The 57,671-nt window shown below is 36.0% G+C and carries 49 protein-coding genes (1 of these 49 running past the window's edge); 9 read left to right on the top strand and 40 right to left on the bottom strand.

Annotated features, from left to right (window positions below):
- A protein-coding gene (trpS, locus tag ACQV2R_RS04285) for a tryptophan--tRNA ligase (protein WP_428876291.1) crosses the window boundary here: on the top strand, positions 1 to 967 show its 3' portion. Its footprint begins 23 nt before the window's first position; 967 of the gene's 990 nt are visible here — the last part of the coding sequence; the start codon falls outside the window, past its left edge; the stop codon is at positions 965 to 967.
- A 48-nt stretch (positions 968 to 1,015) separates the two neighbouring features.
- On the opposite strand, the gene ACQV2R_RS04280 is transcribed toward trpS, so the two are convergent.
- From ACQV2R_RS04280 to ACQV2R_RS04240, 9 genes are all read right to left on the bottom strand, one after another.
- On the bottom strand, positions 1,016 to 1,474 hold the full coding sequence (locus ACQV2R_RS04280; protein WP_428873601.1) for a Fur family transcriptional regulator: 459 nt from the start codon (positions 1,472 to 1,474) through the stop codon (positions 1,016 to 1,018).
- A gap of 127 nt (positions 1,475 to 1,601) precedes the next feature.
- Positions 1,602 to 3,095 (bottom strand): aminomethyl-transferring glycine dehydrogenase subunit GcvPB, encoded by a 1,494-nt coding sequence (gcvPB, locus tag ACQV2R_RS04275; protein WP_428873600.1) that lies wholly within the window; start codon positions 3,093 to 3,095, stop codon positions 1,602 to 1,604.
- Positions 3,095 to 4,444, bottom strand: a complete 1,350-nt coding sequence (gene gcvPA, locus ACQV2R_RS04270; protein ID WP_428873599.1) for an aminomethyl-transferring glycine dehydrogenase subunit GcvPA — start codon at positions 4,442 to 4,444, stop codon at positions 3,095 to 3,097. The genes gcvPB and gcvPA overlap by 1 nt, the downstream gene beginning before the upstream one ends.
- Before the next feature lie 119 nt (positions 4,445 to 4,563).
- The gene (gene gcvH / locus ACQV2R_RS04265; RefSeq protein WP_428873598.1) at positions 4,564 to 4,923 is read right to left on the bottom strand and encodes a glycine cleavage system protein GcvH; all 360 of its coding nucleotides are present in this window, start codon (positions 4,921 to 4,923) and stop codon (positions 4,564 to 4,566) included.
- Between the two features lie 83 nt (positions 4,924 to 5,006).
- Positions 5,007 to 6,143 carry a glycine cleavage system aminomethyltransferase GcvT gene (gene gcvT / locus ACQV2R_RS04260; protein ID WP_428873597.1) on the bottom strand — a complete coding sequence of 379 codons (1,137 nt, stop codon included), beginning with the start codon at positions 6,141 to 6,143 and terminating at the stop codon, positions 5,007 to 5,009.
- A gap of 18 nt (positions 6,144 to 6,161) precedes the next feature.
- On the bottom strand, positions 6,162 to 6,788 hold the full coding sequence (locus tag ACQV2R_RS04255; protein ID WP_428873596.1) for a cyclodeaminase/cyclohydrolase family protein: 627 nt from the start codon (positions 6,786 to 6,788) through the stop codon (positions 6,162 to 6,164).
- Between the two features lie 9 nt (positions 6,789 to 6,797).
- Positions 6,798 to 7,652: a bifunctional 5,10-methylenetetrahydrofolate dehydrogenase/5,10-methenyltetrahydrofolate cyclohydrolase gene (locus ACQV2R_RS04250; protein ID WP_428873595.1), complete on the bottom strand. Its 855-nt coding sequence runs from the start codon at positions 7,650 to 7,652 to the stop codon at positions 6,798 to 6,800.
- A 94-nt stretch (positions 7,653 to 7,746) separates the two neighbouring features.
- Positions 7,747 to 9,417 (bottom strand): formate--tetrahydrofolate ligase, encoded by a 1,671-nt coding sequence (locus tag ACQV2R_RS04245; RefSeq protein ID WP_428873594.1) that lies wholly within the window; start codon positions 9,415 to 9,417, stop codon positions 7,747 to 7,749.
- Between the two features lie 300 nt (positions 9,418 to 9,717).
- The gene (locus ACQV2R_RS04240) at positions 9,718 to 10,833 is read right to left on the bottom strand and encodes an ATP-NAD kinase family protein (RefSeq protein ID WP_428873593.1); all 1,116 of its coding nucleotides are present in this window, start codon (positions 10,831 to 10,833) and stop codon (positions 9,718 to 9,720) included.
- A 144-nt stretch (positions 10,834 to 10,977) separates the two neighbouring features.
- Between ACQV2R_RS04240 and ACQV2R_RS04235 the strand changes: the two genes are divergently transcribed.
- On the top strand, positions 10,978 to 11,529 hold the full coding sequence (locus ACQV2R_RS04235; protein WP_428873592.1) for a chromate transporter: 552 nt from the start codon (positions 10,978 to 10,980) through the stop codon (positions 11,527 to 11,529).
- Positions 11,530 to 11,533: 4 nt separating this feature from the next.
- Entirely contained in the window at positions 11,534 to 12,088 is a 555-nt protein-coding gene (locus ACQV2R_RS04230) for a chromate transporter (protein WP_428873591.1), read from the top strand.
- A gap of 158 nt (positions 12,089 to 12,246) precedes the next feature.
- Here ACQV2R_RS04230 and ACQV2R_RS04225 read toward each other — a convergent pair whose 3' ends face one another.
- The 9 genes from ACQV2R_RS04225 to galE form a co-directional block, all read right to left on the bottom strand.
- Entirely contained in the window at positions 12,247 to 13,125 is an 879-nt protein-coding gene (locus ACQV2R_RS04225; protein WP_428874865.1) for a M15 family metallopeptidase, read from the bottom strand.
- A gap of 129 nt (positions 13,126 to 13,254) precedes the next feature.
- Positions 13,255 to 14,577: a nucleotide sugar dehydrogenase gene (locus tag ACQV2R_RS04220; protein ID WP_428873589.1), complete on the bottom strand. Its 1,323-nt coding sequence runs from the start codon at positions 14,575 to 14,577 to the stop codon at positions 13,255 to 13,257.
- A 48-nt stretch (positions 14,578 to 14,625) separates the two neighbouring features.
- Entirely contained in the window at positions 14,626 to 15,387 is a 762-nt protein-coding gene (locus ACQV2R_RS04215; protein ID WP_428873588.1) for a glycosyltransferase family 2 protein, read from the bottom strand.
- 13 nt (positions 15,388 to 15,400) lie between these two features.
- Entirely contained in the window at positions 15,401 to 16,468 is a 1,068-nt protein-coding gene (locus tag ACQV2R_RS04210) for a hypothetical protein (RefSeq protein WP_428873587.1), read from the bottom strand.
- Positions 16,465 to 17,766 carry an O-antigen ligase family protein gene (locus ACQV2R_RS04205; RefSeq protein WP_428873586.1) on the bottom strand — a complete coding sequence of 434 codons (1,302 nt, stop codon included), beginning with the start codon at positions 17,764 to 17,766 and terminating at the stop codon, positions 16,465 to 16,467. The genes ACQV2R_RS04210 and ACQV2R_RS04205 overlap by 4 nt, the downstream gene beginning before the upstream one ends.
- Positions 17,767 to 17,801: 35 nt before the next feature.
- Positions 17,802 to 19,214 (bottom strand): lipopolysaccharide biosynthesis protein, encoded by a 1,413-nt coding sequence (locus ACQV2R_RS04200; protein WP_428873585.1) that lies wholly within the window; start codon positions 19,212 to 19,214, stop codon positions 17,802 to 17,804.
- Positions 19,215 to 19,217: 3 nt separating this feature from the next.
- Entirely contained in the window at positions 19,218 to 20,393 is a 1,176-nt protein-coding gene (locus tag ACQV2R_RS04195; protein ID WP_428885016.1) for a glycosyltransferase, read from the bottom strand.
- Between the two features lie 23 nt (positions 20,394 to 20,416).
- Complete coding sequence (locus ACQV2R_RS04190; protein WP_428891863.1) at positions 20,417 to 21,247, bottom strand: hypothetical protein; 831 nt, start codon at positions 21,245 to 21,247, stop codon at positions 20,417 to 20,419.
- Positions 21,248 to 21,271: 24 nt separating this feature from the next.
- Positions 21,272 to 22,282 (bottom strand): UDP-glucose 4-epimerase GalE, encoded by a 1,011-nt coding sequence (gene galE, locus ACQV2R_RS04185; RefSeq protein ID WP_428873582.1) that lies wholly within the window; start codon positions 22,280 to 22,282, stop codon positions 21,272 to 21,274.
- A 195-nt stretch (positions 22,283 to 22,477) separates the two neighbouring features.
- On the opposite strand from galE, the gene ACQV2R_RS04180 reads away from it, so the two are divergent.
- The 4 genes from ACQV2R_RS04180 to ACQV2R_RS04165 are packed head-to-tail and all read left to right on the top strand — an operon-like array spanning position 22,478 to position 25,599.
- Positions 22,478 to 22,927 carry a flavodoxin gene (locus ACQV2R_RS04180; protein WP_428873581.1) on the top strand — a complete coding sequence of 150 codons (450 nt, stop codon included), beginning with the start codon at positions 22,478 to 22,480 and terminating at the stop codon, positions 22,925 to 22,927.
- 15 nt (positions 22,928 to 22,942) lie between these two features.
- Positions 22,943 to 24,184, top strand: a complete 1,242-nt coding sequence (locus ACQV2R_RS04175; protein WP_428873580.1) for an aminopeptidase — start codon at positions 22,943 to 22,945, stop codon at positions 24,182 to 24,184.
- Positions 24,185 to 24,208: 24 nt separating this feature from the next.
- Entirely contained in the window at positions 24,209 to 24,481 is a 273-nt protein-coding gene (locus ACQV2R_RS04170) for a hypothetical protein (protein ID WP_428873579.1), read from the top strand.
- Between the two features lie 5 nt (positions 24,482 to 24,486).
- Positions 24,487 to 25,599: a glycosyltransferase family 4 protein gene (locus ACQV2R_RS04165; RefSeq protein ID WP_428876296.1), complete on the top strand. Its 1,113-nt coding sequence runs from the start codon at positions 24,487 to 24,489 to the stop codon at positions 25,597 to 25,599.
- Between the two features lie 628 nt (positions 25,600 to 26,227).
- Here ACQV2R_RS04165 and map read toward each other — a convergent pair.
- The 7 genes from map to ACQV2R_RS04130 all read right to left on the bottom strand — a co-directional run bounded on the left by map (position 26,228) and on the right by ACQV2R_RS04130 (position 33,582).
- On the bottom strand, positions 26,228 to 26,986 hold the full coding sequence (gene map, locus ACQV2R_RS04160; protein WP_428873577.1) for a type I methionyl aminopeptidase: 759 nt from the start codon (positions 26,984 to 26,986) through the stop codon (positions 26,228 to 26,230).
- A gap of 45 nt (positions 26,987 to 27,031) precedes the next feature.
- Positions 27,032 to 27,823: an acyl-ACP thioesterase domain-containing protein gene (locus ACQV2R_RS04155; protein ID WP_428873576.1), complete on the bottom strand. Its 792-nt coding sequence runs from the start codon at positions 27,821 to 27,823 to the stop codon at positions 27,032 to 27,034.
- 85 nt (positions 27,824 to 27,908) lie between these two features.
- Positions 27,909 to 28,154: a GlsB/YeaQ/YmgE family stress response membrane protein gene (locus ACQV2R_RS04150; protein ID WP_428873575.1), complete on the bottom strand. Its 246-nt coding sequence runs from the start codon at positions 28,152 to 28,154 to the stop codon at positions 27,909 to 27,911.
- A gap of 109 nt (positions 28,155 to 28,263) precedes the next feature.
- On the bottom strand, positions 28,264 to 29,415 hold the full coding sequence (locus ACQV2R_RS04145; RefSeq protein WP_428891862.1) for a glycosyltransferase family 4 protein: 1,152 nt from the start codon (positions 29,413 to 29,415) through the stop codon (positions 28,264 to 28,266).
- A gap of 97 nt (positions 29,416 to 29,512) precedes the next feature.
- Positions 29,513 to 30,781 carry a DEAD/DEAH box helicase gene (locus ACQV2R_RS04140; protein WP_428885011.1) on the bottom strand — a complete coding sequence of 423 codons (1,269 nt, stop codon included), beginning with the start codon at positions 30,779 to 30,781 and terminating at the stop codon, positions 29,513 to 29,515.
- A 61-nt stretch (positions 30,782 to 30,842) separates the two neighbouring features.
- On the bottom strand, positions 30,843 to 31,853 hold the full coding sequence (locus ACQV2R_RS04135) for a Gfo/Idh/MocA family protein (RefSeq protein ID WP_428873572.1): 1,011 nt from the start codon (positions 31,851 to 31,853) through the stop codon (positions 30,843 to 30,845).
- Positions 31,854 to 31,878: 25 nt separating this feature from the next.
- Positions 31,879 to 33,582 carry a M3 family oligoendopeptidase gene (locus tag ACQV2R_RS04130; RefSeq protein ID WP_428873571.1) on the bottom strand — a complete coding sequence of 568 codons (1,704 nt, stop codon included), beginning with the start codon at positions 33,580 to 33,582 and terminating at the stop codon, positions 31,879 to 31,881.
- 129 nt (positions 33,583 to 33,711) lie between these two features.
- On the opposite strand from ACQV2R_RS04130, the gene ACQV2R_RS04125 reads away from it, so the two are divergent.
- Both ACQV2R_RS04125 and uvrC read left to right on the top strand, forming a co-directional pair.
- A complete protein-coding gene (locus ACQV2R_RS04125) occupies positions 33,712 to 34,035 on the top strand; it encodes a hypothetical protein (protein WP_428873570.1) in 324 nt (107 codons plus the stop codon).
- A 15-nt stretch (positions 34,036 to 34,050) separates the two neighbouring features.
- Complete coding sequence (uvrC, locus tag ACQV2R_RS04120) at positions 34,051 to 35,862, top strand: excinuclease ABC subunit UvrC (RefSeq protein ID WP_428874873.1); 1,812 nt, start codon at positions 34,051 to 34,053, stop codon at positions 35,860 to 35,862.
- 808 nt (positions 35,863 to 36,670) lie between these two features.
- Here the strand turns inward: uvrC and ACQV2R_RS04115 are convergent.
- The 15 genes from ACQV2R_RS04115 to ACQV2R_RS04045 form a co-directional block, all read right to left on the bottom strand.
- Positions 36,671 to 37,558 carry a YitT family protein gene (locus ACQV2R_RS04115; protein WP_428873568.1) on the bottom strand — a complete coding sequence of 296 codons (888 nt, stop codon included), beginning with the start codon at positions 37,556 to 37,558 and terminating at the stop codon, positions 36,671 to 36,673.
- A gap of 110 nt (positions 37,559 to 37,668) precedes the next feature.
- Positions 37,669 to 39,099, bottom strand: coding sequence for an Asp-tRNA(Asn)/Glu-tRNA(Gln) amidotransferase subunit GatB (gene gatB / locus ACQV2R_RS04110; protein WP_428891861.1), 1,431 nt, complete (start codon positions 39,097 to 39,099; stop codon positions 37,669 to 37,671).
- Positions 39,100 to 39,109: 10 nt separating this feature from the next.
- The gene (gatA, locus tag ACQV2R_RS04105; protein WP_428873566.1) at positions 39,110 to 40,576 is read right to left on the bottom strand and encodes an Asp-tRNA(Asn)/Glu-tRNA(Gln) amidotransferase subunit GatA; all 1,467 of its coding nucleotides are present in this window, start codon (positions 40,574 to 40,576) and stop codon (positions 39,110 to 39,112) included.
- A gap of 1 nt (position 40,577) precedes the next feature.
- On the bottom strand, positions 40,578 to 40,877 hold the full coding sequence (gene gatC / locus ACQV2R_RS04100) for an Asp-tRNA(Asn)/Glu-tRNA(Gln) amidotransferase subunit GatC (RefSeq protein WP_428873565.1): 300 nt from the start codon (positions 40,875 to 40,877) through the stop codon (positions 40,578 to 40,580).
- A 16-nt stretch (positions 40,878 to 40,893) separates the two neighbouring features.
- A complete protein-coding gene (locus ACQV2R_RS04095) occupies positions 40,894 to 42,195 on the bottom strand; it encodes a CamS family sex pheromone protein (RefSeq protein WP_428891860.1) in 1,302 nt (433 codons plus the stop codon).
- A complete protein-coding gene (gene ligA / locus ACQV2R_RS04090) occupies positions 42,185 to 44,209 on the bottom strand; it encodes an NAD-dependent DNA ligase LigA (RefSeq protein WP_428873563.1) in 2,025 nt (674 codons plus the stop codon). The genes ACQV2R_RS04095 and ligA overlap by 11 nt, the downstream gene beginning before the upstream one ends.
- A gap of 10 nt (positions 44,210 to 44,219) precedes the next feature.
- Entirely contained in the window at positions 44,220 to 46,601 is a 2,382-nt protein-coding gene (locus ACQV2R_RS04085; RefSeq protein WP_428891859.1) for a UvrD-helicase domain-containing protein, read from the bottom strand.
- A 140-nt stretch (positions 46,602 to 46,741) separates the two neighbouring features.
- Complete coding sequence (locus tag ACQV2R_RS04080) at positions 46,742 to 47,878, bottom strand: ATP-grasp domain-containing protein (protein ID WP_428873561.1); 1,137 nt, start codon at positions 47,876 to 47,878, stop codon at positions 46,742 to 46,744.
- A gap of 27 nt (positions 47,879 to 47,905) precedes the next feature.
- Complete coding sequence (locus ACQV2R_RS04075; protein ID WP_428873560.1) at positions 47,906 to 48,556, bottom strand: glycoside hydrolase family 73 protein; 651 nt, start codon at positions 48,554 to 48,556, stop codon at positions 47,906 to 47,908.
- A 68-nt stretch (positions 48,557 to 48,624) separates the two neighbouring features.
- Complete coding sequence (locus ACQV2R_RS04070) at positions 48,625 to 49,146, bottom strand: hypothetical protein (protein ID WP_428873559.1); 522 nt, start codon at positions 49,144 to 49,146, stop codon at positions 48,625 to 48,627.
- A 129-nt stretch (positions 49,147 to 49,275) separates the two neighbouring features.
- Entirely contained in the window at positions 49,276 to 51,324 is a 2,049-nt protein-coding gene (locus tag ACQV2R_RS04065) for a serine hydrolase (protein WP_428874875.1), read from the bottom strand.
- Between the two features lie 93 nt (positions 51,325 to 51,417).
- Positions 51,418 to 54,330, bottom strand: coding sequence for an FtsX-like permease family protein (locus ACQV2R_RS04060; protein WP_428891858.1), 2,913 nt, complete (start codon positions 54,328 to 54,330; stop codon positions 51,418 to 51,420).
- Between the two features lie 12 nt (positions 54,331 to 54,342).
- Positions 54,343 to 55,044, bottom strand: a complete 702-nt coding sequence (locus ACQV2R_RS04055; protein WP_428873556.1) for an ABC transporter ATP-binding protein — start codon at positions 55,042 to 55,044, stop codon at positions 54,343 to 54,345.
- Positions 55,045 to 55,062: 18 nt separating this feature from the next.
- Entirely contained in the window at positions 55,063 to 56,256 is a 1,194-nt protein-coding gene (locus ACQV2R_RS04050; RefSeq protein ID WP_428891857.1) for a class I SAM-dependent rRNA methyltransferase, read from the bottom strand.
- 72 nt (positions 56,257 to 56,328) lie between these two features.
- Positions 56,329 to 57,501: a hypothetical protein gene (locus ACQV2R_RS04045; RefSeq protein ID WP_428891856.1), complete on the bottom strand. Its 1,173-nt coding sequence runs from the start codon at positions 57,499 to 57,501 to the stop codon at positions 56,329 to 56,331.
- Positions 57,502 to 57,671: the final 170 nt, after the last annotated feature.

The following is a 57,671-nucleotide window of genomic DNA, read 5'->3' as shown; positions in this document are numbered from 1 at the left end:
TGTACAACCATCCTCCATACCTACTCTTGGAAACTATATTGGAGCCATGAAATCATTTGTTGATTTACAAGATAAATATCAAGCAACCTATTGTATTGTGAATCAACATGCCATCACAGTCCCACAGGACCCTGAAATATTGGTAAGACAAACTAAGCAACTAGCTGCCCTTTATTTAGCGATTGGTATCGATCCGAACAAATCCACAGTATTCGTACAATCAGAAGTACCTGCTCACTCTCAAATTGCTTGGCTCATTACCTGTCAGATTGGCGTAGGTGAGCTAGAACGAATGACACAATATAAAGACAAGTCTGCTAAACAAGAATCAGTTGGTGCTGGCTTACTTTGTTACCCGGCATTAATGGTTGGTGATATAGTTCTTTATGATGCTAAATATGTTCCAGTAGGTGATGACCAGCGTCAGCATATTGAATTAACAAGAAATTTTGTAGACCGTTTTAACAACCGCTACGGAGAAGACATATTAGTTAAACCAGAACCTATTTATCCAAATGCTGGTAAGCGAGTTATGAGTCTGCAAGACCCAAGTCGAAAAATGTCCAAATCAGATGAAAATGAAAAAAGTAAAATCTCAATGTTGGATGAACCGCGTCAAATCATTAAGAAAATTAAATCAGCTGTTACTGATTCAATTGGAGTCGTTAATTATGACACGGCTAACCAAGCTGGTTTATCCAACTTAATTGAAATTTACGCAAGCTTAAGTGAACAGCCAATTAAAAAGATCGTTAATCAATATCATGACTTAGGTTATGGTCGCTTTAAATCAGACTTAGCTGATTTAGTCGTATCTGTCTTAGAGCCTATTCAAAAGCGTTATAATCAGCTAATCGCAGGCGATGAACTTTATGATATTCTTTCTATAGGTGCAACTAAAGCTAATGAAACAGCTTCTCAGACATTGGCTCGTATGGAGAAAGTAATGGGTATACGATATAGATAGTACATAGCAAAAAAACTGCCAACTTATTCAACAAGTTGGCAGTTTTCTTTAATTGTTTTGTGCTTCTTTCTCATAACACTCTTGACAAAACCCATAAAAGGATACTTCCATCGCTCTTACCTTAAATTTATCTAACTCTTTTATTTCGGTGTATATATCATTAAATTGATTTAAAAAAACATCTTCAATTTTTCCACAAGCTTCGCAAATTGTATGTCCGTGGGGGTGCACATTAATGTCATAGTGTTTTGTTTTTTCATCAATGTTCAACTCTTGTAAAATGCCTGCATTCACAAAAGCACGAACATTATTATAAACTGTTGCTAAACTCATTTGTGGATAGTCTTGTTGAACTTGCTGGTAAATCTCTTCAACACTTGGATGCTTGACTTTTGTCAAGATTGTTTTTAAGATGGCTCGTCTTTGAGGAGTTATACGAACTTTACCCTTCTTCATTTTTTCTAAAAGTTGATTAATATCGGATTCAATAGCCTTTTCTGTTTGCATGGACAAACCACCTTCTAATATGTTTATATAGAAATGAATGATAATAAATTGAAGCTGTTACAATTTAACATTTTAAATTATATCCATCAAAAAATCAACTGACCGAGATCAGTTGATTTTGATTTTTTTATTCTACTTCAGCAGATTCTGATTCATGTTTCTCAAAAGTATATTTTAGAACTGGCTTACGAGAAGCTCCTGCTTCATCCAAACGTCTTACAGGTGTATTATGTGGAGCTGTTTGAACAATTTCAGGATTATTAATAGCCTCTTGATTAATCTTAATTAAGATATCTGCTACATAATCTAAGTCTTGCTTAGATTCTGTTTCAGTCGGCTCAACCATTAAACATTCATTAACATGCAATGGGAAGTAAGTTGTTGGAGCATGAATACCAAAGTCTAAAAGTCGCTTACCAACATCTTTAGCTGTTACTCCATAATCTTTCTTGTGACGACTTAAGTCCAATACAAAGTCGTTTTTGTTGAAGTTAGGGAATGGTGCATCAAAGTATTCATTAACACGTACTCGTAAATAGTTAGCATTAAGAACAGCATCTTCAGAAGCACGACGTAATCCTTCAGCTCCCATTGAGCGAATGTATGTATAAGCACGAACGTTTACACCAAAGTTTCCAAAGTTTCCTTTGATACGACCATAAGATTTCTCAGGTGTTTCAAGCTCATATTTGTCGCCATTTTTTACCACATTGGGTCCAGGAATAAATGGTGCTAATTTATCCACAACGCCAATTGGTCCTGATCCTGGTCCTCCACCACCATGAGGTCCAGTAAAGGTCTTATGTAAGTTCAAGTGACAAGCGTCAAAGCCCATTGCACCTGGAGAAGTTAATCCCATAATAGCATTTAAGTTTGCACCATCATAATAAGCAAGTCCACCCGCTTCGTGAACAATATCTACAATTTCCTTAGCATCTTTTTCAAACAAACCAGCTGTTGATGGGTTTGTAATCATAATACCGGCAATATTTGGCCCTACAGCAGCACGCACTGCCTCGACATCAATAATCCCTTCTGGAGTGGAAGGAAGCTCAACCGTTTCGAAACCAGCTACCATAGCTGTGGCTGGATTTGTTCCGTGAGCAGAGTCAGGAATTAGTATTACTCGACGTTGCTCCAATTCTCCAATGGATTCAAAATAAGCTTTAAAAGCTAATATTGCTGCTAACTCACCTTGAGCACCTGCAGCTGGTTGTAAAGTTAATGCTGGAAATTGAGTGATTTCCTTCAAATATTCTTGTAATTCATACATTAATTGTAGTGCACCTTGAATAGTGTCTGGATCTTGTAAAGGATGAATATTCGCAAAGCCATCCATAGCAGCTACATCTTCGTTAATCTTTGGATTATACTTCATTGTACATGATCCTAATGGATAAGGACCTGATTCAACACCAAAGTTACGGTTTGAAAGTGCTGTATAGTGACGTACAATTTGTAGTTCAGAAGCTTCTGGCAAACGCGCAGGTTCTTGACGTGCATATTCTCCTAATTCTGATAATAAGTCATACTCTTCTACTTCAGAAACTGGCAAATCATAAGCTGTGTGCCCTTCTTGCGAAATTTCAAAAATCAATTTATCATAATCTTGTAAGATCATTATTTTGCCACCTCCACTAAAGCAGTTACAAATTTATCCATTTCTTCTTTGGTACGCTTTTCAGTTACACAAAGTAGATAGGCATTATCAACACCAATTGCTTTTGAAGCATCAAAGCCACCAACAAATCCTTTTTCAAATAATTCTTTATTGACTTGACGTACATCTTTATTTAGTTTGATAACAAACTCGTTGAAAAACGGTCTAGTGTTAAGAACTTCAAAACCTGCTGCTTTTAGTTCTTTCGCAAGATAATGTGTATTATTGATATTAGCCTGTGCTAATTCTTGAATACCAACCTTACCGTATGCTGACATAGCAATAGATGATGCTAAAGCGAATAAAGCTTGGTTTGAAGAGTAGTTAGAGGTTGCCTTTTCACGACGGATATGTTGCTCGCGTGTAGAAAGGGTCATAACGAATCCACGTCTACCTTCTTCATCTACTGTTTCCCCGACAATACGCGAAGGAATCTTACGCATTAACTTGTCATTAACGGCAAAGTAACCACAGTGAGGGCCACCTAAAGACATTGGTATACCGAAAGGCTGAACATCTCCAACAGTAATATCTGCTCCAAAAGCACCTGGTTTTTCTAGTTTTCCAAGAGCTAATGGATTAGCAGAAACAATTAACAATGTTTTTGTTCCTTCTAAAGCTGACTTAATTGCTTTTAAATCCTCAACCGATCCAAAGAAGTTTGGATATTGAACAATAACTGCCGCTACTTCAGCATCTAATTTAGCTTTTAAATCTTCAAGACTTGTGACTTCATTTTCAAGTGCTATTTCTTCAACAGCGTAATCTTTACCGAAACCGTAAGTTTTTACAGTTTCAATTGCTTGTGGGTTTAACCCTTTAGAAACTAATACTTTTTTAGACTTCTTAACATGGTTAAACGCAAGGTTTGCTGCTTCGGAAACTGCGTTATATCCATCATACATACCACAGTTTGCCAAATCCATACCTGTCAGTTCAGCAATCATTGTTTGCCATTCAAATAATGCTTGCAATTCTCCTTGAGATACTTCTGGTTGGTAGGGAACATAAGCAGTTAAGAACTCTTGACGCATAATAATATGATTAACAATCGAAGGTACATGGTGGTCATACGTTCCAGCACCTAAGAAAAAAGGCATTTGACTGGACGAAGTGTTTAGAGCCGACATTCTAGTCAGTTCTTTAACAATTTCCAATTCAGAAAGTGGTTCAGGTAAGTTCATTTTGCCTGTACGGCGTACATTTTCTGGCAAGTCAGAGAAGATATCCATAATATCTTTAACGCCAATTGTTTCTAGCATTGCTTGGCGGTCTTGGTCTGTGTTAGGTAAATATCTAAATTTTGCCATGATCTGCTCCTTAGTCTATTTTTTTCTTTAATTCGTACTTTTTAAATTAATAGCAATTTTGACTTAAATATTAGAGTGACATAGAGTCACTCTAATAAACAAACCTTTAAAATTTATGATTATTCAGCTGGCTCTTCAGTTAAGAATTCTGATGTATCGATGTCTTCTTCAGTTTCAATTTCGAAGAACCATCCTTTACCTTGAGCATCTTCGTTAACTGATTCTGGTGCATCTTCTAACTCTTCGTTCACCGCAACTACTTTACCTGCAAAAGGTGCGTATACTTCAGATACAGATTTAACAGATTCTACTGTTGCGATTTCTTCTTCAGCATCAAATTCATCGTCGACTTCTGGTAATTCAACGTGAACGATATCTCCTAATTGCTCTGCAGCAAAAGCAGTGATACCTACACGTGCTTTGTTAGGTGCTAAAATTTCAATAAATTCGTGTTCTTCTGTAAAAAATACTTGTGACATTATAAATGACCCCTTTTCTTAAAATTGTTTATGTGCTCATTTTATCAAACATTTAACAAAAATGAAACCACTTTAGTTTAAATTTACTTACTAGCAGCTAACCAGTCTTTCTTAGTTAATTCTGCTTCAATTTCTTTACCGCGGATATCGATAATTACTTTATCACCAACTTTATAATCAGTGGCAACACGCATGAAACCTAGAGGGTATCCTAATGTAGGTGATTTCGTTCCTGATGTTACTACCCCAATCACTTCACCCTCTTGATTTTTAACTTCCATACCATGACGAGCGATTTGTTTGCCGTCAATCTTAAATCCTCGAGACGCTTCTTTCTTATCGCCGGCGCGATAAGCAGCAATTGCTTCTTTTCCGATGTAATCTGCTTCTTTAGCTTTTGGTGCTGCAAATGCAATACCACCTGCGATTGGGTTGACGCTCTCATCGAAGTCATTGCCATACAGTGGTAAACCAGCTTCAAGGCGTAAAGTATCACGTGCTCCTAGCGCACATTCTTTAACACCTAAATCTTGACCTTCTTCAACTAATTTCTTCCAAATCTCAAGCATATGTTCAGCTGGAATATATAGTTCGAAACCTTCTTCACCGGTATAACCAGTACGTGAGATTTGAACACGATCAAAACCAGCTACTACTTGATCTTGCTTATAAGAATAATATTCAATCTCTTTCAAGTTAGTATCTGTAATGCGAGCCAATAATTCTTCAGCATTTGGTCCTTGAACAGCGATTAATCCCCAGTCATAAGTTTCATCTGTGATCTCAACTTGACCCTCTTGATTATGATCATGCATCCATTGAACAATCTTTTCACGGTTAGAGCCGTTTGGAGTTGCAACAAACTCGTCATCATTGCGGCGGTAATAAATCAAATCATCTAAGATGCCGCCATCTTCTTTACATACAGCGGTATATTGAGCTTTTCCGTTGAAAGTAGCTTTATGCACATCATTAGTGATTAATCCGTTCCACCAGTCATAAGCATTCATCTTAGCCGATTTAACACGAACCTCTCCCATATGTGAAGCGTCAAATAAACCTACTGCATTACGAACTGCCTCGTGCTCCTCAGCAATTTTGGTGATTTGAATTGGTAATCCCCATCCACCAAAATCTGTAATCTTGCATCCTTTTTCGATGTAATAGTCATACATAGGTGTTTTTTTCAATCCATTTTCATCTAATTGAACGTTTGTCATTATACTATCTCCTTCGCCTTACTTGATTAAAATATCTTTGACTTGTGCGTAGTATTCATCTAATTGAGAGGACAATTCAGCGACCTTGTTGTTAGCAAGCTCATAATACTCTTCTTGCTTTTCCTTATCCTTAAGCTGTCCTCCATTAATATATAAGTTTAATGAAGAAGCCTGAACAGCCGAACGTAACATTTGAAGACCTACACCAACATCGGAAACGATGATTTTTTTAATTAAAGGAATAACCTTGTCAAAGCCCTCCACAATTTGGCTGACTTCTGAAATCAAGTCAACTGGAGGTTGAGATGCAATTACTAACCCACTTTGAATTGCTTCATTACGCACTTGTTTTTCTACGTCTGTTGCTCTCGGCATACCATACGCTTTAGAAAGTGGTTCAAACTCAGTTGCATCGCGGTCGATAATGTTCACAAAAATCTCTTTACTTTTTTCAAACTCTTCAATTTTTTTAGCAAGAAAAGTTTGATCCTCTTTAGACAATTTATCACTTTGCGAGAAAATCATAGCCATCAAAATAGCACCAATACCCAATCCAGCTGTAACGCCCGCTGCAGCCCCTCCACCAGGAGTTGGATCATTAGAAGCTAACTTGTCAATAAATTCTGTGACTTTTAATTCTTTCATTACGCGCTCCTATTCTAAGCCATTTAGAAGCTTAGCACCTTTAACAACTTGTGAAGCCAGAACACCTGTTGTTACAGAACCAACACCACCTGGGACAGGAGTGATAGCACTTGCTTTAGGTTCAACTTCATCAAAGCGAACATCTCCAGTTGCCTTACCATCTTTGTAACCAAAGCCAACATCAATTACTGTTGCACCTTCTTTAATGTAGTCAGGGCCAACAAGTCCTAAAGCTCCGGTAGCTGAGACCACAATGTCAGCTAAAGTAGTGTGGATAGTGTTGTCTTTAGTATAGACATGTGTATTTGAAACAGTTGCATTACGGTTTGATAACATAACTGCTAATGGCTTACCAACAACTGGTGATGAACCAATAACACAAACTTCAGCACCCTCTAATTCATAGTCATAGTAATCAAGAATTTCGATACAAGCTTGTGCTGTAGAAGGAGCCATTGCAGTTGGATCATTGTTAATTAGCTTACCTAAGTTAACTGGGTTCAAGGCATCTACGTCTTTATATGGATTTAAGCGCTCAGCAATTTCTGCTCGCTCAATTCCTTCTGGGAATGGTTGCATAATGATAACGCCTGACACAGATTTATCTGCATTTAATTCATCGATAATTTTTAAGACATCTTCGGTGGTCTTAGCATCCAATTCAGTACGAGCTTCTGCTTCGATTCCACATTTTTCCATTACTTTCATAGCATTTTTTTCATAAGCCATGGAAGAAGGGTTTTCATCGACACGTAACACTACTAATTTAGGAACAATCCCTTTTTCTCTTAAAGCTTCTGCTTCTTGACGAGTACGCTCGCGAATTGCTTTCCCAACTTCTTTACCATCTAAAATCTTACCCATAAGATCCTCCCTTTTCTATTCAATACACTGTAAAAGTCGAACGAGCAAAAATTTACTCGCTCGACTATTAATTTTATCTTAGAATCAATTCTTTTTAGAACAATCCTTCAATGTTACCTTTTTCATCAACATCAATACGGTTAGCAGCTGGTTCTTTTGGTAAGCCAGGCATCTTCATAATGTCACCTGTCATAGCAACTAGGAAGCCTGCACCAGCAGAAACGGTTAAGTCACGGATAGTAACAGTAAATCCTTCTGGAGCTCCTAATAATTTAGGATCATCGGAGAATGAATATTGCGTTTTAGCCATACAAATTGGTAATTTACCATGTCCTTGCTCGGTGAATTGCTTAATTTTCTTCTTAGCTACTGAAGTAAACTCAACTTTTGCACCACCGTAGATTCTAGTTACTAATGTTTCAAGTTTTTCTTCGATAGAAGCTTCTACATCATAAGCAAACTTAAAGTTGCTTTCTTTTTCAGATGCTTCAACTACAGCCTTAGCTAGTTCAGTTGCACCTTCACCTCCATCAGAGAAGTGAGTTGAAAGAACAACTTTAACGCCTTCTTTTTCACATTCTTCACGTAATGCTTCAATTTCGGCATCTGTATCAGTTGGGAACGCATTGATAGCTACTACTGGGTTTAATCCGAACACATTCTTAATATTGTTAATGTGACGCATTAAGTTAGGCATACCTTTACGTAAAGCTTCTACATTTTCAGGTCCTAATTCTTTTTTATCAACTCCACCATGCATCTTCAATGCACGGATTGTTGCAACGATTACAACTGCTGAAGGAGCTATCCCTGCTTGACGACATTTGATGTCTAAGAATTTCTCAGCACCTAAGTCTGCACCGAAACCAGCTTCAGTAATTGTGTAATCTGCATAATTCATTGCTAGTTTCGTTGCAATAATTGAGTTGCATCCGTGAGCAATGTTTGCGAATGGTCCACCGTGCACAAAAGCTGGTGTCCCTTCTAAAGTTTGTACAATATTTGGCTTGATTGCATCTTTAAGTAATGCAGTTGCAGCTCCAGCACCATTAATATCTTTAACAGTAACTGGCTTATTATCTTTACGAGTGTAAGCAACGATCATATTACCTAATTTTTCTTTTAATTCTTGTAAATTATTAGATAGACAGAATGCTGCCATTACTTCAGAAGCTACAACGATGTCGTAACCATCTTCACGTGTTACTCCATCAACACGACGGCCTAATCCATTTACAATATTACGTAATTGACGGTCGTTCATATCGACAACACGACGCCATACAATTCGGTTTGTATCAATATCTAATGCGTTACCATGGTGGATGTGGTTATCTAATAAGGCAGCGATTAAGTTAGTTGCTGCTCCAATCGCGTGGAAGTCTCCAGTAAAGTGTAAGTTAATATCTTCCATTGGAACAACTTGTGCGTATCCACCACCAGCTGCTCCACCTTTAATACCAAATACTGGTCCTAATGAAGGCTCACGTAAAGCAACTGCTGTTTTCTTACCAATTTTAGACATTCCGTCTGCCAAGCCGATTGAAGTAGTTGTTTTACCTTCACCAGCAGGAGTTGGAGTAATCGCTGTAACAAGAATTAATTTTCCTAAGTCCTTGTTATCCATATCTAATTTAGTAAAATCGATTTTAGCTTTTGTTTTACCGTAAGGCTCTAATACATCATTAGAAATACCTAACTTTGCAGCCACATCTTCAATTGGTTGCAATTTAGCTTCCTGTGCGATTTGAATATCTGTCTTCATTAAAATCTTTTCCCCCTTTAGATAAATCACATAGTATCTCTATGCATCTTTCATCATACCATAAAACGTTAGGAAACTCTTACATTTTGCAGACAGTTTTTAAAAAATTGCATTTTTAGCTTGCAATTCGGTTTTTTCACAAACATTTTTATGTAAGCAAGTACTAAATTTGTTTATATTATCAATAAAGAAAGTTAGTTGTGCTTTTCACAACCGCTATTTAATAGATGAAAGTTGTTATTAATATAGTGATAACCACTTGGTCAACTTAATCTTTTTTCACAAAATTTTCGTTATTTCTTAAATTGCACTTACCTTATACATTCTGGAGTTATGGTATCCTAGTAAAATTTTATGATAACCAGCTAATTTTTCATCAATTTCACGATTACCTGTATAAACTAAAAGCGGTTGACCTTTTAAGGTGTTTAATTTTCCTGGTGTTGCAACGATTATAATATCCTCTTTATCTAGCTTGGCAAGAACCTTGTCAGATAATTGATGATTGCCTCGGCCAAAGAGATATCCTTGACCACCCATCGGTGTAACAATCAATTTAGCTGGCTTGTCCCCAATGATATCCAAAATCTCTTGTTCATAGACATCTTTTTTTACAACTTTTTTATTTCGAATGATATCAACACCTAATAATGTTGGTTCCAGACCTAACTCTAACATTACCGGAGCAACTGTTGAACCAGAGCCAATAATGTAGAAGACATCTTCTTCCATTCTATCTATAATATCAAGCGCTATAGAAACTCTTGCTGCCTCATCCGATTGAGGAGTAGGTGATTTCAAATTTTGTAAATGACTTTCATCATAAGGAACACTTAGGTATCCATAGACTTTAGTAATTATTTCATCCCTACGGAATGCATCTTCTTCAATATCAATAACTTCCTCATCTTTTAGAGACAATTCCTTGTCTTTCAAATACCTCAAAGCTAACTTACCGGCATGTTCCGGTGTCACTGCATAAACAGGAGAATGAATCTTAACACCCGCTGGTATCCCAATCGTTGGAATAGCAAGTTGAGTAACTGAAGCAATATCACGTGCCGTTCCGTCGCCTCCTGCAAAAAGTATTAAATCCACCTCTCTCTCTTGAAATTTTTCAACTAAATGAATGGTATCCTTCGCCATACTGTCACCATCGATTTGATGAATCACTTCATAATTCAATTCGGTTTCTTTTACTAAATCTTCTCCCATTTTACCAGAAGCAACATATACAATTAATTCTTCTTTAAGAGGAGCTAATTCTTTGAGCGCTTTCAAGGCTTTTAAAGGGGCCTCAGGATTAGCTCCTCTCTTAATCGCCTCAGTTAATACATCTTTACCATCGGTACCTTTTAAACCAACTCGTCCTCCCATACCAGCAATGGGATTTACTACAATTCCTAATTTTTTCATTAATTCTCTCCTCTCAATAATCTTCTATTCTATTATAGGTCTTATAAATGTTCTTGTCATACCTAAGCTCTAGTTTACAATTTTTACTTTTCTTTCTATAATTTAAATTGTCTGATTTTACAAGTTCCTTGTAGGAGTGATTTTTTGCAAAAAAATTTGAAATTTTATATCAAATTGTTTAGAGTGACTTTTCTATTAAGTGCTTTTACCTTTGGTGGAGGTTATGTAATTGTAAGTCTTATGAAAAAGCAATTTGTTGATGACTATCATTGGTTTGAAGAAAATCAAATGCTCGATTTAATCGCAATCGCTCAATCTTCTCCAGGGGCAATCGCTATTAATGCCGCGGTGATTGTAGGTTATCAATTAGCAGGATGGCTCGGTGTTCTCACCACTGTTTTTGCCACTATCCTTCCTCCTTTTGCAATTATCTCTATCATTGCACATTTTTATCAGGTCTTTATTGAAAATCAATGGGTGGCTTGGATGTTAGAAGGAATGCAAGCGGGAGTAGCAGCGGTAATTGTTTCTGTTGTTTATACCATGATCAAAGATCTTGTTAAACAAAAAGAAAAGTATCTAATTCTCATTTTTATAAGCGCACTCATTTTAGTTAGTTATTTTAACTTCCCGATTTCATGGTTAATTCTTATTTCTTTATGTGGTGGCTTTATTTATTCTTATTTGAAGAGGTGATTACTTGATTTATTGGGAACTATTTCTTACTTTTTTAAATATTGGCTTACTTTCTTTTGGTGGTGGCTATGCTGCTTTGCCTTTGATTGAAGACTTGGTTGTTCACCAAGAGCATTGGCTATCTTTAGAAGAATTTGGTCATCTAATTACAATCTCACAAATGACACCTGGTCCAATTGCTATTAATGCCTCTACTTTTATTGGTACTCAAATCGGTGGTGTCAGTGGTGCAATAGTTGCTACTATCGGCTGTACCTTACCATCGATAATTATCGTGACTTTTTTAGCCTATCTTTATCAGCGTTTTCAAAAACTAAGTTTAATGCAAGATACCCTTTTTATCCTTAGGCCTATAGTGATTGCCTTAATAGCTAGTTCGGGCTTATCAATTTTTGTGAATGCTATTTGGCAAAAAGAGACTGTTGTTTGGATGGACCCTAATTGGTTAATGTTGGTAATTTTTATTATAGCCATGCTATTACTTAATAAGTTTAAAGCTAACCCCATCGTGATTATGATTTCTGCAGGGATTGTTAATTTGATTTATCATGCATTTTAAAAAATTAGTTGTTACTCATTTGTCCTTTTTAGGGTTATATTAAACAGAAGGTAGGCAACTCTTTGTTTATTTAATAAAACTAAAACACCGTCCTTAACGCTGTTTAACAGTGTTAAGGACGGTGTTTTAGCTAACTTCGGTCACAAGCTCTTTGTCATTTAATCAGTTGATGAGTTATAAAACAGTTTATCAATCGTTTTCTTTTGTTCTTCTAACCACCTTTTTGCTTCATCAACCGCTTGATTTTCAGCCGCTTGTTTTACTTTTTCAATTTTTTTACGCCGGTCACGTTCTTCAATAAGGGCTAGGTACTCTTCAAGAGTAAGCCCATGTTCCATCATAAATTGCGCATTTAGTTGACCTACATAGCGATAATGCCAAGGTTCAAAATTAAAAGTAGTCATTTCTGTCTTATTTTGAGGGTATCTTAAAATAAACCCAAAATTGGCTGCATTTTCTACTAACCATTGGGCCGATGCCGTTTCGCTATAATTTTCAGTTAAGCCTCCTCCTATGCTGGTCCAATCTTGACCTAATATATCAATAGCGAGCCCAGTCATATGCTCTGTGGCATTTGCTGGTGCTGTATATAAATTGGTTAAATATCTCGCTTCTGATTCACTATAACCGACCGCCATTAAAGACTGTTTTCTAGAACTTTCTAACCCTGCTTGCTGATTTGTCGAACGGTATCCTGAAATAATTGTAAATAGATAACCATCCTCCAAACCTGCTTGTAACAGCTGACTAAGTTTTTCTTCAATGTTAGCAGCATATGGAATTCCTTCAATTGAAGTAACTAAATCAACTTCAATTTGATTGTTGATTGGGTTGCTTGGATTCACCAAAAGTAAATTGGGATCATTTAAATTTCCCTCAGCAGGAATTGAATCAATTAATTCATCAACACTAGCATTTGATTTTATCGCATCAATCTGACTCAATTCTGGTAAATTGTATTTAGCTAAAGCCACCGCTTTGTCAAAAGGAAAAATAAGTAGAAGTAAAAATATTAAGAAAATTTTCTTAATACTCATTTTTATCACCTCATATTTGTTTTCAAAGGATCAAGTGTTCCAATAATAAACATTCTGATACGCAAACTACTTAAGGAAACTCTCAAACTATTTATCCTGTTCGATAAAGTGCTTAAGAGCCAGCTATTATTATAAGCGCCAAAAAGTATAGCCAGCTTCCTTAAAATAATCAGCATCCAGTATGCTTTTGACATCTATAAGAACTCTTTCTTTAGGTGATAATTTTGCATTAAACAATTTTTCGATGCTTGTATTATTTAGTTCTCGAAATTCCTGATGAGCTACTGCAAAGATAACAGCATCCGCATCCTGAACTTGATCGAACGCTGTTAAATCAACATCATATTCTGCTTTGGCATCACTTGATTCAGCCCAAGGATCTACTACAACAGGCTCAATATCGAAAGTCCTTAAATAATTGATAATATCGGCAACTTTTGAGTTGCGCGTATCTGGTGTATGTTCTTTAAAAGTTAGACCCAAAATAACTACTTTAGAGTCTGTTACTTTTTTACCCGCCTTAACCATGAGCTTAATCAACTTATCACCAATAAAATCTCCCATTTGATCATTTATTTGGCGACCAGAAAGAATAATCTGACTATGATAGCCCAAGTTTTCTGCCTCGTAAACAAAGTAGTAAGGATCTACACCAATACAGTGTCCTCCCACTAGTCCTGGTGTGAAACCTAAAGCATTCCATTTGGTATTCATGGCATCAATAACATCTTGCGAATCAATTTCCATTCGATCAAAAACGAGAGCTAACTCATTCATAAATGCAATGTTAATATCTCTTTGACTATTTTCAACAACTTTAGCGGCTTCAGCAACTTTAATACTTGGTGCACGATGAACACCCGCTTCAATTACTAGTTCATATACTTTAGCCATTGTATCTAAAGCATCAGCAGTTGTAGCAGAAACGATCTTTTTAATTTTTGGTAAAGTATGGACCTTATCTCCTGGATTAATTCTTTCAGGTGAATAACCTACCCAAAAATCAACACCATGCACTAATCCTGAACTTTCTTCAAGTTCTTCAATACACATTTCCTCAGTAACCCCAGGATAAACCGTTGACTCATAAGCAACTAAAGTCCCTTTAGACATGTTTTTACCTACGGTTCTTGTGGCTGAAATAACCGGATCTAAATTAGGTGTCTTATCTTGATTGATAGGCGTTGGAACCGCAACAATAATAAAGTTCGCTTCTTTTAGCCTACTTTGGTCGTAGGTGAAAGCTAAATTTGTATTCTTGACTGCTTCGTCTCCAACCTCTAGAGTTGGATCGATACCCTGCAAATATTGCTCCACTTTATGAACATTGTTGTCATAGCCAATTGTTTCAATGTGCTTAGCAAATTCTATGGCAATCGGCATACCCACATACCCTAAACCTACAACTGCTAACTTTGTTTTACCTTCAATTAAATTTTGATATATATTCATTTTTGTCTCCTAACCTTATTTAGCTATCTTATATAATTGCTTGTTAAATTATAACCGCCTTTTAATTGCCTGAAAAACATAATGACTATAATAATATATGCACTGATATAGTGGTAATTTTTCTAAATGGCGATAAGTGTACCATGTTCGCTTAAGAGCTGAAAGCTTGTTGGAGGAAATAGAACCAGAAACTTGACGATAGTGATTAAGCACTTCATTTAAAGCATAAGCTTCAATTTTTCGTTCACGCATTAACATTAGCCAAGTTGCTGTGTCTTGTCCTTTCCGCACTAAAGGCATTCTAAAGTCTCCTATTTTTTCACGATCAATCATTACTGTAGAGCAAGCAATGGCTGTGTTTTTTAGAAGGCCATTATAATCTAAACGTTCTGGTAAATCTACTGTTTCTTTAAGGGTTTCTCCACTTTCATCTATTAAGGAAAAATTTGTATAAGTAAAAGATAGCGCCTTTTCTTGCATAAATGCTAATTGTTTCTCCAACTTACAATATTCCCAAACATCATCACTATCAATAAATGAAATATATCTACCTCTAGCCAATTCAAGCCCCTTGTTTCTTGCCACTGCGGCACCAGAGTTTTTTGATAAATTAACCAATTGAATACGGCTATCTTCTTGTGCAAATTCTTGAATTATTCTCACACTAATATCATTTGAGCAATCATTGACTAGCAACCACTCCCAATTCTGATAACTCTGATTAAGCACGCTCTCGATGGTTTTTTTTAAGAATCTTTCTGCGTTATAAACAGGGGTTATTATCGACACCAATCCTGATTTTGAATTCATCTCACAATTCTCCTTAAATAATCTGAATTATCTTGATTCTTGCTTGATAAAGCTCTGCCAATTGGCGTTGGTCATTATACCACTTTTTATCGGTAATATTAGCGTCTAAGACGATAACAATTTCATTTGGTGAAAAGTTTGCATCAAGACTTGCTAAGTTAGTCGCTTGCACTCCGTAGGTGTTTCCTTCAGGAGAGATTAGTTCTTGAACATTCACTTCTTGATGCTTTTGTTGTCTAAGGATTACTCGCTGACTATCACTAGGAGTTCGAATTAATTTTTCTAAGACTTCTCGATTATCTTGACGGTTATAAATAAAATGCAGATCATTAATTCCCCAAGTATAATCAAAAGCATAGCCTATTTTATGTCTTCGATAATGTGCAATCATGCTCCAAGCTATCGATAAAATAGCGCCTAAAAAGAGACCCAATAAGCCATAGATAATACTTCCTTTAGCCTCTTTAGTTTGAAATGGGGTCAAAGTTTCCCTACTAGGAACTTCTTCGATCAAATCAATTGGAATCATTTCTCCAATTTCTGGTGACCGAATGATTGAGACAGTATTTTTCCCGAGGAAAGGTAGCTTTTGTTTTTCTAATAATTCAGCATATGCTTCGGCTATCTTTAAGTTTTCTTCAGCATTATTCCCCACCAAAAATCTTAAAGTAATAACATTTGAAGCGGCATCTCGAATTCCTGCAAGCCCACCTCGAAAAGTGTTGGTCTTATACATTTCAAGTTTTTTTTCTGCTTGAAGCCATTTTCCAAACTCGATACCAGTTTCTGCTTCAATTTGTTTAATAATAGTTGGTGTCGCAAAATAGTCATCAAAGACAGCCGCAGTTGAAAATAGACTGCCATCTTCCATTGTAACAATCACTTGGAATGAAGCTGGGTCTTGTTGATAGGCATGGGCTAGATAATTATATGATTCAATTTTATCACTATTTATTAAGCGGTTAACGACATACCTTCCTCCTACAACTAATAATGAGATAATAACTGATCCAAACATAATTCTTCTAAAATTATTTTTAATAAAGCGGTATAACTCGTGAAAAACTGTAGCTAAGCTCATATTCCTAAACTCCTTTTACTTTTAAAATCCTGCGTTTGTTCTTTTGTATCGATTATTTTTACCCAACTTATAATTAAAGCAAAAAATACCCAGTGCCATTCAATCAACATATTATTTGCACTAGTAATACTTGCTAGAATAAAAATAATTAAAAAACTATAGAATACAAAAGAAATATTGCTTTGTAAAACAGAGGTCTTTCTCCCCACTCTAGCAACAAACTCCAACCGTCTTATCATTCCAATGTATGCCCATAAATAAAGTAACAGTGAAAGAATGCCATTAGAAACTAAAATTTCAAGCCACCAATTATGCATATTGGTTATTTCATTAGTTGGCCAGATAGGTCTTACTTTAGCCCAATGCTCGATATTCCCCGATCCTACCCCTAAGCCAAAAGTTTGGGTCAAATAAAGTAAACCATTTCGCCAGATATTCATTCGCTTAGTATCACCAGATAAGCCTGCTTGTGGACCACCTAGAAAAATCACTTCAAAAACTTTTTCACGTATAGGTGGAATTAACATCATAAAAATAATAAAGGCGGTCATTATATAAAGTCTTTTCCCTTGGAAAAGATCCAACTTGAAGTTGCGAACTAGTTGTAAGCCGATAAAAAGAATTAAACATATTAAGGACATTCTTGAGCTAGTTTGGTAGATTAAAAATGTTGTTAATGCAAACATTAATAGTAAGAACATCCTTTGCCAATATCTTTGACTGTAATAGTATAGAACCATACAGAGGGTGACATACGCTAAAAGTAAAGTAGCATAGTCATTTTGATTGGCAAAAAAGGTGATTGGAATCCGAGTCCAAGGTTGGGAATCAAAAGTTCCATATTTATCCAATTTGGTCATATCTGCAAATACATAGATATTACCGATAATTTCGATATAGCCCCAAAATACTAAGGCAGTCATCATCCCCCACATGGCTTGAGCCAGACGAAACCACTGTCTTTTAGTACCCACCCAAAAATAAATAGCCACAATTGATGCCATGCCAACCGTCATTAAAAATGAAACTTGCAGCCAATCTTTAAAATTTTCAGCCCAAAGACCTGTTGTTAAAGCAATTAACCACCAAGCTAAAAAACAAAAAAGCATACGTGTTGAAGCAGAGGGTAACACCAATAAAAGCTTTCGATCTTTTTGTAAAATTTGCCAAGCAAGAATCAGAACAGAAAAAAGAGCAAGAATTCGGTAAAGGGTAATTTGAGCAATTGGCGTTTCAACGGCTAAAATTTGCGAACCTAAAAAAACACTCGTAACTAAAAGTAAACAATATAGAAACATGGGCCACTCCTTTCTTACTCTTTCTTTTCGAACAATTAATTAAAATCCCATTTCTCAGGATTACGCCAGATTTGATAACCATCTTGGATGGTCGAAAACTGAATAATGAGACAGACCAAAGCTAAGCCAAATGTTACAGACAAACGATAAGCATAATCACTAGTGTTAATGAAGGCAGCAATAAACATTAAACAAATGGACATGAGATGTTTACTTTGTTTGAAATAAAAGCCTGTCCGACTTGAAAAATAAGTTCTAGCTAGATAAAACATGATGTAGGCTCCGGATGACGCGGTGGCTGCTCCTAAAGCTCCCCATCTTGGAGTGAGCCAGAGATTAATAAAAAAACTAGGAATCAAAGCCAATAAAGAAACCAATGTATTAAAATAGGTCTTGCGTGAAAAAACAATTCCCAGTGTCGTTGTTTCAGAAAGTGTATACATAATATGAGGAAAACAGAGCAAGCCAAGAATATACTGAACAGAACGATAGTCCTCGCCTAAAATCATCATAATCAAGGGGCGAAATACAAGAATCCCAAAAAAGATACCCGTTAAAACAAAAAGAACAGCGTCTGAAATAAATTTATAATGCTTCATTGACTTGCCTTCATCATGCCATCGATAGGCAGTAGGAACCCAAAAGGTTGCAAATGCTGTCTTTAAAATACCAATCATATTGACAATCGCGATGCCCGCAGCATAAAACCCTAATTCTTTTTTGGTAGAAAAAGACCGAAGCATTAAGCTATCAATTGTATTGAGCACCGAATTAAGAGACATTGCAATCATAAGCGGAAAACCAAAAGATAATAATTTTTTTATAAGGTCATAGTCAACAACAAAATCATTCCACGATAACAAATCTCTATAACGTAAGAAAAGAAAACTATCCCCTATAAGTTGACCAAAAATCATTCCAAAAACCACTACACGAAAATCGCGAATGCCCAAAGCAATTATAGACAAGGAAACTGCAAAAATTAAACTCTTTAATAAAATGGTAAAGCCAGAATATTCTTTTGCTTTTTCTTGCATACGAATAGAAATGAGTACGAAGCGTTCAATAATCATTGAAATAAGTAAAATTGTACTCCAAATCACAATATAGCCTGCGTTAGGATCACTAAACAACCAATTCGCAATGGTCTGATTAAAAACAAGCATAACAAATGATAGAAGGATTCCCATCCCGATCGGGATAATAATTGCTTGTTGAAAAAGATGTTTTTTAGATGCAGCTTGATGAAATTCACGAGAAAAAGCCTGATCGAGACCAATATAAAGAAAATTAGGAATGTTTAAGATTAAGTTTCGATACAATCCTGAAACCCCATATTGGTCTGCTACTAACAACTGAGTCAAAATGCGGATTTGAATCAGTGAAATTAATGCACCAATAATCGGTCCTAAGGAAAACCCTGTTAATCTTTTCATAAAATGTTTCATATATTACCTCGAATCTATCCGAAAATGGCTCACTTGATGATCTAACACCTGGCGATACAGCTTGGCTGCAGCTTCATTAGTAAGGGACTTAGCTTGTATACTTCTAAATCGTTCTTCATCAGTGGGAATTTTAGTTGAACTTTGATGATAAAATTCAATCAGCCTTTGATACCATTCTTTAGGTTCACAATTTAAAGATAAAAATTGAATCAACCCCAAGCCCAAGTCTACTTCTTGACTTATTTGATCGCTGGCAAGCACGGGAATGCCTACCGCTTGAGCTTCAATGGCTACCGTGCCAAAACCTTCAGAAAAAGAGGGCATAATTAATAAATCGATACCGGCTAATAAATTAGCAACCGGACTAATTCTGCCAGCAAAGAAAACTTGGGCATCAATTTCTTTTTTTTCTACCTCTTTTTCTAAAAAATCCCGATCTTCCCCCTCACCAGCAATCACTAAACGCAAGGGATGATGCTGCTTTTTACTATAAGCTACGACTTCTAAGGTCAAAGGATGATTTTTAATTGCCGTTAAACGCCCCACTTGTCCAATTATTAGACTTTGTTTACTTTTCTTAGTGAATTTGCTTAGCCAATATTTACGACTTGTTCGCTTCTTTTCAAAATCGATAAAGAAATCATTGGGCTCTATGCTATTTGGAATAACCACAGAGGATTCTCCAACTTTCAAAGCAAACAATTCTTCTATTGAAAGTTGAGAACATCCAATCGGTAAACGAGACAATCTTCTATTGACTTGCGCATCAAAAACTTGCATCAATTTATTTTTTAAAGCTGGATTTTTGTCATAACGGTAATGCCCATGAATATAGAAATCAAAGGGCGTATCCTTTTGGAATTGATGGGCTAAATAATAATAAATGACTGAACGGTAACCTGCAATATGACTATAAACTACTTGGTAGGCATTCTCTTGAAAAGCTTTAGCAAAACTATTCTTAAAGGATTGCCAAGAAGTTTTTTTGGGGTTATTCAGAAAATAAATCTGACCACCCGTCTCTTCAATCGTCTGTTTAAAATAGTCAGGCACTTGACTGTAGGTAGCTACATCAAAAACCATCTCTTGATTGCTAGCTTCTTTAGCTAAATTGTGAATAAATGTAGAAATGCCTCCTCCAAAAGATGACATTAGATGTAGGATTCTAATTTTTTGCAAAAGCTTCCTCCTTATACGACTTTCTACTGATTTAAATTTAGGGATTCTAGTAATCTTTCTCTTTCACTTCTTGTTTGTGTGCTAGATAGGTCAAATGTTTCAGTTTTTTGACCCTTTTGAAGATTATAGTAGAGAGTAAATTTTAAAAAATGGTTAAAACCAATGTTACTTTTTACCAGGTAATCCGTTTGATTTAATTCTTTGGCTAGTTTTAAAAAGTGATGATAATCCATTAAATTGTCAGCCATAATTTGACTTGTCTTTTGTTCTTGCCGATCATCATTGTTAATATTTTTGAATAATACTCCATTAGAGTTCTTTTTAGCAACTTCTTCTAACCTATCAAGATCTAAGACAATTAAAAAATCAATGGGCAAATTATATGATTGAGTCAATTGTTCAACTAAAGCTAACTCTCCTTGCTTTAAACCATATTCTCTGATTGTTTTTGACATTTTAGTATCTGATATAAATAAATCTAATTGTGGATCGATGTTGACTTGGACTATCTTTTCTTGATTAAAATCCCATAAATAATAAGTTAATTCTTTAATTCTTTTCTCCCCAATTCGGCCTACTTGACTGTAATCATAGCTCAAAACTAAGAGCTCGATGCCATCTTTTGCTAAGTCTTCAAAAGACCTATCTTTTTTTTCTAGTAATTCTTGTCCAATAGTATAGTATTGCCATTCAGAAGGATTATGGACAAAGGTGCCTTGGAAAGAATTTTTCAAATCATCCAGATAGCCAAAAAAGAGAAAAGTAGAAAAAACTAAAAGAATCATTACAAGAAAAAAGACCAAAAGTCTTTTTGAAAAAAAAGGACGTTTGTCTGATTTCTGTTCTGGAAACATATGCTTCCTCCGTTCAATTTATCATTAAAATCCTTCAGGATTTTTTTTCTGCCAATTCCATGAATCTAAACACATGGCATATAAGTTTTTTTGAGCCTTCCAATTCAACTCTTGATTAGCCCTTTCAGGATTGGCATAGGCAATCGCGATATCCCCTGGCCGACGATCCACGATTTGATAAGGTATTTGGACTTGATTGGCTTTTTCAAATGCCCTAATTAAATCTAGGACAGAATAACCTTGACCGGTCCCCAGATTAAATATTGCGACACCTTTATTTTTTAGATTGTGGCTAATCGCTTTTTGATGACCTTGTGCAAGATCTACTACATGAATATAATCACGCACACCTGTTCCATCGTGTGTTGGATAATCATTACCAAACACTTGCAATTCACGGCGCTTACCGATTGCTACTTGAGTAATATATGGCATTAAATTATTAGGAATTCCCTGAGGATCTTCACCAATCAAGCCAGAATGATGTGCTCCAATAGGATTAAAATAACGTAATAAAGTCACCGACCACTCAGAATCAGAATACGATAAGTCTTGCAATATTTTTTCTAAGACTAATTTTGTATAACCATAGGGATTACTAGCCTCACCCGTCGGCATTGATTCATCAAATGGCGCTTTATGTGCCTCACCATAAACAGTTGCTGAAGATGAGAAAATAATATTTTTGACTTGGTTTTCCTGCATGACTTCGAGCAAGGTAATTGTACCACTAAGATTATTATGATAATACTTTAAAGGTTTTTCAACAGATTCACCAACAGCCTTATAGCCAGCAAAATGAATGACTAAATCAACAGGATGATTTTTAAAAATTTGAGCCATTGCCTGTTTATCTTCAATGTTAGTTTGATAAAAAGTAACGTTTTTACCAGTAATTGTATGAATACGATTTAAAACCTCTGGTTTTGAATTTGAAAAATTATCGACAACGATTACTTCTTGATCATTGTTTAATAGTTCAATAACTGTATGACTGCCGATATATCCAGTTCCACCTGTAACTAAGATTGACATATATAGCCTCCATCCTTAGCTTATTTATATTCTGATTAATTATAGCATAACAAATCTAGCTAGATTCATTCTTCATAATTTCTTCCTAAATTTACTCCTACTTCTTAACCTAATAGGAATTGAGGTCCACAATTGCTATGAAGTTTGATATAATAACACAAGGTTTAAAACAACTTAACCTTAAGGGGGAATATAATGGCAGAGGCATTAATCATTTTTGCAAGTCTTACTGGAAATACCGAAGAAATGGCTGATATTATTGCTGAGCGTCTTGAAGCTCACGGTATCACTACTGATGTGGTTGAAGTCATGCAAGCAGATGCAGAAGACTTTTTAGAATATGATGCTGTATTAATCGGTTCTTATACTTACGGAGTCGATGGAGTACTACCAGACGAAATGCTAGATTTTTACGATGATTTGGGTGAATTAGATCTATCAGATAAAGTCTTTGGTGTTTTTGGTTCAGGCGATACTTACTATGAAGTCTTTTGTGGTGCTGTCGATCACTTTGAAAAACAATTTTTAAAAGTAGGCGCTCAAGCTGGTGGCCCATCATGTAAAATTAACTTAAATGCCGAAGGTGAGGATATTGAACGTCTTCAAGCTTTAGCTGATGGTATTGCTGAAAAATTAAATCAATAAGGAAAGAGGTATACTATGACTTTAAAAAATTTTGATCAACTTCTTGAAAAATATGCAAACTTAATCGTCAATAAAGGAATTGCAGTTAGTAAAGAAGATTATATTTTAATTTTCGCTGATCTTGATCAAGCCCCATTAGTTCGCTTAGTGACTGAAGCTGCTTACAAAGCAGGTGCTAAGTTTGTTAAAGTAAATTGGGCAGACGATACATTAACTCGTCTTCATTTTACCCATCAATCTGAAGAAACACTGACCGATATTCCGCAATTTATAATTGATGAAGGCAATTACTTTGTAGAAAAGAGAGCTAAACGTATCTCACTACGTTCAAGTGATCCAAATGTTCTTAAAGGAATTGATCCTGCAAAAATAAACGCAGCAAACCGTGCTTCTTCTCAAGCTATGAAAGATGTACGTATTGCGACACAATCAAATCTTGTTTCATGGTTAGTTGTTGCAGGTGCAGGTAAAGAGTGGGCTGCTCTTGTTTTCCCTGAACTAAAAACTTCTGAAGAACAAGTAGACGCTTTATGGGATCAAATTTTTAAAACAACACGTATTTATGAAGAAGACCCAATTAAAGCTTGGGATGAACATGAAGAACGTCTTAGCGAAAAAGCACGCTTCCTTAATGAACAACAATTCGATCAGTTGCATTATACAGGACCTGGAACTGATTTCACTGTCGGCTTACCTAAAAACCATGTCTGGGAAAGTGCCGGATCACTTAATGAAAAAGGCGAAGTCTTTATTGCTAACATGCCTACAGAAGAAGTCTTTACAGCTCCAGATTCAAGACGTGCAGAGGGCTATATTTCTTCTTCTAAACCATTAGCTTATGGTGGAACTATAATTGATGAAATGAAATTCACTTTCAAAGACGGTAAAGTTACCGAAGTATCAGCCAAAGAAGGTGAAGAAACCTTACGTCAACTGGTAGAAGAAAATGAGGGTTCTGATTCCTTAGGTGAAGTAGCGCTTGTTCCGCATCAATCACCAATTTCTCAATCAGGCATTATCTTCTTCAATACTCTATTTGACGAAAATGCTTCTAACCACATCGCATTAGGACAAGCCTACGCTACTTCTGTAAAAAATGGTGCTAAAATGAGCCAAAAAGAGCTAGAGGAAGTGGGACTTAATCGCTCGAATGTTCACGTGGACTTTATGGTAGGAAATGCGGAAATGAATGTTGATGGAATCTCAGTAGATGGTACTGTTACCCCGATCTTCCGTAAAGGTGAATGGGCATTTTAATCACTTTAGAAGGAGGTGTTAAGGATGGTAACCCCTTCAAACTTTAACACAAATTTTGAAGAAGAAATAACCAAACACATTGAAGAAATAGATCGACGGGTAGACCGAACCGGTTGGCCGCTTCTAATCATCGGCATCATTATTTTCTTCTTACTTGTTTATCTGTCTGTAAAAGCTTTCTCTATTCCAACAACGAAAGAATATGAAGGCAGTCAAGCTGCCATGAATCAAAAAGTTGAAGATTTAGAAAATCGACTTTCTTCATTAGAAGCCCTAATCGAAGAAGGGCAAGAGTAGATAATATGGATATTTTACATATTAATTCCTATTTCTCAACTTCTGGTTTATTTAAACAAGTCTATGATCGTCAAGTAAAGCAGGGACATAAATTAAAAGTTTATGTCCCCATTTCGCATCAATTCCCTCAAGAAAGAGTAGCAGCTAGTGGAGATTACTTAAATCTATCTAGAAATCACGATCAATGGATGCGCTGGTTTTTTCCACTTAAACACCATAAGATTTGGCAAGATTTAAAAGAATCATACAGTTTAGATAGCTTTGATCTTACTCATGCACACTCACTCTTTTCAAATGGTTGGTTAGCTAGACAAGTTTATCTTAAATATCATGTCCCCTATATTGTTGCTGTACGCAATGCGGACCTACATACTTTTTTTGAAAAAATGCCATGGATGCGAAATGTGGGCTTAGATATTATGCGCGATGCCAAGCAGATTATCTTTATTTCACAAAATACTTACCAACAGGTTTTTAATCGCTTTATACCCACTAAAGAATTGGATAATCTTAAAGGTAAAAGCCAGGTCATTGCTAACGGCATTGATGATTATTGGCATAACAATCGCTTCAATGAAAAGAAATTTATTTGTCATCAGCCACTGCGTATTGTAACCGCTGGTAAAGTATCTTCTGGTAAACGTTTTGTTGAATTAGCTAAAATGATCGAACACTTTTCAAAAAAATACCAAGCAGCGGAGTTACATATTGCTGGTCCCAATTGGGATGCTAAAATTCTCAAGCAATTGCAAGCAATGGATCATATTACCTACCACGGCGCTTTAAACAAAGCTGAAATGGTCAGTTTATATCGTTCAATGGATCTTTTCGCCCTACTATCTTTCCCTGAAACCTTTGGATTAGTCTATCCAGAAGCAATGAGTCAAGGTTTGCCAGTAATCTATACTCAAAACGAAGGATTCGATTCATTTTTTAAAAATTACCATGTAGGCGTTTCTGTAGATCGATTTGATCAAACAGCTTTCGATCAAGCAATTCTTTATATTTTAAACCATTATGAACGTTTGTCTCAAGATGCTTTAGAAGCAATCAACCCCTTCAAATGGGATGAAATAATTAGCCGCTATGAAAAACTCTATCAATCAATTATTTCCTAAAGGCTTCAATCATAAAAACAAGGGGCTGGAACAAAAGGGCTGCTCAGCCCTGCCTCAAAATTTACAGCGAGCCCAGATTGGAAAGTTACTTTCCAATCTGGGCTCGCTACTTTGCGTATTGACGTAGATTATTGGCCATAAATATTCGCTCGACATCGGTCTTAGAAAAGCTATTGCGACCGTTGATGTGCTTGACAAGTGGTGTTTTTTTCTTTACGAGGAATAAAATCCTAGGCAGTTTTTCGGTGATGCTTTTTGAGACGACGGCCTGAAAAATTGCCTTTAGAACAAGCAAATAACAATACTTTAAGTAAGACACGAGGATGATAAACAGGTCGCCCATCGGCAAGTTCAAGTGGGCGAATATTTGCTTCTGGAATCTGTTCGTAGAGCTCGCTTAGTAATGGATCTTATCAAAGGCAAGCAAGTTTAATTCATAATACACTGTTGCTACATAGAAAGCCCCTCCTAAATAGTTTTGTGTTTCCTACTATTATAGTAGGAAACGTTTTCTATGTTTATATTGTTAAAGAAAAAGTCCGATTAACGATTGTACCGTTTACCGAACTTTCTTTAATTATTCAGGGCTTTTGTTCCAACCCCTTGTTTTTATTTTTAAACAATTAAATTATATTTCATTTTCCTGTTGAGTCAATAAAATAGGTCCGTCTGGTCCAATAGCTAATGAATGCTCGTACTGGGCACAGTATCCTCCGTCTCGGGTTCTGGCCGTCCAACCGTTGGCATCCATCTTCATTTTCCAATCTCCTGTGGTTACCATTGGTTCAATGGTAATTGTCATACCTTCTTTTAATCGAAGTCCCTTGCCTTTTATACCATAGTGAGGAACAGCTGGTTCTTCATGGATAGTAGGACCAATACCGTGACCAATAAAGTCGCGAACTACACCAAAGCCCTCTTTTTCCACATATGTTTGAATAGCATGTCCAATATCCCCTATACGATTCCCAGGTCTAGCTTGTTCAATCCCGCGATATAATGCTTCCTTGGTAACCTCCATTAATCGCTTATGCTCTGGACTAATTTTACCTACCGCATAACACCAACAAGAATCAGAGATAGCTCCATTAAAATCTACACAGAAGTCTACCTTTATTATATCACCAGCTTTTAAGCTACGATTAGATGGGAAACCGTGACATATCTCGTCATTAACACTGGTGCAAGTAGCAAATTTATAACCTTCGTAGCCGATTTGGGCAGCGACAGCTCCAGCTGCTTCAATTTTATTTTGAACAAATTGATCGATTTGTTTAGTAGTTAGCCCCGCTTTTATAAAATCCCGTAATGCTACATGAATATCAGAAAGGATTTTTCCTGATTCTTTCATGGCTTGAATTTCTCTTTCAGATTTAAGTGTGATCATTAATAGCCTTCTTTCTAATTTCATTATCGAATCTATTATAACGAATTACAGCTCTTTTTCCAGCCATTCGATTTCAATCCGAGCCGCTTCTTGCTGATTAGTAGCATTATAAATAGTTTGATAAGTTATTATTTTTTTAGCATCAGTTTGAGTCTCTAATTTGACATTAGCCTCTGTAAGAATTTTAACTTGATGCTCTCTAAGCAACTCTCGACCATACTTAATCGCTAAGTTTTTTATGTCATAATTATTTTGTAACCAAGAAGGAAGACTACCAATGGACCAATTTATATAAACAAGATTATTGACATGATGATTAAAATCAATATCTTGATTTGTTATAGCTTGGTCTTTTTCTTTCCAAAGAGTTATATCGTCAGGAAAATTAAGCTTTATTTTCTTAACCTCTTGTTGGTGGTCAATAAGTTGTAATTCTTCTAACTTTTTATGAGCAATACGGCCCATTTTCCTAGTTTTTAAATTAATCACCGCGAATTGCATCTGACATTCTAACAAAAGATGATCTTTAGACCTTATCTCGAACCACCGCTCTAATAAAAATCGGTTGGCCTGAATAATCTTAGTCTGAACTTCAATCGTATCACCATATTGAGGCAGTTGATTGATCATGCAGATGTTTTGCGTAATTACCCAACTTTCATCCTGCCCCAAAATAGAGTCAGTTTGATCAAATTGATTAACTTGATCATGCCTTGTGGAAGTTTCCAGAACAGCTTCTAATAGTTTAGTAAAATTATTACTTTTATTTTCTGGATCGATAAACCAATCAGTATTTATTTTAAATGTTTGAGTATAAGACGTCAGTTTTTCCACCATGTCATTTCCTCCCAAATAAGAATATCAGTAAATAAAGAAAAAAAGGCAGGTTCAATGAACCCGCCTAAGTGTTAAGCTAATCAACTTATCTTGTTTTCTTTAAGACAAAGGATACTACTGCAATCAGAATAATCGCTCCAATTAATGATGGGAAAATAGCAATGCCAGATACTACAGGGCCAAAATTAGAGAAGAATTGACCACCTATCCATGAACCGATGATACCAGCAATGATATTTCCAATAACTCCCCCAGGAATATCTTTACCTAGAACCATACCTGCTAACCATCCAATGATTCCTCCAACAATTAAAGTCATAATAAGTCCCATAATTATACCTTCTTTCTTTCATTTCTATATAAATTATATAACAAATTACTACATTTTGCGAATCCTTTGTTTTGTCCTTACCCTATTAAGCGTTTGATGAGCTGCTCTTTTATTGATTTACTAATTTACTAAGATGTGAGAGTTTTTGAGAACTAAGATGAATTGTTTCTTCATAATAATTTAACAGCATGCTGGTGGCGTTTTTCCATGAATATTTTTCAGCTTCTCGACGGGCTCTTAACCCCATTTTCTTAAGCTTTAAAGGATTATCTAAAATCTTTAAAGCTTCCATTAATGACTTTATATTCCCTGATTGATAAATCATTCCTGTTTGGTTGGGAGTAATTTGTTCTAGGGTAGGACCATTTTCAGCAGCGATTACCGGAACTCCTGAAGCCATCGATTCTGAAATAACTAAGCCAAAAGTTTCTGAAACAGATGGGAATATAAAGGCGTCTCCTGTTGCATATGCCTTAGACAAGTCTTCTCCAGTTAAAAAGCCAGTGAAGGTCGTTTTTGTGCCTGTAAATAATTCTTCTAAATATTGGCGCTCTGGACCATCCCCAACAATTGCTAAACAGATATCCTCTCGGTAAGAAAGGATTGGTAATAAATGATCTAAATCTTTTTCAGCAGCAAGTCGTCCAACATAGACTAGTAGTTTTTGATTATCTAATCCAAAAGTCCATTTGTTATATAAATTCTGATCAAAAAACTTAGGATGCCTCTTTTTAAGGTCAATACCACGCGGCATAACTCCTTCAGCAGCTATCCCCTGTTGGATTAATTCTACTTTTAAACTTTCTGAAACAGTAACATTTAAATCAGCGTCATTATGCCAAAAGCGAATATAATCCCATAGAATTGGTTTCAAGAGCGGTAAATTATAGGAATCAAGATAATCAGGCAAGTGTGTATGGTAGGAAGCTAATAAAGGAATTCCCAATTGCTTAGCATATTTAACAGCAGAAGTTACCATGAAAAACGGATTGACTGCATGAATAATATCAGGTTTAAAATTTTGAATAATTGTTTTCATTTTGCGAGAAGGTAAACCCCAAGGACGTGATTTGTATAAAGGAAAGTTAAAAGAATCCATCGGTATCACTTCTACACCCTTATACTCAGTAATTCCTAAATCAGGTGATACGACAATTATTTCATGACCCAAGTCCTTCATAGCAATTGTCATATGAGCAAGGCGTGTACAGATACCATCTGTAGCAGGTACAAATGTTTCTGTTGCTATTAAAATTCTCATTTCACTTCTCCTTTACCTTAATGTCCTATCTTAATAATTATTATAACGCAATGATAAAAAGATACTGTAAATTTATTGTAAAATTTAGGTAAAGCTTTTATTTTTCCCTTTTGCGCGGTTTCCCAATGTTTTTAGTATTACGCTTACGATTTTTCTTTTTAGCTTTGACTGCTGTTTTTGGTTTTTTTGGATGTGATTTACTCTTAGTTATTCGTTTACTAGACCGTTTTATTTCTTCCTCCTCAGGCCATTCATTTAATAATTTACGATCATAAAGCACTCTTTCTTCTAAGTGAATACTACTGTCATCAAGCATATTTTTTAGGTCTATAGCTTCTTGTTGATTGACCAGTGAAATAGCACATCCCTCATTCCCCATGCGTCCAGTTCTTCCTGAACGATGATAATAAGTACGCACATCTCGTGCTGGATGATAATGAATAACATAAGGTATTCCTTCTATATCAAGTCCTCTAGAAGCTAAATCCGTCGTTAATAAATAGATTGTTTTTTGCTGTCTAAACTGTTCTAAGGCCATTTGTCTTTCTCGATTGGTTAATTGACTATGAAGTACAGATATGGATAAATTTTCAAAAATCATTTTTGCAGCAGCTCTTTCTAACTCACTAATTTGATCAAAAAAGACAATCGCTTGCATGCTTTCAATTTGAGCCAAACGTTTTAACATATTTGTTTTTTGTCGATTGTTAACTTCTAGGTACAAATGTTCAGTTTGCATATTGGCTGAATGCATTGAAATTTCTAAACGATCATATTCATAATTTTTTGCTTGTAAATAATCAAGAAAATCTTTACTTTTAGTAGCTGAAAAATAATAGCGTTTAATATCTCTCATGAGGTGTTTCTCAATCATTTCAATGTCTGCTATTTGCTGCTCACCTTTTGAAAAAAGATAGTCTGCTTCATCATAGACAATCCATTTAACCGTGTGAACCTTCAGTTTAGATGTTTGCTTTAGTAACTCATTAAAACGTCCAGGAGTTGCCACAATAAGCTCCGGTTTATTTTTTAATTTTTCAATTTGTCTTTTGACATTAGCACCGCCAACAATACTCATAGAAGTCATTCCAAGTAATCGGCTCCATTCATCCACCACTAAAAAAATCTGCTGAGCTAATTCTTGAGTAGGGGCAAATATGATGGCTTGTAGATGTTGGTTTACTTCAATCTTTTCTAGGATAGGAAGCAAATAGGCCAGTGTTTTTCCCGTACCAGTTGGCGAAATAGCTACAACCGGCTCTTCATTTTTAAGGTAGGGATAGACTTGTTTTTGAATAGGTGTTGCCTCGGAAAAATGTTTTTCTTGCCAGTGTTTTTTTAATTGTGTATTTGATAATTCCTTCATACAATCTCCTTCTTCATGAAAGAACGGCTAAAAGTCATTGACTTCTAACCGTTCAAGGGTCTTATAATAGTTTAGCTGACTGACGTAATAACTCAAGAACTTGAACCACTTGCAAGGATAATTGTCTCCAGTTCTCATACAATATTTCTTGATGAATTGTTTTTTCTTCAAGGATCATATCTGAAAAGCTTAATAACTCATCAAACATTGGATTAGCTGGTAAATAATCTATGATTTGGGCCTTCTTACCCTCTGTGTTAACTAAACTCACCTTGGTTAAGCGTGAGATATCATTAATGATAAAAGTTTCTTGGCCAATATAAATTTCACTCGGCATCAAAGAATGAACAGTCTTGGACAAAAAGATTGAAACTTGTGTTTGAGCATACTTTAAAATGACTGTACCAAACAAATCAACTTGTCGTCCATCATCTATCGCATGATAGTAAACAGATTCAGGAAGACCAAATAAGTCGAGCGCTATGTATAAAGGATAGACACCTAAATCCATCAAGGAACCACCATGAAAATCAGCATTAAAAACATTCGGAACTTGCCAACCCTTTTCTTTGGATTCTAAGTAAGTTTCATAGCGAGAAGAGTATTGTCCCATATTAAAGTTAGCACCATATAAAGGACTGTCCAACTCTTTCATTTTATGTTTAATTAAAGGCTTCAAACGACTATAATTTCGACTATGATAGTGCATTGCCGCTTCAAATACATAAACTCCGACTTCGTCAGCGAGTGAATAGAGCTCATGCCATTGAGCCGAGGAGGTTACCATAGGTTTTTCAATAATTACATGCTTTTTTGCTTTTACAGCTTGGATAGCCTGCTGAAAATGAAAGGAGTTAGGACTAGCGATATAAATCACTTCGATTTTAGGATCATAGAGAATATTATTTAATTCATTGGTAAAATAATCGGCATCATGTTTTTGTGCAAGCTGTTTAGCCGAGTCAAGATAACGTGAATAAACCGCTGTGAGATGGTAACGCTGTGTTAACCGAGCCGCATTCATCATTTGCTCAGTAATCCATGAGCTACCGATCGTCGCATAGTTCAACATGACAAACGCTCCTTTAGGATCACCATTATTTTCTTAAAGTTTCTTCATCGACTTGGTCGAGGTAGGCCTCTATACTTGCTAAAGTATCCGCAAGATTGCCAGGTTCAAATGGTGACTTCAAGTTCCCTGTTGCAATAATTTCTGTGAAAGTCTGAGTTCCCCCAACCTTACAAATATTCAAATAATCTTCCCAAGCTTTTGGATCATGATCTACTTGGCTACGTTTCCAGAATTGGAAAGCACATACTTGAGCCAAAGTATAATCAATATAATAGAAAGGCATAGTGAAGATGTGCAATTGTTTGAACCACCAGCCTCCATTTTCATAGAACTCATTGCCTTGGTAATCAATCCAAGGGTTGTAAATTTTTTCTAATTTTCTCCAAGTTTGACGACGTTCTTCTGGTGTCATGTTTGGATTTTCATATACTTCATGTTGGAAGTGGTCCACACAAACACCATAAGGAATAAATTGAACAGCTCCAGCTAAATGTTGATACTTAAACTTCTCAATGCTATCACCAAAGAAGTTTTTCATCCATGGCCAAGTTAAAAATTCCATTGACATTGAATGAATCTCACAAGACTCTAAAGTTGGCCATACAGCTTCAGGGGTTTGAATCCATCTTGAATTATAAACTTGGAAGGCATGGCCTGCCTCGTGAGTCAATACTTCAACGTCGTGTGATGTACCATTAAAGTTGGCAAAAATATAAGGCGTCTTGTAATTTGGTAGATACGTACAATAACCACCTGTATCTTTACCTGGTTTAGACTCTAAATCTAAAACATCGTATTCAATTAATAAGTCAATGAACTCACCTGTTTCTGGTGATAATTCATGGTACATTTCAACACCTTTAGCAACAATCTCTTCTGGACTTCCTTCAGGTTTGGCATTGCCTGTAGGGAAAGTTAGACCTAAGTCATAAAAGGCTAGCTTATCCAAACCTAGACGTTCACGCTGACGTTCAAATAGTTTCTCAGCTAAAGGTACGACATGTTTTTGCACTTCTTTGCGATAGACTTCAACGTCCTTACGGTCATAGTCTAAACGTGCCATACGCGCATAACCCACTTCAACAAAATCTTTAAAACCTAGCTTTGTTGCAATTTCGTGACGCGTTTTAACTAATTGATCATAAATACGATCAAACTCATCTTGGCGTTCTAAATACCAATCAGTAATTAACTCAGAAGTTTCTTTACGTACTTTTCGATCAGCATCTTGAGTAAAGGCGCCAATACTTGATAAGTTATAAATTTCACCTTTATACTCAATTTCAGCAGAAGCTTTTAACTTACCATACTCTGATACCAAACGATTTTCCTTTTGTAATAGCGGTATAATTTCTGGAGAAAAGATTTTCAAATGATTTTCTGCTAACTTAAAGAAAGTGTGAGGTAGTTCTTCTTCTAATTCTTTACGATAAGGTGAGCCAAGTGTAGCTCGATAATAGTCACTTTCCCACTCACTAATAAGGGGTGAGTTTTCATCCCAGAAATCCGTTTCATCTGAATAGAATTGATCACGGGTATCCACTGAATGACGAATTGAAGTTAATGTTGAATTCGTTTCAATATCTCTTTGAATGTCTTGAATGGCCTTAACCGCTGCAAGTGCATCCTCAGCCGATTCAGCTTTTTTGATTCCCTCAATTTGCTGTTGGAATGACTGTTTTAAAAGAGACATATCTGGTCTTTTATATTCGAATTCATTGAATTTCATGCTTCCACATCCTTTTTTATTTATTATTTTTATTATAACACAGCGTGAATATGCTGAAAACGATTTAAAAATAAACTTTTTTGACTGCTTTTGCTATACTATATCTAAGTGAATTTAAGGAGCATCCAAATGACTAAGAAATTTCAATATAAAGGGATCGTCATTTATCAAAAATTAATTAAGGCCAGTGATCCGACATTGGTCTTATTTAAATTGAAACTAATCAAGCATCCATTAAATCCTATTGACTTAATAAACCAAGAATTTACTGCTTTGATTGCCCGTAAAGCTTTAACTTTTATGTATGAGGTTATGGTGGGAGATCAGATTCTTATATACGGACACTTTAACAATAAAAAGCAATTTATTACTGAAAAATATCTTATTGAAAAAAGAGTCCCCCGCTCATATGAAAAAGTAATCCAACAACTCCCTAATCAAAAAAAACTCTAGAAAGGAGACCCATCCTTGCCTAAAGAAAGCCCTGAAGAAATACGACATAATATTGAACAAAGACTCCCTTTATTACCTGAATTGCCCGGATGCTACTTAATGAAAGATGCTAATGATAAAATTATTTATGTGGGTAAAGCTAAAAACTTAAAAAACCGCGTGCGATCTTATTTCAGAGGAGCCCATGATAGTAAAACAGCAAAACTGGTTTCTGAGATTCATCATTTTGAAACAATTGTTACCAATTCTAACAAAGAAGCTTTGATCCTTGAAATTAATTTGATTCAACAATACAAGCCGCAATACAATATAAAACTTAAAGATGGCAGTATGTATCCTTATTTAAAAATAACTAATGAAAAGGACCCTCAATTAATTATTACCAATCGAGTTCTTAAGGATGGCGGACATTATTTTGGACCTTTTCCAAACGTACAAGCCGCTACAGCCACTCAACAATTATTACATAAAATTTATCCTCTAAGACGTTGTGGTAAAAATGAAAAGCGCGCTTGCTTTTACTACCATTTGGGACAGTGTATTGGTTGTTGTGATCATCCCGTTTCAAAAGAAACCTACCAAAAGCAAATTAATCGGATTAAACGTTTCTTTAATGGTGAAGTCGGTCCAATTAAAAACGACTTGAAGCGCAAGATGTCTGAAGCAGCTGATAAGCTAGAATTTGAACAAGCTGCTGATTTACGCGATCAGATTGAATATATTGAGACAACCGTTGAAAGACAAGCTATTATGAGTCAAGATTATGATAATATGGATGTCTTTAATTTCTATTATGATAGGGGATGGATATCTATACAAACCTTTATGTTAAGACAGGGTTCTATTCTTAAACGTAAAGCTGCTCTTTTTCCTAGTTATGGTGAAAAAGAACCAGATCATGAACTAACAACTTATATTGCTCGCTTCTATAAAGAGCAATATAATGTTATTCCAAAAGCTATCTTAGTCCCTGCTTCTGTTGATCAAGAGGTTTTAGAAGAAGTCTTTGAAATTCCTGTTCAAACACCTCTTAGAGGAAAGAAAAAGGCAATGCTCGATTTGTGTGAAAAAAATGCTAAATTAGCTTTAGATGAGAAATTCCGCTTAATTGAAGCTAGCACACGTAAAACGCTGGGCGCCATCGAAGAGTTAGCAGAGGCCCTTCAAATTGAACAGGCTAATCATATTGAAGCATTTGACCACTCACATATCCAAGGTGTTCATACGGTCTCGGGGATGGTTGTTTATCAAGAGGGTAAACCAGATCGCAAAAATTACCGTAAATTTAAGATTAAGAGTGGAGATGGAGCCAATGAATTTGCTCATTCTCAAGAAGTAATCAGGCGTCGTTACACTCGCTTGCTCAAAGAAAATAAACCATTACCTGATTTAATTTTGATGGATGGAGGGATTATACAAGTAAGAGCCGCTAGAGATGTCTTGGAAAATGAGTTAGGATTAGCTATCCCCGTAGTCGGTATGGTTAAAAATGATAAACACAAGACGGCCTCCTTACTGGAAGGTTACACTGAAAAGATAGTCGACCTTGATCCGCGTTCCCAAGCCTTCCACTTTATTCAAAGAGTGCAAGAAGAAGTTCATCGGTATGCAATATCTTATCACCGAAAAGTACGTGCTAAGAGTCAGGTGGCTTCTATTTTAGATACTATACCAGGAGTTGGCCCGGCTACACGCTCTAAACTTTTAAAACACTTTAAATCATTACAAAAAATTAAAGAATCTGATGTAGACACTCTGCGTAGATTGGGCATTTCCCGTCCGACCTCAAAACGAATTCTCGAATTTCTTAATGATTCTAATAACTGATAAGAAAAACCTTGCATAATTGGCACTGACCCCGAATAGTGAGACAAACATAAAAACACCTCCGTTGAATTCGTGTGAAATGAATTTAATGGAGGTGTTTGATTAGGGTTAATCACCTAGCTTATTCTGCAGAAACAAAATGGAAATGTATTGAATTGAAAAATGAAAGCCGGACTAATAAACAAATAATGAATGAATTAAACATTAAGAACACATCTCAAGTAAAAACTTGCTGGCGTTGGGATCGTTAAGGTCAAACCTAGCGCTTCAATCAAGCTGGAGGTAAAGAATAGACTTATGGCAAAGGATTAGAAGAACTTAGCGAGATAGATCCACTCAAAATCAAATTAAAACGTCATCAAGCAGCGATGGATGTCCTAAAAAACACAAAGAGTTGAAGAGGAGTGGGTACCAAAAGTGGTCGTCGAAACGGTTGAAAGTTTAAAACCGCATGATTCGGTGAGTTTAATCCTCTCCTGCTTAGGGATCCGCTCGATCTACTTATTATCGTTGGAAAGTTCGTATAAATGCTAACCTAGAAAATGAAGGGAAAATTAAAATTGGACAATTATGTAAGAAACAGCCTTTCACCTATGGTTACCGTAAAATCACCCATTTAATCAACTTATAAACAGAAAAAACTGTTAATCATAAGCGAGTTCAACAAAAATTAGGCTAGGTGTCACCGGTTCAATACCGACAACAAACAGCCTAACAAAGGTGTTCTTTATTCTGTCCCATTTATGGGGTGCAGTGCCAAATCATGCAAGGTTTTTATAATTATTCTTAAGAAATAGAAAGCATTATATTAGCCATTTGTATTTAAAATACTTTCGTCAGTCTCTAAAGTCATTTCTTCAGGTTCACGTAAGAAGGTAAAGCCTTCACCATCCACTTGTTGAACATCGTTAACCGCAATAAATGCTTTAGGGTCAATATTATGAACAATCTTTTTAACCGCCATTAGCTGACGATTGGAAACCACCACATATAATATTTGTCGTTGAGCCTTTGAGTAGAAGCCATAACCAGAGAAGATAGTAACCCCGCGCTTAACTTTATCCATAATTTCATTACCAATTTCTTCATGTTTTTCTGAAATAACAAACAGTGCATTTTTAGGATTGTAACCTGTAACCCAGAAGTTTAAGATTCGGCTATACAGGAGAATCCCAACAATGGAAATAGCGCCTTTTTCTAGACCAATCGCAAAAAATAATAAGGAAATAATCACTCCATCAAATATTAGTAAAGCATTTGAAACGCTAATTCCAACATACTTATTCAAAATTAAAGCAAGAATATCTGTACCTCCGGTTGATCCACCGCCACGAATGACAATTCCCAATCCTGTTCCCATAATTACCCCTGATACTAAAGGAGCAACTAATTGGTTATCTGGAATGAAAGGGGTAGGCTGAACGACTTTTAAAAAAAACGAAAGTGCAGCAATTGATAAGAGCGTATAAACAATCGTCATTTTACTCAATAACTTCCAACCAATAATCAGAATAATCACGTTTAAAACGAAGGCGGTCTTAGGAATATCAAAGTTTAGAGTATAGTGAAGAAAGAGGGTAAAACCAGTAACTCCGCCATCTCCCAACTCGTTCGGTAAAGATACTAAGTTGATAGCTAATGCGACTAAGAATGTTCCGACGATTGTCATTAATAATGACGATATGATATTTTTCATTTTTACACTTCCTATCTTCTTTTATAAATGGCTTTTCTTATAATTGTTTGAATCCAGTAAAAACGACACAAATGTCGGTTTTCACTTGTCTCGTTTATGATTCCTTATAGCTACATTGTTTGCAATTTTTCAAGGATTAACTCATTAACGACTTGGGGGTTTGCTTGACCTTTAGTTTTTTTCATAACTTGTCCTACAAAAAATCCAACAGCTCGATCTTTTCCATTCTTATAGTCTTCAACGGATTGTGGATTATTTTCAATAATATCTTCAATCAAAGGTTTCAATTGGGCTGGATCTGAAAGTTGAGCCATTCCTTGAGCTTCAACAATTTCTTTAGCGTTGCCCCCTTCTTGAGCTAATATTTTGAAGAGTTTTTTGGCAATTTTGGAAGAAATTGTTCCTTTATCAATTAGTTGGATCATTTCTGCTAAATTCTTAGGAGTTAAACCTGTTTGAGAAAGCTCAAGCTGTTGTGCATTTAGATAAGCAGATACTTCTCCCATTAACCAGTTGGAAGCTTGCTTTGCATCTGCTCCTTCTTGAATAGTTTCTTCAAAGAAATCTGACATTTCCTTTTGAAGGGTTAAGACCATGGCATCGTATTCCGGAAGCTGATAATTCTCAACATACTTTTTACGACGCACTTCTGGCATTTCTGGCATCGTTTGCTGGACTTGATCAATCCATTCTTGTGAAATAGTTACCGGTGGTAGATCTGGTTCAGGGAAGTAGCGGTAATCTGCCGCCCCCTCTTTAGTACGCATTAGAATCGTTTGTCCTGTTTTCTCGTCATAACGACGTGTTTCTTGATAAATGATACCACCAGATCTTAAAATATTTTCCTGACGTTTTTCTTCAAACTCTAAACCTTTGCGAACATAATTAAAGGAATTTAAGTTCTTGATTTCAGTTTTTGTCCCGAAAGCTTCTTGGCCAAAAGGTCGAATTGAAATATTACCATCGCAGCGTAAAGAGCCCTCTTCCATTTTCACATCCGAAACGCCTGTATACATTATTCTCTCCCGTAAGGCTTCTAGAAAGGCGTGGGCCTCTTTAGGGGAACGAATATCTGCTTCGGTAACAATTTCAATTAATGGCGTACCTTGGCGATTTAAATCAACATATGAATAGCCGTCCACTCCGTGTGTGTTTTTTCCTGCATCTTCTTCCAAATGAACACGTTCAATACGTATCCGACGTTTTTTTCCTTCTACTTCAATATCCAGGTATCCATTAGACCCGACCGGTTGATCAAATTGAGAAATTTGGTAGGCAGATGGATTATCCGGGTAAAAATAATTTTTACGATCAAACTTCATCTGCTTAGCTACCTGGCAATTTAAAGCTAGAGAAGCTTTCATTCCGTATTCTATCGCTTGGCGATTCATAGTCGGTAACGCTCCCGGATAGCCCCAATCTTTCTCATTGGTATTGGCGTTGGGATCCACACCGAAGCCAACAGGTGAGGAAGAAAAGATTTTAGATTGGGTTTTTAATTCCACATGGACTTCAAGTCCGATTACTGTTTCAAAATTCATCTAGATCCTCCTATAGTTTAGGTGCTTGCTTAACAAAGTCGTGACCTTGCTCAAAATCATAAGCCATTTGGTAAAGTAAGGCTTCGCTATCCACTGGGCCTGTGAGTGCCATTCCAATAGGCAAGCCCTTGCTATCAAAGCCGGCAGGTACAGATAGGCTGGGTATTCCAGCCAAATTAACCGGGATTGTCAACAAATCTGCCACATACATTTTGAGCGGATCTGAAATGCGTTCACCAATTTTGTAAGCTGTCGAATTAGTGACCGGTCCCATAATAAGATCGAATTGATCAAATACTTCTTTAAAGTCTTGAATAATTAATGAGCGCACTTGCGCTGCCTTCTTGAAGAATTTATCATAGGCGCCTGAGCTTAAAGAATAAGTCCCTACCATTAATCGTCGCTTGACTTCAGGACCAAAGCCTTCAGAGCGAGATTTTAAGTAGATTTCTTCTAAATTTTCAGCTGCTTTTGAACGATAACCGTAGCGAATACCGTCATAACGCTGTAAATTAGATGAAGCTTCCGCAGAAGCTAGTATGTAATAAACATTAATCCCGTACTCAGAGTGAGGAAGAGAAACTTCTTCAACGATTGCTCCTTTACTTGTAAAATAATCAGCTGCTTTTTCCATTGCTTGACGAACATCCGCATCAATGACCTCTGATTGATATTCTTTAGGAAAAGCAATTCGCTTGCCTTCAATGGATTGACCAATCAAACTGCTAAAATCTAATTTTTCGTCGGCTAAACTGGTCGCATCATTTGGATCATGCCCCGCAATCACTTGTAAAAGTAAAGCGTTATCTTCAACTGTTAAAGTCATCGGTCCGACTTGATCAAGACTAGAAGCAAAAGCGATCACTCCATGACGAGAAACACGACCATAAGTTGGCTTCATTCCAACAATACCTGTATAAGAGGCAGGTTGACGAATCGAACCACCGGTATCGGTTCCTAAAGCTGCTGGCACCTGTCTAGCGCTTACGGCTGCTGACGACCCCCCCGAAGAGCCTCCTGGTACTCTTTCAAGATCCCAAGGATTTTTACTTGTTTTAAAATAGGAATTTTCAGTAGATCCTCCCATAGCGAACTCATCTAGGTTAACCTTACCCACTATAATGGCTCCTGCCTTTTTTAATTGTTTTATAACAAAGGCATCATAAGTTGGCACAAAATCTTCAAGCATTTTACTGGCTGCAGTTGTTTTAAAATCAGCTGTTAAAATATTATCTTTGATTGCTATAGGAATGCCTTTTAATAATTTTGAATCATTATTCGAATAGCCTTCTTCATCTGCAGCTTTAGCCACTTCAAAAGCCGGCTCTTTAAAATCTTCATAATTTAAAAAGGATTGAACAGCACTCTCCAAAGTCTCAATTTGCCGGTAGGTATGTTCAAGCAATTCGACAGCTGTAAATGTTCCTGATTCTAGCCCTTTTTTCATCTCAGTAATGGTTGTTGGGAATTTTTTCATCTTAATCTCCTTTTTCATCTTCGATAATCACTGGTACTTGAATATAGCCTTCATTTACTGTTGGGGCATTATCCAATAAGGCTCGATAAGACGGATTAGGGACTGCGATATCTTCACGATAAACATTCTTCAACTGGTTACCATGATAAGTCGGCTCGACACCTTCCGTGTTCACCTCTTGTAAATGCTCAACCATTTCAACAATCTCTTGGATATTTGGAGCAAATTGGTCCAGTTCTTCCTCACTAAAACTTAATTTGGCTAATTTTGCAACATGCTTAATTTCCTCGCGTGTAATCATTCTTTTCCCCCTCTTCTTATTGTCTAAATATATGTGATTGATACTCCGTTTCTCCTGCATTTCTACCTATATAAGCTTCTGTATCCGCATTAGAAACAATTTTAATCTCAATTGCTATGTTCTCAGGTAATGTTTTCTGCGCAGTGTCCAGCACATGCTGACTTAAAGCAGTAATTTCTGTTGTTTGATAAAACTGTGTGACTATTTCAATATCTAATGTTTTCAACTGATCGTCTGCATATAATACTTGACCGGAAATACCATTCAGATTGGGGAAAAACTCACGAATGCCTTTAGAAAAATTATCAAAATAAGCGTATTTTTCTGCTTCGACACCTGAATCAGTCATAGGTAGAGCAACTCGGTATTCATTAAGCTCTTTCCAATCAGAAACCGCATTTCCCTCACGTGAAATACCATCCAAGACAAAACTACCCCCTACAATTTCATCAGAAGGTGCCTGTCGGTATATACCCACTAGAATAGGAATAGATCTCAATTCTTCGGTTGCTCTTAAACGACCCACAATTATATTAGCATAAGCTCTTCCGCGCTCACGCATTTCTCCCATAGAGATTTCTTCTTCGTAAACAACCCCCTCTGGGTCGGTGTACTCATAACGCGAATTCATGGATAAGCCAAGAACAATACCTGCTAGCTTGTACCCTGTTTCAGTTTCAACCATAATATTTTTTTCTAAAATTTGCGATAAGTAAATAGGCGTAGATTGAACCTGAGTGACAACCTGATCTGGCCTACCGGCGTTCTCATCAATGATATTACCCTCTACATCAACCATAACCTCTTGACCATCTTCTAAAACCGAAGTTACTGTCGCTTCTTCAATAGTAGGGGATTGATTCTCAACAGTAGTATCAGTGTCAGAAGATGTTGTTTCACGATTAGCACCACCACTATCGACAGGGATAGCAGGGTTTAAGCCTGCTGGATTATTGTCTGCTTCTCTGCCTACCCAAGAAGTCAGTGTATCACCATCAATCAATTGGCCTTCTTGTAAAAAGTATTGATCGGTAGGAAACACCTCTCGTGACAAACGTAACAGACCATCTTCGAAAGCAAAGGCATTGCCCGTTGAAGATAATGTGTAGTCTGCACTAGCTGAGGGGCCGAGTTGATACTTACCATCTGTTATTACAGCTCGATAATTTTCATTAGCTAATTGGTTAGAAGTTGACCTGGCCATCACCTTCTCAGGTGTCAGTTCTGCTTCTTCTTTTTTTACCTCTAAATTATTTAAGCAACCTGACAATAAAGTAAGACAGGTTAGCAATGTGATACATTTCAATTTATTTTGCATCGTTAATTCCACTTTCTACTAATTTTTCTATAAATGTAGATTCATCTATGATTGTAACACCTAAATCCCGAGCTTTTATTAATTTACTGCCGGCTTCTGCCCCCGCAATCAATATATCTGTTTTCTTTGAGACTGAGCCGGTTACATTTGCTCCTAAATTTTGTAAAATTTGCTTTGCTTCATTACGAGTATAAGCATTCATACTACCAGTTAGAACAATAGTCTTTCCTTTAAATTCATTGGTCTGTTGAGTGCCAATCACGGTTGTTTGAAAATCGGTTTTGACACCTATTTTTTTTAAACGATCAATCAATTTTAATGAAGACTCTTGTTGAAAATAATGAACCAGTGATTGAGAGATGATTTCACCTATGCCCTCAATTTGACCGACTTGTTCTGCCTCGGCAATCATCACTGTTTCTATTGTACCAAATTCTTCGGCAATTAGGCGAGCAGCTTTTGCACCGACATGACGAATTCCCAAAGCAAATAGTAATCGATCTAATCCCCTATCCTTAGACTCATTAATCGCTTGGATCAAGTTGTTAGCTGACTTTTCTTTAATCTTATCAAGTTTTAAAAGGTCTTCTTGCTTGAGATAATAAAGATCAGCCGGATTTTCAATCAAATGATGGTCCAATAATTGCTCAACAATTTTTTCACCCAGACCATCAATATTCATGGCTAATCGGGAAACAAAATGAGTAATCTGAGCCAACCTTTGGGCGGGACAGTTAGGATTAACACATCTTAAAGCCACTTCATCTTTAATTTTCACTAGCTCTTCATGACATTGTGGACATTCGGTAGGAATAGCTACCGGTCGATCATCTCGCTTTCTTTTAGTTAGATCAACCTCTAATATTTCGGGAATAATATCTCCTGCCTTATGGATAACGACTTGATCACCTATATGTAAATCAAGTTTTTCAATAAGATCTACATTATGAAGACTTGCTCTTTGAACAGTAGTTCCTGCCAATTGAACAGCCTCCATAATAGCGGTAGGGGTAACTACTCCAGTTCTACCCACTGTCCAATCTACATTAAGTAAAGTTGTTTGAGCAACTTCTGCTGGAAACTTATAGGCAATTGCCCAACGGGGCGCTTTAATAGTATGCCCCAATTTTTCTTGATATTCAAAAGCATTGACTTTAATAACCACTCCATCAATCTCATAGGGTAATTGGTGCCTTTTTTGGCCAACCGTTTGGATAAACTCCCATACTTCATTAAAATTATGACATTCTTTTCTAAAAGAGTTCGTTCTTAAGCCAACAGCTTCCATCTCTTCTAGGAGTTCTCCTTGAGAAGTTGCCTCTATATCCGATTGACTAGAGCAATTATACATAAATATGTTTAGTTGCCTCTTTGCTGCCTTTGCGGGATCTTTCTGTCGCAATGCACCAGCTGCCGCATTGCGAGGATTAGCCAAGGGACTTTCCCCTGCCTCATCTCTTTGTTCATTTAATTTTAAAAAGACCTCTTTAGGCATATAAGCTTCTCCTCGAAATTCACCTGAAATGGGCTTTCTCAGTCGTAATGGTAAGGAATGGATTGTTCGTAGGTTTTGAGTAATATCTTCTCCCGTTTGACCATTACCTCGTGTAGCTCCTCGAACAAACAAACCATCTTCATAAGTTAAGGCAATGGCAAGACCATCGATTTTACACTCACAGATAAAAGAATGCTGAGACCCAACCACTTCTTCTACCTTTTTAATAAAAGCATGTATGTCTGCTTCATTAAAAGCATTACTTAAAGAGTACATGGTTTGAGCATGTTTAACCTTTTGAAAACCTTCTAACAGCTGGTCACCCACTCTCTGACTAGGTGAGTCCAAAGTGACCCACTCCGGATACTTAGCTTCAATCATGAGCAATTCTTGATACAGCTCATCATACTCTGCATCCGTAATTAATGACTGATCCAATACATAGTAAGAGTAAGCATAATTATTTAATTTTTCTTTTAAAGCATCTAAACGTTGTCTTTCTTTCTGCTGATTAGACATCAGGAGCCTCCTAATCTGATAACTTAGTAATTGGAGCAAATGCTGCCATTAACTGTTTAATTCCTTGCTCTGGAAAAGCTACTTTTAAAATTTGGTCGCTAGCTGACTTGTCAACTTTTACAATTGTCCCTTGACCCCAAGCTTTGTGGTCCACTTTGTCTCCCACTTGCCAGTTAATCATTTCTAGACCTTTGACATTTGAAGTTGCTTGGAAAGCTCGCTTCTTCTTAACGGGAGCCGAAGGGGGACTTAACTTAACTCTATTGGCTTGGTTTTTTCCTCGATTATTTGCAGTAAATCTTTTGACTCTTCCTGGAAGTCCAATATGCTCAAGTAAATCTTGTTCAATCTCATCTATAAATCGACTAACTAAATTTTGCTGATAACGTCCGTATAGTAGACGATTGGATGCTGCTGTTAAATATAATATTTCCTCAGCGCGTGTCATTCCTACATAGGCTAATCTTCTTTCTTCCTCTAAATCTTCTTCATTATCAAAAGAACGATAGGATGGGAAAATCCCTTCTTCCATTCCAACAATAAAGACAACCGGAAATTCTAAGCCCTTGGCTGCATGTAGAGTCATCAAAGTGATACCCATTTGTTCATCCTCTTCTTGGTTATCACTAACCAAAGACAATTCTGTAAGGAATTGAGTCAATAAAGCTGTTGATTGATTAGTATCGTCCTCACTTTCCACTGCTGACTCAAATAGATCCAAAGCAACATTTGAACCTGATATTTCTAAAATTGCTTGCGATTCGATAGTGCTTTGATCTTGATTTTGAAAATCAGGATCTTTTTCTAACAGTAAACTATGATCCTCTTGGTCAAAAAGTTTAGTTACTGAAGCAAATTCTTCTAAGTTTTCTAAGCGAGCTCGACTTTCAAGAGTGCCTTCTTCAATTAAAGCCTGAGTATAGTTTGAAAGCTGCCACACTTGCTCTACTAGTTCACTCATAGAGAGATATTTTGCTTGTTCTTGAAGATTTTTAACCATTTGAGCAAACGTTTGTAATTTCTTTTGTACTGCTTTAGATAGTTGAGACTGATCTAAATAATCGATCGCCATGAACCAGGGTAACTGAATCTGAGCAGCAAAATTTGATAACCGCTCGATAGTGGTATTTCCAATTCCACGTTTAGGAACATTCACAATTCGATTAAAGCTAAGGTTGTCAGCGGGGTTATTAATTAACCTTAAATAAGCCAAGGTGTCTTGGATTTCTTTACGAGCATAAAACTTCAAGCCCCCAATAATTTTATAAGGTAAATTGGCTTTTAACAGCTGGTCCTCTAAAGAGCGTGACTGAGCTTGAGTTCGATAAAGAATAGCAAAATCATCATTTTTTAAATTAAAACGATCTTTAAGCTCAATAATTTCTTGAATAACAAAAAGCGCTTCCTCTGAGTCGTTGTCTGAATGATAAAACTTAATCTTGCTTCCTTTGTCCTTATTAGACCATAATTTCTTAACTTTACGATTTCGATTATTTTTAATCACACTATTAGCTGCAGCTAAAATATTTTGACTGGAACGGTAGTTTTGTTCTAATAGAATCGTTTTAGCTTGAGGAAAGTCAGATTCAAAGTTTAAAATGTTTTCCATATTTGCGCCGCGCCAGCCATAAATAGATTGATCAGCATCTCCTACTACACAAATGTTATTAAGAATTCCTGTTAATAATCGAATGAGTTGATACTGAGTATTATTGGTATCTTGGTACTCATCAACATGAATATATTGAAACTTATGCTGATAAAAGTGACGGACATCATCATATTCTTCTAATAATTTAACAGTATTAAGAATCAAATCATTAAAATCCATGGCGTTGGCTTGTTTTAATTTTGTCTGATAAAGTTGATAGACTTTTGCATAAATTTCTTCAACAAAATTACCGGTAGTTTGTAAATAATGTGCTGGGCTTTTACCTTCATTTTTTGCTTGTTCAATTTGCCATAGAAGATTCTTATCTTTAAATTGTTTGCTATCTAAATTTAATTCTTTTAACACTTGACGCATCAAAGTTAGTTGTTCAGATGGGTCTACGATTGAGAAATTTCGTTGATAACCGATTTTTTCGCCCTCTCTTCTAAGTATCCTCACACACATTGCATGAAATGTTGAGACCCATATAGAGTCTGCATCTGGGCCAACTAAGTTTTTAATCCGCTCTTTCATTTCATTTGCGGCTTTATTTGTAAAAGTAATAGCCAATATATTCCAAGGATTTACTCTTTCTTCTTCAACAAGATAAGCGATTCGGTGAGTAAGAACCCGTGTTTTTCCTGAACCTGCCCCAGCGGCTATTAACAGCGGTCCCTGGGTAGTCAATACAGCCTCCTTTTGCTTATTATTTAATCGACCTATACTTTCTAATAAATTCATATTATCACTCCATTTCACCAACGCTTCCAATATTTGATATTATATCAAAAATAAGAACAATCTCCTATGTCCTTTATAGCCTTCTCTCAACTCCTCATAAAATAAAAAGAAGCCAAGGCTATCCCTTCAGCTTCTTAATTCTATTGAATTTTATATAATCCGGTCATTTCAATTTGCCGATCACACGATATTAAACTATCTCCCGTTATGATTACCTGTCCTTCCAAATGATTGTGTAATTGTCCAGGAAAATTTACTAAAGCAAAACCCCAATCTGTGCGAGACATATATTGTGTCATGACATTTTCTATATTTAAATATTCTAAAGGAATCGCTATAGCTGCTGCTGATTTTACTTTTAAGGTAGGCAAAGGCAAGCCTGACAGCGCTCGCATACACGCTTCGAATTGCGATATGGACATCGAGCCGATTGTAAAAGTTGCCGCTTGCGATAAGCCAATCGAAGCTTGATTGATGTAAATAACACCAGAAGATGTAATAAAGAACTCTAATGTCAAAGCCCCAATCAATGTAAGTGACTCAGCAATTAATCGGCCTAATCGGTTGATTTCATTAGAAACCTCATCAACAATACGCGCAGGATACCTTACTTGTGTACCAATAATTAACCCTTTATCTACTAATTCAAAGGGAGGATAAATCAATAATTCTCCTCGCTCATTTCTGACAACAGTCAAAGAAACTCTCTTCTCAACTGGAATCCAAGCCTCAAGTATACATGTTGCTTGCTCAACTTTCTTCTCTGCTAAAGGTAAATCATCCTCATTGAATAGAAGAATGTGGTCCTTGGCTTGATTCAAATGTCGTTGTCCTGACTTAAGAACACAAGGATAACCTATATATTCTATCGCTTCTTTAATATCTTCAATGGAAGTCACCATTGAAAAAGGTGCTACTAAACTTTTAGTAGAGTCTAAATAAACTTTTTCAATTAAACGGTCTGTTGTAATTGCAACTAAATCTTCTGATAAAGCCAAGTCAGTATATTCTTCCAATAATTTATAATGTCGGTTTGATAAAATACCTGGTTCAATATATATCATATCCACTAAGCTTGCAAATTCGATTAAACTCTCGTCTTGATAGTTAGCATCGACTATTTGCCAATAAGAAAATTGTTTGACCGGGTTTTCATCATGACTCACCATGCTTGCTACACGATACCCCAATCTTCCGGCCTCTTGGGCCAGTAAAGCGGTTGTAAGTGAGTCTCCAATAATACCAATCATACTTCCTGGTTGATGTCTTCGAACCATTTTATCCCTCCCATCATATTATTCTTTTTATGGTTGATCATATTGATCCAATTGCCACTCTTCAATCATATTTATTAATTTTTCTCCGTAATTTGGATCGGTTGCATAACCCGAATCTTGTAATGCCTGAGCTTGTGATTGGAAATCCTTGGCTTGTAATACAGCTTGATATTGATTAGGATCCCAAGAAGTTCCATTAATCATTAAAAGAGCGTGCTCACGCATTGATGCTTGTCTAGAAGGATACACCTTAAAATAATCCTTAATCTCAACCCACTCGCCATCAAAAAACTCCATTGTTGGATAGAGTGCAGAATTAGGATCGTCAGCACTTGTTTTTACACCATATAGATTATTATGCTGGCTAGCTAATTGACTTCTACCAAAGTCCGATTCTAAAACAGCTTGAGCTAAAGACACAGAAGCATAGACACCAAACTCTCTTTGTAAAGCTTGGGCAGTTGGGACCAAATCTGCAATAAATTGTTCTTTGAGCAAGTGATCTGATTGATAAAGCTCATTTTGATAAAAATTAGGAGCCGGTTGTGACATCCAACGAAATAACAACACAAAAAGTAAACTAATAAAGATAATCATAAAGAAGCTTAAACATCCTAATCGTTTAAAGAAAGCTTCCTGCCATTTTTTGAATTGTTTAAGTTTCTTATTATTTTTCAAAGTTTTTTTTCTGGGTCTATGAGCTTTTTTGCGTTTTCTTTGCACCAAATAGCTTCACCACTCTATTTTTATTCTTCGACAGTGTCTCTTACTTTATCACTTTGGTCATCAAACCATTGTAAGAGTTTTACCTCATCAGTTTCTAATTGTTGTCTCAAAACTCCAGGTAGACGAATTTCTATTATATCGTTGTATCCCCAAAATTGATAATCTGCAATTAATTGCAAGATCATTGTGTTCTGTTGGTTTTCTGAGCTTTCACTCTGATGCCATTCTAAGCGTACCATACCATGGTTAACCCAAGTCTTGGCGATTTGATATTTAAGATAGAGGTATTCTCCAACAGGATTAGCTGAAACCTCTGGAATTATTTCAGCATTTCGCACAACTTTTTGAACAAGCATCCATTCATAGTCAGTAAATAAAGTCGATATTATTTGGATATTTTCAAATTTTAAACCTTGTTCTCCTTTTTTCCATCGGTCCCAAGATTGAGGACTAATGCCTAACTTTTCCGCATAAAAAGCTTTTTCAGTTTGAAATTTCTCTTTAATAGCATGAATAACGATTTGTATCAGTGTAGGACTCATTGAAATTCCTCCCTTTTTCTCTATTATACACCTAAAAAGTGATGTGAGAAGTGGAAAAGCTCTTAAAAATAGAAAGACTTCTTAAATTGAAGTCTTTCTATCTCAAAACTAATCATTTGAATAAACCTTTTAATAATAATACCAAGCACCATTTTCATCTTGATACCAGGTGCCTCTACGGTATTCATCGCCAAACCAGTAATAGTTTTCTGTTTGCTTGCCATTATATAAATTATCTGTCGGCTCTACACCTGTTTCAACCGATGTAACAGGTGGGGTTACTACTGCTTGAGTAGTCTGAACTGGTTCTTGCGTCACCTCAAGAGTAGTTTCATTTTCTAAGATCTCAGCACCTTCTTGGTTCGCTAAATATTGTATGAGTATATCATTAATTGTTTGGCTTATCTTACCATTCATTTCATAAGGTTCAGTGAATTTTTTTGTAAGAACTACATAAATATAGTCTTCTCCTGCTGCTTGAGCAATCCCGGCAATATGTTGAAGTTGTGGGTTTTCTTCGGTAGTTAATAATTCGTAACGTTGAGTCACATTAGCATTATAATTGGGAAATTTATCTGTGAATGGTGAGAGATTGACTGATTCTTTCAGCAAGTCGTCATATTCTCCATCAATCAATTCGTTTTTAGCTAATTTGACAAGTAAATTAGCTAAGTCCGTTACATCAGTGACTGCACCCGTTATGTAACTATCTTCTTCAATAGCTAATGGAGCGTTCATACGAGTAGCAAAATATCCAGACTCTTTTAACCAGTAGTTAAAGCGGTTGACACCCTCAGCAAGCTGAACGAGATGATTCATGGCAGAGGCATCTCCTGATTGAATAGTTAAATCAATCAACTCTTGGACTGTATAGGAATCTCTAGCTTGACTTGCCACTTGTCCTGTATCCCCAGAAGCAATTAATTGTGTTTTAACAGGGATTTCTTGGTCAAGAGTAATTGTTTCTTCTGCTAGCAATTCATAGGTACGTTGTAAAATAAACCAAGCGATTAGACGATCAGCCTCCATTGTTTGGTTTTCATAAACAAAGGGTGCTTTATCTCCTAGCTGTTGAATTTGTAAAGCTACTGTTTCCTGATTAGAAAAGTAATTGGTAACTATTTGATTAAACTGATCAATTCTTTCTGCTTGATCTTGCTTATTTGGTACTTCATAAGCGATGCGTTCTGAAAAATTCTCTGCACTTATTAAAAGCTCTTGTTGACTTGTATCTTCACCAATCACTGATAAAGCGGGATCATTAAAGGATAATCTAAGTTTCTTGCCTTCTTTAAAAAGAGAAAACTCATCCTTCAATTCTGCTTCAGTCTCATTATATTTCACTTTAAAGTTAAATGTTTCTTGATCTACATCAGAAAGAGAGTTGGCAAAATCGAGATTAACTGTAATCATCGGATAAGCATCCACATCTACCTTTGATTTTTCTATTTCAAAAACAGTATCTTCTACAGTGGTTGTTTGATTTTCTTCTTCTGATTTTACTTCAGAAGAAGAATTATCTGAAGTAACATTCATTGTTTTTTCAGTATCCTTTGGAAGTTGAGAAGTCTCAGTTTCTTGGACAGGTTGTTCACTATTTTGATTTATTATTGGGTCCAAATAACTCTTAACCATGCCTACCAATTGAGGTCCGTAAACAAACATTAAAAAAAAGGCTGCCAATAAAATTAACCATTTGACAATAGTCCAAAGCGTTTTACCAAAACTAGTCTTTTTAGTTCTAGGGACAATATAATCTTCAGCATTATCGGTGGATTCATCAGAAAATAATGAGCCAGTGTACGGATAAGATAAAATTTCGTCTGCCCTTTTCTTAAAAGCTTCTTCTGAATCCTCTTCCGATTCATTGCCTTTTGAATTTGATTGAAGTGAACGTTCATAAGCTAATTTAGCTTCTTTTTCTGCTTCTGCTAATTCTTTTTCAAGAGATCGCCTAACAGGAACGTGCTGTCTATTGTCTTTGATAGCTTGAGAATGTTTTTCATTATCAGCTACTTCATTTAGACCACGGATATCTTTTTCAACTGATATTTCATCATTAGGTTTTCTCTTTTTCAATAAACTCTGTTCTTTTTTATCTGCTTGATTAAATCTATAACCGCAGTACGCACATTGGGTCTTACTACGGACATTCCGTCCACAATTTGGACACTTCATTTGATTGCCTCCTCTTAGATAGTCGCTCTATAATTGGTTCTTAACTTAAACCATTGTAGCATATTCTTAAAGGGCTTAACAATACGGGACTGATTAATCAAGTCCCTTGAGAGCTTCTACCATATTAATACGTTTTATTTTTTGGTGCATGATCAGCATAACAGAACTTGAGAAAATAAATGTAAGAATAAAGGATATTAAAAAGGATGCTAGGATTGCCCTAGGATAAAAGAGCATTGAATTCATTTGCATCTGTTTCATAATAATATGTGTAAGCACACGTCCAGCTATCAGGCCAAAAGAAGAACCTAATACTGTGATTATAAAGATTTCCTCATAGACATACAAACTCACTTCTCTTGCATAAAAACCTAAAACTTTGATAGTGGCCAGTTCACGATTTCTCTCTTCTATATTAATATTGGTCAAGTTATACAAGACCACAAAAGCTAAGGCTGCCGCTGAAACGATTAAAACAATTGTAATGACGTATAAACTATCCATCGTCTTGCTAACTACTTCTTCTATATTAGTTATATTAACGATAGCTTGAACATCCTCATTATCTTGTAACTGGTCTTCTATACGAGTCACTTTGGCATTAGCTTCATATTTCAGTAAAAAAGCATTAATTTGAGCGGGCTTTTCAAACACCTGATTGTAGTCATTTTCTCCCATATAGAGATAATGATTGACATAGTTTTCTGCTGCTCCCTTTAAAGGAATCGTATAATTTTCATCGTCCATTTTAAAGATAGCTTTAGAGTTGGGTTTTAAGTTGAATAACTCAGCTAATCGTTCTGTATAAAGAGGTCCTGCTTCATCTAAATCAACTGGTTCAGCCACTTTATCATCTCCACCTTGTCTTACAAATACAAAGTCTTTAAATGATTGAACATCACCTAGCGGAACTATTAAATTGACATTTTCTTTTTCAACATCATTTTCTAATTCTAAGGATTCTGAACGGATTGGATAATACGCTTCAATGCCTTCGTAATCTGCTAATTCATCTTGCAGTTTTTGAGTTTGATATTGGCCTAAATCTTCATTCAAGACCAGGGTAGCATCATAGCGTTGTAATTGCTCAAATTGATTAGAAAGCAAACCTGAAATAGTATCACTAATTCCAAAACCAGTGAGAATTAACATTGAACAGCCTGCTACACCAATGAAAGTCATGAGATTTCTTCCTTTATATCTGAAAAGGTTTCTCAAAGTCATTTTACGATTAAAAGATAAGCGTTTCCAAAACTCAGTCCAATTTTCAAGTAAAATTTGTTTACCTTGTTTAGGGGGTTCAGGTCTTAAAAGTTGTGCAGGAGCTTGCTTTAACAATACATAAGGTGTATATATTGCTGGTATCAGTGTACAAGCTAAAGCAATAGCACCGACAATCATATTCCAATATAAAGAGCGAGGAATCAATGGGTTAGCCAAATAAAACATGGAATTATATGCTTGTAGAATAATTGGTGGAAAGATACGATAGCCCAAAGATATTCCTAAGACTATTCCAATCACTCCTGCTAACCCAGCATACACCACAAATTTTAAGATTACTTGCCAGCGATGGTATCCCATTTGTTGCATGGTTCCCATATAGTTTCTTTGTTCACTTGACATGCGCTTAACAGTTGTGAAAACAACTAAAACGGCAATAGCAAAAAAGAAAACTGGAAACAAATTAGAAATAACATTCAATTTTTCCGCATTTTCTTTCAGAGATTTATAAGCTGCATCGTCTTGACGTGTCAACACATGATAAGTCGGTTCTTTTAAATCTGCTTCTAATTCTTTAAGTTCCTCAAGTGCTAATTGTCCTTCTCTTAATTCTAGATTATTCTCAGCAATACTATCTGCTACAGCTTTTTTTGAGCGACTCAGTTGATTTTCTCCGAAAAACAACTCATTACTAGCCATTAAGCTTTGTTCTTGACCTTCCAACAACTCTGCTTGTTCTTCAGGCTTTCCTAAAGCTTGAGGATTATTAGAGTCTATATTGCCTTCTAGAGACTGCCGCAATAAGTTTTCTTCAATTTGACTAAATTCTATCTTAGCTTCTTGAAGGTCTTGTTCAGAATCTATCAGTGTCTTTTCGACTTCGGAGATTTTTTTATTTGCCGCCTCAAAGTCATTATTAGCTTCTTCTAAATCTGAACTAACCTCATCATATTTAGCTTGAATATCCTTTTTACTGGCTTCCAAACGCTGTTTTGGACGATTAGCTAACAAATCTTCTAATTTAATTTTTAGTTGATCGAGCCTTGATTGATAAGCTGGTTCATAAGCTCTCTTTCTATTATTACGTATCCAATAGAAAACTTCACTATAGTAACTGGCTTGTATTTGATCTTCTTGAATTAACCCAAAAACAGAATGGTCGAGGCCTCGATTAATGCGTTCATAATAAAGTGGTGTTTGAACAAATCCAACAACTTCAAACTCATTTGTTATCAATTCACTATCTTTTATTGAAAAGATTGAATCTGAATTATCACTATCTATAGCGTCTTCACTTGCTCGTTGGTTCAGAGTGATTTTTACCTTATCTCCAACTTTGACAGACTCGTTTGGATCAGTATTAATTAAATCAAGATACTTACTATCCAATGTGATTTCAGAAGCTTTCTGTGGAAATCTCCCTTCAACCAATTGATAATATTTTTTATCTTGTTCATTGATACCAAAAACTTTGATAGGTTGAGTACTTGGCTCAACCATACCAATAACTGATTTAATGGGACGTAACCGAAGTTCTGCGCCATCTTTTAAATTTTTAATTTCTTTAATGTCATTATCATTAATACCTTGAGTAGATAATATACGACCGTCGGGCAAATCATAAGTTTCATAATAGTCACGCGCGGTTTCTACCATAGCTGGTCCTGTTGCTTTGATTCCAATAAAAAAAGCAACTCCTAGACTAATAATAGCTAATATCGATAAGAATCGTGGGAAACTTTTTAATATCTCACGAAAGATATCCTTTATGAGCGATTTCATGTTACCTCCTTTCTACCAATGTAAATCTAATACATTAGTAGGATGCGGATTTTTAACGATTTCTTCTACTTGTCCATTACGAATTTTAATCACACGGTCTGCCATTTTCGAAATCACCGTATTATGAGTGATTACCACAACAGTTGTACGTGTTTCTCGACATGTATCTTGTAATAATCTCAAAATTTGTTTGCCGGTTTCATAATCTAAAGCACCTGTAGGCTCATCACAAAGAAGAATTTTGGGTCTACCTGCTAAGGCCCGCGCAATAGAAACTCTCTGTTGCTCTCCACCAGATAGCTGAGCAGGAAAACTATCTAATCGATGTCCTAACCCTGCTTCTTTAAGTACGGTTTCTGCTTGCATATTACTTTTAGCAATGTGGATCATTAATTCCACATTTTCTTTAGCTGTTAGGTTAGGAACTAAATTATAATTTTGAAAGACAAAACCAACGTTATTTCGCCTAAAACGCGTTAACTGCTTAGCCTTGTATTTAGCAATGTCTTCTCCATCTATAACTACCTGTCCGGAGGTCGCTTGATCCATTCCACCTAAGATATTTAGTGTAGTTGATTTACCAGCTCCGGAAGGACCTAAAATAACCACAAACTCTCCCTCATCAATTGTAAAACTGACTCCATCATTTGCTCGTGTAACGACTTCGCCAGTTTTATATTCTTTAACAACTTCTTTTAATGCAATATAAGACATTCTTACTCCCTGCCTTTCTTATTCAGAACAATAATATACCAGAACTGTAAGATACTGACTCGTAGGATCAACGGAAGAAGGGTAGTCTTCGGGAAGTCTAAAACTTTGAATCAATTGAACCTTCTTGCCACTTAAACGCCCAGCTTCATTCATATCCTCAATAAATTTATCTTTTGAGTAAGCTGAATGGTTTGTGGATAAGACACACAAACCTCCTGCTTTCGTTATTTTAAACAAATCTTTAGCCATTTTTATATAATCAGTTAAGGCTGAAAAAACATAACGTTTGGTTCGGGCAAAACTAGGAGGATCACATACCACCATATCAAAATCTTTTGAAGAGCGTTTGACATAGTCAATATAATCAAACACATCCATAATTCTAATCTCGTTAGATAAATTGTCAGCGTCCAATTGATTAATTAAGAAATTTTCTTTAGTTAACTCTAATGAACGGTTAGCTACATCTACACTGATAGTATTACTGGCACCACCTAGGCTAGCTGCAACTGAAAATGCACCCGTGTATGAAAAAAGATTTAACACAGACAAGCCTTTTGCTTGCTCTTGAATATACTGTCGTACCTCTCTTTGATCAAAAAAAAGGCCTGTCATCCAATCCTGACCTAAATAAATAGCATACTTTCGATTCTGTTCTTTAATAATTAGAGGCTGTTGGGCTTCTTTTCCGGTAACATGTCCCATTGCTTTTTCACTATCACCTATTGGAAAACGCTTGGTTTCGTATATACCTGCAACTTCAAGTGGAGATTCTAAAAGAATTTCAAGCCACCAATCACGATACTCATAAGCACCTTTAGAATACCAGTTGATTTGAATGAAATGGTCATACCAGTCGATTGATATTCCTCCTAATCCATCTCCTTCACCATTGAATAAACGAAAACCCGTTGTTGTAGGGTCGTCCAATAGAGATTGTCTACGTTCAACAGCTTCTTGAAAGTAAATTGAAAAGAGTTCTTTGGACCACAAATCTTCCAAATTTAAGCTAAAAACCCAAGCAAAGCCTTTGTTTTGCCGACCAACGAAAGCTTGCCCTTTAAAGTTATGACTGCGATCAGTAATAAAGATAATCATCCCCTCAGGTGCATCTTTAATATCACCAGGATCTTCAAAGTCTTCTAACCTTATTAATTTTTCTCCTGCTTGAATTCTTTGACTCGCAAAATCTTTTAAATAAAAACACTTCATTCTATTACCTCTTTCATTCTTAAGATCATTTATAGTAGAAGTCTCTAGAAAACAAGCCCATTTCTTAAAGCATTACTTTTTCTCTTTTGATAGTAATTCTTCCATTAAATAGTCAGCAGCTGCCGGACTGATTGTTTTAAGACTTGTTCTTTGGGGAATAACTACTTTTTTAGGTTTAAAAGAATATTCTAATCGAACTCTTTTAGTAGTAAGTTCAGCTGTATCTTTGCTAAAAAAGTTAAAAGCTACATTTTCTACAATACCCTCCAAGGTAACATCTAAAATTTGTTTATCTGGATCAAAGTCCATGGTGAAACTCGTTAATTTATCAGTTAAACCTTGGCTCATCAAATTTAGTGTTTTATTGAACTGTGGTGTTCGGTGTTCCGTTTCCTTAACTTGTAAATGGTTAGAAAATTCGGATTCAATTTTTGTTCCGAATAAAAAATCATTCGCTTGCTCATTAATTTTAATTTGATGGTTGAATTGATTTTCCCAATCTTGATACTCGCTCATGATAGATGAAGTAGAAGGTTGAATTAAATGATCTAAACGATAAGAGATGGATAAGAAGGGGTGCTTATCAAAGAAAAGACTTGGAATATCGATTCTTTCAATATTTAAATGATATTGATCCTTCTTGAAACTTAATTGTCCCTTATCTACTCTCATTAACTTATCCCGATTAGGAATGAGCAGCAAAGAAGTCGCAGGCTTTTCATTAAGATTAACCGTCCCAATTGTTTCATTTGAAAATTCTGTATAAAGATTAGTGTACTTAGCCATTTGTTTATCAAACTGGTAATTAAAAAAAGCTTGTTTAAAATAAGCTAGGCTATCTAAAAAAGCAAATTCTTTTACATAGAACAAACGGTGTCTTCCATATGATATAAAGCCAAAATCTGCTGTCTCGGGATAATCATCTTCCATTTGAAACTTTAAATCGCCCTTCAGGTCTCCTTTTGTAACATCTACTTGGTAGGTCGCTTGCCCCATCGCTTGATTTTCATCCAGGTTGGTCCACTTCATCTTGACCTCAAATTCTTCAACCTCTTTCAAATCAATTAATGATTCTGAAAGTTTCTTAAGTAATTCTTGATCCACTTTGTTTTCTATTGATGTTTTAGTTTCTGTTAATGACTCTGTGGTTATTTGATTCGCTTTAGCAGAAATAGGAGTATATAATAAAGCTAATAATATAGTGAAAATAAAAAGCTTATTGACTAGTTTAAATCCTCTATCCATAAATCCTTCTCCTTTTTAAAAAGTCTTACTATTATTATAAATGAAGTTCAGCTTTAATACACCAACAATCTACTCTATAAAATTAGCTTCAAAAAACCTCTAAATTTGAAGAAACCCCCAAAAGTTCGAGTTAAAAACTAACTTTTGGGGGTCCTTTTATGTCTAAAAAT

The organism is Facklamia sp. P12937 (assembly GCF_050409505.1).
Lineage (GTDB): Bacteria > Bacillota > Bacilli > Lactobacillales > Aerococcaceae > Facklamia.
The sequence above is the reverse complement of the archived record's forward strand: the minus strand, read 5'-3'. Positions and strand labels throughout refer to the sequence as shown.

What these genes read in the sequence shown, in the direction of transcription:
- ACQV2R_RS04245 (WP_428873594.1), bottom strand. Translation starts at nt 9,417, where the DNA reads ATGAAGACAGATATTCAAATCGCACAGGAAGCTAAATTGCAACCAATT.
- ACQV2R_RS04050 (WP_428891857.1), bottom strand. Translation starts at nt 56,256, where the DNA reads ATGAAGTGTTTTTATTTAAAAGATTTTGCGAGTCAAAGAATTCAAGCA.
- ACQV2R_RS04215 (WP_428873588.1), bottom strand. Translation starts at nt 15,387, where the DNA reads ATGAATTCAAAATCAGGATTGGTGTCGATAATAACCCCTGTTTATAAC.
- ACQV2R_RS04070 (WP_428873559.1), bottom strand. Translation starts at nt 49,146, where the DNA reads ATGAGTCCTACACTGATACAAATCGTTATTCATGCTATTAAAGAGAAA.
- ACQV2R_RS04060 (WP_428891858.1), bottom strand. Translation starts at nt 54,330, where the DNA reads ATGAAATCGCTCATAAAGGATATCTTTCGTGAGATATTAAAAAGTTTC.
- ACQV2R_RS04165 (WP_428876296.1), top strand. Translation starts at nt 24,487, where the DNA reads ATGGATATTTTACATATTAATTCCTATTTCTCAACTTCTGGTTTATTT.
- gcvPA (WP_428873599.1), bottom strand. Translation starts at nt 4,444, where the DNA reads ATGGCAAAATTTAGATATTTACCTAACACAGACCAAGACCGCCAAGCA.
- ACQV2R_RS04140 (WP_428885011.1), bottom strand. Translation starts at nt 30,781, where the DNA reads ATGAAGGAATTATCAAATACACAATTAAAAAAACACTGGCAAGAAAAA.
- ACQV2R_RS04150 (WP_428873575.1), bottom strand. Translation starts at nt 28,154, where the DNA reads ATGGGACTTATTATGACTTTAATTGTTGGAGGAATCATTGGATGGTTA.
- ACQV2R_RS04220 (WP_428873589.1), bottom strand. Translation starts at nt 14,577, where the DNA reads ATGAATATATATCAAAATTTAATTGAAGGTAAAACAAAGTTAGCAGTT.
- ACQV2R_RS04155 (WP_428873576.1), bottom strand. Translation starts at nt 27,823, where the DNA reads ATGGTGGAAAAACTGACGTCTTATACTCAAACATTTAAAATAAATACT.
- gatC (WP_428873565.1), bottom strand. Translation starts at nt 40,877, where the DNA reads ATGATTACACGCGAGGAAATTAAGCATGTTGCAAAATTAGCCAAATTA.
- ACQV2R_RS04200 (WP_428873585.1), bottom strand. Translation starts at nt 19,214, where the DNA reads ATGAAACATTTTATGAAAAGATTAACAGGGTTTTCCTTAGGACCGATT.
- gatB (WP_428891861.1), bottom strand. Translation starts at nt 39,099, where the DNA reads ATGAATTTTGAAACAGTAATCGGACTTGAAGTCCATGTGGAATTAAAA.
- ACQV2R_RS04250 (WP_428873595.1), bottom strand. Translation starts at nt 7,652, where the DNA reads ATGGGTAAGATTTTAGATGGTAAAGAAGTTGGGAAAGCAATTCGCGAG.
- ACQV2R_RS04240 (WP_428873593.1), bottom strand. Translation starts at nt 10,833, where the DNA reads ATGAAAAAATTAGGAATTGTAGTAAATCCCATTGCTGGTATGGGAGGA.
- ACQV2R_RS04180 (WP_428873581.1), top strand. Translation starts at nt 22,478, where the DNA reads ATGGCAGAGGCATTAATCATTTTTGCAAGTCTTACTGGAAATACCGAA.
- ACQV2R_RS04255 (WP_428873596.1), bottom strand. Translation starts at nt 6,788, where the DNA reads ATGAAAGAATTAAAAGTCACAGAATTTATTGACAAGTTAGCTTCTAAT.
- gatA (WP_428873566.1), bottom strand. Translation starts at nt 40,576, where the DNA reads ATGAAAAAATTCCCAACAACCATTACTGAGATGAAAAAAGGGCTAGAA.
- ACQV2R_RS04190 (WP_428891863.1), bottom strand. Translation starts at nt 21,247, where the DNA reads ATGTTTCCAGAACAGAAATCAGACAAACGTCCTTTTTTTTCAAAAAGA.
- gcvT (WP_428873597.1), bottom strand. Translation starts at nt 6,143, where the DNA reads ATGACAAACGTTCAATTAGATGAAAATGGATTGAAAAAAACACCTATG.
- ACQV2R_RS04095 (WP_428891860.1), bottom strand. Translation starts at nt 42,195, where the DNA reads ATGCAAAATAAATTGAAATGTATCACATTGCTAACCTGTCTTACTTTA.
- gcvH (WP_428873598.1), bottom strand. Translation starts at nt 4,923, where the DNA reads ATGTCACAAGTATTTTTTACAGAAGAACACGAATTTATTGAAATTTTA.
- ACQV2R_RS04115 (WP_428873568.1), bottom strand. Translation starts at nt 37,558, where the DNA reads ATGAAAAATATCATATCGTCATTATTAATGACAATCGTCGGAACATTC.
- ACQV2R_RS04130 (WP_428873571.1), bottom strand. Translation starts at nt 33,582, where the DNA reads ATGAAATTCAATGAATTCGAATATAAAAGACCAGATATGTCTCTTTTA.
- ACQV2R_RS04085 (WP_428891859.1), bottom strand. Translation starts at nt 46,601, where the DNA reads ATGAATTTATTAGAAAGTATAGGTCGATTAAATAATAAGCAAAAGGAG.
- ACQV2R_RS04225 (WP_428874865.1), bottom strand. Translation starts at nt 13,125, where the DNA reads ATGAGTATTAAGAAAATTTTCTTAATATTTTTACTTCTACTTATTTTT.
- ACQV2R_RS04080 (WP_428873561.1), bottom strand. Translation starts at nt 47,878, where the DNA reads ATGGTTCGAAGACATCAACCAGGAAGTATGATTGGTATTATTGGAGAC.
- ACQV2R_RS04210 (WP_428873587.1), bottom strand. Translation starts at nt 16,468, where the DNA reads ATGAGCTTAGCTACAGTTTTTCACGAGTTATACCGCTTTATTAAAAAT.
- ACQV2R_RS04280 (WP_428873601.1), bottom strand. Translation starts at nt 1,474, where the DNA reads ATGCAAACAGAAAAGGCTATTGAATCCGATATTAATCAACTTTTAGAA.
- ACQV2R_RS04175 (WP_428873580.1), top strand. Translation starts at nt 22,943, where the DNA reads ATGACTTTAAAAAATTTTGATCAACTTCTTGAAAAATATGCAAACTTA.
- ACQV2R_RS04065 (WP_428874875.1), bottom strand. Translation starts at nt 51,324, where the DNA reads ATGAAGTGTCCAAATTGTGGACGGAATGTCCGTAGTAAGACCCAATGT.
- galE (WP_428873582.1), bottom strand. Translation starts at nt 22,282, where the DNA reads ATGTCAATCTTAGTTACAGGTGGAACTGGATATATCGGCAGTCATACA.
- ACQV2R_RS04170 (WP_428873579.1), top strand. Translation starts at nt 24,209, where the DNA reads ATGGTAACCCCTTCAAACTTTAACACAAATTTTGAAGAAGAAATAACC.
- ACQV2R_RS04125 (WP_428873570.1), top strand. Translation starts at nt 33,712, where the DNA reads ATGACTAAGAAATTTCAATATAAAGGGATCGTCATTTATCAAAAATTA.
- ACQV2R_RS04135 (WP_428873572.1), bottom strand. Translation starts at nt 31,853, where the DNA reads ATGTTGAACTATGCGACGATCGGTAGCTCATGGATTACTGAGCAAATG.
- ACQV2R_RS04145 (WP_428891862.1), bottom strand. Translation starts at nt 29,415, where the DNA reads ATGAGAATTTTAATAGCAACAGAAACATTTGTACCTGCTACAGATGGT.
- map (WP_428873577.1), bottom strand. Translation starts at nt 26,986, where the DNA reads ATGATCACACTTAAATCTGAAAGAGAAATTCAAGCCATGAAAGAATCA.
- gcvPB (WP_428873600.1), bottom strand. Translation starts at nt 3,095, where the DNA reads ATGATCTTACAAGATTATGATAAATTGATTTTTGAAATTTCGCAAGAA.
- ACQV2R_RS04205 (WP_428873586.1), bottom strand. Translation starts at nt 17,766, where the DNA reads ATGTTTCTATATTGTTTACTTTTAGTTACGAGTGTTTTTTTAGGTTCG.
- ligA (WP_428873563.1), bottom strand. Translation starts at nt 44,209, where the DNA reads ATGTCTAATCAGCAGAAAGAAAGACAACGTTTAGATGCTTTAAAAGAA.
- ACQV2R_RS04055 (WP_428873556.1), bottom strand. Translation starts at nt 55,044, where the DNA reads ATGTCTTATATTGCATTAAAAGAAGTTGTTAAAGAATATAAAACTGGC.
- ACQV2R_RS04045 (WP_428891856.1), bottom strand. Translation starts at nt 57,501, where the DNA reads ATGGATAGAGGATTTAAACTAGTCAATAAGCTTTTTATTTTCACTATA.